We start from the raw sequence: 55887 nt of genomic DNA, 5'->3' as shown, positions 1-55887 counted from the left end.
CGCGGGTAGATCCAATGGCGGCGGGGGCAACGGTCCCGGCAACGGCTCCGGCGGCGGTGACTCCGAGGGCGGGTTCTTCGACGGCTTCCTCGGCGACGGGCTCGGCGGCGATGTCAGCGGCATCGTCGACGCGGTCCTGAACCCCGTCGAGAGCGGCAAGGGCATCGTCGACCAGTGGACCAAGGACGCCCAGGGCGCGAGCGACAAGTGGGACCGGGGCGACTTCATCGGCGCGGCCTGGGACGTGAACAAGGCCGTCGGTGGCGGCGGTGGCGCCGGGATGGGGCTGCCGGGCTCCGGAGGCCGTGTCGACGCCGAGGTGAAGGAGGCCGAGCGCGGGTTCCTCAATGACCGGATTCCGGAGAACGCCACTGCGGCCCAGCGCAAGTCCTGGTGGGACGGGCTCTCGGAGGAGCAGCGCGAGCGGTACATCGAGCTGAGCCCGGACCGGATCGGCAACCTCGACGGTATTCCGGTGGCGGCCCGTGACGCGGCCAACCGCAAGAACCTCCAGGACCTGATCGGGAAGCTGGAGAAGACGGACACCGAGAAGGCCAAGAAGCAGCTGGCGGGTCTCAAGGAGATCGACCGGCAGCTGAAGGAGAAGCAGCAGCCGCCGATGTATCTGATCGGCATCGGGGACGAGGGCAACGGGAGGGCCATCGTCTCCTACGGCAACCCCGACACATCGAAGAACGTGTCGGCGTACGTACCGGGGCTCAACACCTCCCTGGACGAGGAGTTCGCGAAGAACGACCTCGGCCGCGCCCGTGACACGGCCATCGGCGCCCAGGGGTACGACGAGTCCACGGCGTCGATCGTCTGGCTCGGGTACGACGCTCCGCAGCTGCCGGACAGCGACGGTGTGGGCGGGTACTTCGCGGTGATGGGCAGCGGTCGGGCGGAGAAGGGCGGTGCGGCCTACAGCGACTTCATGGGCGGCATCGTGGCCACCAACCAGAACAAGGACCCGCATGTGACGGCGATCGGCCACTCCTACGGCTCGCGCACCGTCGGTGCCGCGACGCAGAGGGAGGGCGGGATCCCGGGGGTCGACGACATCATCCTGGTCGGCAGTCCGGGGGTCGGCGTCGACCACGCCGTGGACCTCGGGGTCGGCAGTGGGCACGTCTTCGTCGGAGCCGCGCGCAACGACCCGGTGACCAAGCTCCCCTCCAAGACCCAGGTCGCGGTGGGCGCGATCGGTCTGATCACGGGTGGCCCCGGTATCTCGTACCTCGCGGGAGACCTGGCCGACCCGGGCGACGACGACCTCTGGTTCGGCAAGGACCCGGCGAGCAAGGCGTTCGGGGCCCACCGGTTCCCCGTGGACGACGGCCCTGCGGTGATCAGCGGCAGTGGTGTCAGTCTGGAAGCGCACTCGCAGTACTTCGATCCCGAACGGGACGCCGTCTCTGCGGACAGCATCGCTCTGATCGTGTCGGGTCACTCCGACCGGCTCAAGATGGAGGAACAAAGGTGAGGCGAAGGTTCCCGATCGTTGCGATGGCCCTGGCTTTCGGGCTCGCCCTGTCCGGCTGCGGGACCGAGAACATGCGTCAGTCGGACGGAGGGAAGAAGAGCGGCATGGACATGCAGCAGGCCGCCGAACGTTCCGACGAGATGCTCGACGCGGTCCTGAAGGGGATCGAGCCGGAGGTCGAGTGGGCGCACGGCCCGACGACCACGCGCGCCTGCGGGGTGACCCGCAGGCGGACCGTGATGACCATCGTGTCCGCCGAGCGCCGTGAGATGTTCCTGGACCGGGTGGAGACCTTCTGGCGGGACAGCGACTACCGGATCAAGGCGGTCAACAACGACGAGGTGTTCCCCGCGGTCTACGCCGTGACGAAGAGCGGGTTCGGCATCAGCGTCAGCATCCGCGGCAAGGGCCAGGCCTTCTTCGAGGCGGACAGCCCCTGTGTGAAGGAGTCGAAGGTCGCCGACTCCACGTCCGAGCCGAACGGCAAGGCGTACAAGGGGGTCTACCCGTTGCCCCGTCCCAATGTCCGCTCCGATTTCTGGTCCGCCGGAGCCTCCTGATGACCGGTCAGCGCCCCCGATGACCCGAACAAGTCGCACACACCCGCGAAATCGGCCGTGAACCGCGCTCCGATGGGGGATGGTTGAGGGGTGCGGAAATATTGGATGGTCGGTGGGATCGGCGTCGGGTTGGCCATGTGCTTCGTGGCGCTGCTCGTCGTCGGTACGTACTCGGCCGCCGCCGGGCTCGCGGGTGCCGGCGGCGGCGCTGTCGGGCTGGCCAAGGGCGCTGTTCCGGCGCGCTACCAGCCCCTGGTGCAGAAGTGGGGCAATCTCTGTCCCGCCATCAACCCCGCTCTCCTGGCCGCGCAGCTGTACCAGGAGAGCGGGTGGAACCCCAAGGCGCAGAGCCATGCGGCCGCGCAGGGCATCGCGCAGTTCATCCCCGGCACCTGGGCCTCGCACGGGATCGACGGGGACAAGGACGGCGACCGGGACGTGTGGGACCCGGCCGACGCGATTCCTTCGGCCGCCTCGTACGACTGTGAGCTCGCCGGGTACGTGAAGAAGGTCCCGGGCGATCCCACCGACAACATGCTGGCCGCCTACAACGCCGGTGCCTACCGGGTGATCAAGGCGGGCGGGGTCCCCGGGATCGAGGAGACCCAGAACTACGTCAAGATCATCCGGACCCTGGAGAAGAGCTTCGCCAGGCCCGTGGGCCGCGTCGAGCCGTCCCGCCAGGCTGCCGCCGCCATCCACTTCGCGCAGGGCCGCCTCGGTACGCCGTATCTGTGGGGCGGGAACGGCACGAAGGAGCAGGGCGGCCGGTTCGACTGTTCCGGGCTGACCCAGGCCGCGTACCGGACCGTCGACATCGAACTGCCCCGGGTGGCCAACGACCAGTACAACGCCGGGCCGCACCCCTCGCGGGACGAGCTGCTGCCGGGCGACCTGGTGTTCTTCTCCGACGACCTGACCAACTCGCGGGCCATCCGTCACGTGGGGCTCTATGTCGGGGGCGGCTACATGATCAACGCTCCGTACACCGGGTCGGTGATCCGGTTCGACAAGATCGACACGCCCGATTACTTCGGTGCGACCCGGGTCACCAAGGACGGGGCCGCGGCACTTCCCACGGACCTTCCCCAGGCCTGACGGTCACGGACCTTCCCCAGGCCTGACGGTCACGGACCGGCCGGAGGCCGTCCACGCCTGACGGAGAGTCGGCCGTGGCCGGAACTCTCTGTGAAGCCTGGGCCCTGAGCTGCGACAACGAGTCTCTCTTCGATAACGTCATGGTGATCATTCGGTGGAGAGCGGAACGTACACGGTTGGCGGGCCGTTCCCTGGACTGGGACGGCCCGTGCGCTGACCATGCGGGCGGCGGTCCGGACGTCGTGCGACAGAGCTGTCGCACGGTGACGGGCCGCGGGGCCGGACCCGGCGGTATCCGCATCGCATCGAACACGGGGGTTCGACCAATGCGGCGTGCACGGACGCGCGTCGCGGCAGCAGACAAGGCAAGGGGCCGCAGCAGATGGCTGGACTCGCACTCGATGGGTCGAACCCCGACGTCAGCCTGCTCTACGACATCAATGGGCTGGCGAAAGCCGCTCCCACCTGGTTCGACCGGGTCATGGAGTTCGTCGGTGAGTACGGGATCATGCTCGGCATGGTCCTGGTGGCCCTGTGGTGCTGGTGGAGCGTTCGTCGGCGCGGCACGGCCGAGGACTCGGTGACCGCTGTCGCCGGCATCGTCTGGGCGCCGCTCGCCGCCGGGATCGCGCTGCTCATCAACATCCCGATCCGGGGGTTCGTGGAACGGCCGCGTCCGTTCAACGACCACGACGGACTCGATGTGCTCGTGGAGGGCAAGACGGACTTCTCCTTCGTCAGCGACCACGCCACCATGGCGATGGCCATCGGTGTCGGACTCTTCGTGGCCAACCGCAAGTTCGGGTTCGCCGCCCTCGGCCTGGCGCTCGTCGAAGGGTTCTGCCGTGTCTACATGGGCGTGCACTACCCCACCGATGTGATCGGCGGCTTCGCCCTCGGCACGGCCGTGGCCCTGCTGCTCGCGCCGCTCGCCATGGCCTTGCTGACCCCGCTGGTGACCGCGGTCTCCCGGTCGGAGCGGGTCGGTGTACTCGTACGGTCCCGGCGCCCCGTCGCCGGTTCCGCCGAGGGGCGCGAGGACGCGCTCGGGATTCCCGAGCCGCGGCCGGGGTCCGGACGCGGCGCCGCGGGGGAGAAGGACCTGGCCGCCTGACCGACGGGCCCGGAGGTTCGGGGACTCGTAGTCCCCTGTTCCCTGGTGCCAAAGTCCCCGGGCCCCCGGGCCCATGGTGGCAAAGTCCCTGGGCCCCGGGCCCATGGTGGCAAAGCCCCGGAGCTCCTGGTGGCAAGGGCTCCGGGGCCCTTTTGTGTCACAGATCCGGAGCAACGAGGGCCCGAAGCGTCGAGGCCCCGGCGACCCGAAGGACCGGCGACCCGTGGGCCCCCGCACCCCGAGGCCCCCGCGCCCCGGCGTCTCACAGTGCGTGCGGGAAGGTGAACAGGCCCGTCGGGTCGTACTGCTTCTTCAGGCGTGACAGCCGGTCCGCCGCGGTGCCGTAGTAGGCCTTCCGCCAGTTCGTCAGCAAGGGGTCCGGGTAGTTCTGGTACGCCTCGCCCGACGCGTACCGGCGCAGCGCTCGATGGGTGTTTTTCAGCCACTCCTGTTGCGCGGTGCCAGGGCTGTCGGGGCGCCAGGAACCGATGTACTGGGCGAGCATCCGGGAGCTTCGGTGGACGAACGCGGTCTCCTGCAGGCCGACCCGGTTGATGGCCCCGCCGAGCGCGGTCAGCGAGAGGGAGCTGCCGCCTCCGCCCTGTTCCCGTCCCGCGCCGATCCGGGTGAACGCCTCCGTCCGGTCGATCAGGGCGCGCAGGCCCGCCGGGGGGAGCGGGCCGGTGAAGAAGTCGGAGGCGGCGCTGTACGTCTCGCGCTGGAGGGCTCCGTCCGCCGTACGGCCCGGTGTCGTACCCGGCAGATGGCACTGCGCGTCCGTGAAGCCCGAGCAGCCCGCGTACACGAGCATCGCCTCCTGGTAGCTGCGGCTGCGCAGCGATACGGAGGAGGCGGAGGCGCCGATCCGGTCGGCGAGACGGTCGACGGCGTTCTGCAGGTCCCCGTACGTACCGAGGCTGAACGCGGCGACCGTGAGGGTGGGGGTGGCGCCGCCCGGCCCCGCGGCGAGGTGGGCGGAGGACCAGATCTCGTCCGGCTGGTCCGGCCCCCACGACTGCCAGGCGGCGAGGACCGCCTGCGCGCGGGACCAGGGCCAGCTGAGGTAGGCGCTGACCGTCCGGGGGGCCGGCCGGGTGCGGAAGCGGAGTTCGGTGACGACGCCGAAGTTGCCGTTGCCCGCGCCGCGCAGGGCCCAGAACAGGTCCTGATGGCGGGAGGCGTCCGCGGTGACCGTCCGGCCGTCGGCCGTGATCAGTCTGGCCGAGGTCAGGCTGTCGCAGGTCAGGCCGTACGCGCGAGAGGCGACGCCGTGCCCGCCGCCCAGTGTGAGGCCGGAGATGCCGACCGTGGGACAGGAGCCGCCGGGGATCGTCCGGCCGTGCCGGGCCAGGCCCCGGTAGACATCGATCAGCCGGGCGCCCGCGCCTATGGTGCTCCCGGTGCCGTCGCGCTCGACCCGGGCGAGCGAGGAGACGTCGATGACGAGGCGGCCGTTGCCGCTGGACCAGCCCGCGTAGGAGTGACCGCCGCTGCGTATCGCCACGGGGGTGCCGGTCGTACGGGCGAAGGCCAGGCACTCGCGGATGTCCTCCTCGTGTTCCGCGTACGCCACGGCCGCCGGTTTCAGACCGTCGAACCGGGTGTTGTAGAGCTGCCGGGCCGTGCCGTACGCGGAGTCGCCGGGCCGTACGAGGGGGCCGTCCAGGCTGCGGGCCAGGGCCGGCCAGTCGGCGGGCGAGGCCGGGGCGGAACCCGGCGGGGCGGGCGTGGCCGCGGTGGGGCGGGCGGTGGCCGGGGCGCTGCCGGTGGGCCCGCCCGCGCCGGGGCCGTCGTCCGGGGCCTCGCAGGCAGTGGCGGCGGCGGTGGTGAGCGCCGCGGCCAGCCCGGTGGCCAGCACGGTGCGGCGGCTCGGCGCGGTGGGGGCGTTCATGGAACCTCCGGTTCGGGGACCGCCGGGGCGGAGCCTCCGGCCGGAAACATGCGGCTGTCCCGGAGCGCGCCGGGGTGTCGGGGAGCGGCAGGCGGGGTGTCAGGGAGCGGCGAGGTGCTGTTCGGCGTCGGTGCGGGCCCGGTCCCGGGATCTGCGGGCCGGTCCGGACCAGCCGCAGCTGCAGCGGGCCAGGCAGAACGAGCCCCGTTCGACCGTCGAGGTGCTGTGCCCGGCGTCGTCCGGCCGGGGTGCGGTCGACCGGGGAGCGAGGGACGTCACGGGGGCGGATGCCGCGGTGACGGGGGAGCGGGTGGGGGGTTCCTCGGGCACGCGTCCACGGTACTGGTGGCGGCCCCGATGCGGGAGGGAGCGGGCCGATCGCCCGGGGTGGCGGGGAGGGGCGCGGCGGGGGCGCGCCGGGGCGGCGTGACGGGGGACCGCGGTGGTCGTTATGCGGGGCGGGTGAGGGCTCGGTCGGGCAGTAGTCGTTGAGGGTTGGCAGGCGATGGTGGTGCGGCAGCACAGGTGTGGAGGCGGGGCCCGGACGGTCCGCGCACTGGCGGTGGCGGGTGTGATGGCGGTGTCCGTCGGGTGTTCGGGCGGCGGAGAGGGCGGCGAGGGGCCGGCGGGCGGGGGCGGTGCGGTCTCGGCGGGGCGTCCCGCCGATGTGCTCGGGCAGGCGGCCGATGTGCTGGCCGAGTCGGGCGGCGCCGAGACGCGTACGTCGATGGAGACGGCGGTCGGCGGGACCCGGGTGACGATCAGGGGCCAGGGGATGTACGACTTCCGCAGACAGCTCGGACAGATCAAGGTCGTACTCCCGAAGGACGCCGCGGGGGCCGAGGGGCACCGTCCGATCACCGAGCTGCTGACCCCCGGGGCCCTCTACATGAAGAACCGTGGAGCCGGGGTCCCCGACGACAAGTGGGTCAGGGTCGATACGACGGCTCTGGACGACGGCAATCTCCTCACCGGCGGGGTCACCGATCCGATGGCCGCGGCGGAGCTGTTGCGCGGTGCGCGCGGGGTGACGTACCGGGGGGAGACGGAGCTGGCCGGGGTGACCGTGCATCACTACCGGGGCACCGCAGACCTGGGCCGTGCGGCGCGGGCGGCCTCGCCGCAGTCGCGCGGTGCGCTGGCCGCCGCGGCGAAAGGGTTCAGCAGGGACGCCGTCCCCTTCGACGCCTATCTGGACGAGGAGGGGCGGCTGCGCAAGGTGCGCCACCGCTTCACCTTCGCCGCCGAGGGGCCCGAGGGGCCCGAGGTGACCGTGGTGTCGACGATGCTGCTGTACGGGTTCGGGGTGCCGGTCACCGTGATGCTGCCGGACGACGACGACATCTATACGGGGGAGATCAGGCAGGGCTGAACGCCGAGCGTCCCGCCGAGCCCGGTCCTGTCGGGCCCGCCCGGTCCGCGAGCCCGGTGGGTACCCGCGGTGCGCGGGGTCCGGTTGGGTGGCCGAAATGGTCCGTCCGTGCCATGCACATCGACTGTCCCGCTCCCTACGCTGGGGGGCAGGTGCGCCAAGGGTCGGCGACGGCAGAGAGAGGTGACGCAGGTGGTGACGCTCAGCGCTCCGAACGCTCAGGACTGTGTGGCTCTCGCCGAGATCGAACTGTGCGGCGAGCTGATGATCGCGGCCTCGGCCACCCGTGAGGAACGCCTCAGCCCGGACCGTATCGACGAGGTGCTCGACGTGCGCGGAAGCGTACGGGCGGACGTACGGGGAGATGTACGAGGCGACGTACGGGCGGACGCGCCGTGTGCCGGGCACCGGACACCGGTCCCCCGGCAGGGCTGCCGCCGGGGGTGACATCCCGCACGTCGTGGTTCCTCGTCGACCGGCTCACGTACGGAGTCGACCGGCTCACGTACGGAGCAGACGGGCGATCGCCTTCGTGGCCTCCTCGACCTTCGCGTCGATCTCCTCGCCGCCCTTGACCGAGGCGTCGGCGACACAGTGGCGCAGATGCTCCTCCAGCAGCTGGAGCGCGAACGACTGGAGGGCCTTGGTGGAGGCCGAGACCTGAGTCAGTATGTCGATGCAGTAGACGTCCTCGTCGACCATGCGCTGGAGGCCGCGGATCTGGCCCTCGATCCTGCGCAGGCGCTTGAGGTGCTCGGCCTTCTGATGGTGGTAGCCGTGGATACCGCGGTCATGGTCGGTGACGATCTCGGCGGTGCCCGCCGCACCGCCCTCCGTGGTCTCGGTGGTGGTCATCGCGTCCGTCATTGCGTCCTCCCGTTGTCCTCTGAGCTGTGTCTTGCCGGTGTCTTGCCTGCGTCGCATCTGCGCTTGATATACCCCTGCCCGGTATATCGTAACGAATCCAGCCGAAACGTGACCGGGGGTCCGTGCTGATCACTGTGCCTGATGGGCGACACTGAGAATGCCGGTTAGCCGTGGCCGGATGATGCGCCTAGCATCAGCCTGACCGAATCCAAAGCACCCCGAGGACCCCACGTGCGCTTTCGTCTGACCCCCAGGGAGACGAGCTTCTACGACATGTTCTCCGCGTCTGCGGACAACATCGTCACGGGCTCGAAACTCCTGATGGAACTGCTCGGGGCGGATTCTGCCTCCCGAGTCGAGATCGCGGAGCGTATGCGGGCAGCGGAGCACGCGGGGGACGACGCCACCCACGCGATCTTCCACCAGCTCAACTCCTCCTTCATCACGCCGTTCGACCGCGAGGACATCTACAACCTCGCTTCGTCGCTCGACGACATCATGGACTTCATGGAGGAGGCCGTCGACCTGGTCGTGCTCTACCAGGTCGAAGAGCTCCCCAAGGGGGTCGAGCAGCAGATCGAGGTCCTGGCCCGAGCGGCGGAGCTGACCGCCGAGGCCATGCCGAGCCTGCGGACCATGGAGAACCTCACCGAGTACTGGATCGAGGTCAACCGTCTGGAGAACCAGGCCGACCAGATCCACCGCAAGCTGCTCGCCCACCTCTTCAATGGCAAGTACGACGCCATGGATGTTCTGAAGCTCAAGCAGATCGTGGACGTACTGGAAGAGGCGGCTGACGCGTTCGAACACGTCGCCAACACCGTGGAGACCATCGCGGTCAAGGAGTCCTGAACCTCGTGGACACCTTTGCGCTGATCGTGACCATCGGTGTCGCGCTCGGCTTCACATACACGAACGGCTTCCACGACTCGGCGAACGCCATCGCCACCTCGGTCTCCACCCGGGCGCTGACCCCGCGGGCGGCCCTGGCCATGGCCGCCGTGATGAACCTCGCGGGTGCCTTCCTGGGCCAGGGGGTCGCCAAGACCGTCAGCGAAGGCCTCATCGCCACGCCCGAGGGCCAGAAGGGGATGGGCATCCTGTTCGCGGCGCTGGTCGGCGCGATCATCTGGAACCTCGTCACCTGGTACTACGGCCTGCCGTCCTCGTCCTCGCACGCGCTGTTCGGTGGCATGGTCGGTGCGGCGCTGGCCGGCGGGACGATGGTGCACTGGGACGGGGTGCTGGAGAAGATCGTCATCCCGATGTTCCTCTCGCCGATCATCGGTCTGGTCGTCGGTTATCTCGTGATGGTCGCCATCATGTGGATGTTCCGGAACGCCAACCCGCACAAGGCCAAGCGCGGCTTCCGGATCGCGCAGACGGTCTCGGCGGCGGGCATGGCGCTCGGGCACGGCCTCCAGGACGCCCAGAAGACGATGGGCATCGTCGTGATGGCGCTCGTCATCGCCGATGTCGAGGGACCGAACGACGAGATCCCGGTCTGGGTGAAGATCGCCTGTGCGCTGATGCTCTCGCTCGGTACGTACGCGGGCGGCTGGCGCATCATGCGTACGCTCGGCCGCAAGATCATCGAGCTGGACCCGCCGCAGGGCTTCGCGGCCGAGACGACCGGTGCGTCGATCATGTTCGGCTCGGCGTTCCTGTTCCACGCGCCGATCTCCACGACGCATGTCATCACCTCGGCGATCATGGGCGTCGGTGCCACCAAGCGGGTGAACGCGGTGCGGTGGGGCGTGGCCAAGAACATCATCCTCGGCTGGTTCATCACCATGCCGGCCGCGGCGCTCGTCGCCGCGCTGAGCTACGGCGTCGTGGTGCTGCTCTTCGGCTGAGGGCCGATACCCCGCGTCGCCCTGTTGCCCCGCCGTTGACACGTGCCAACCGGCGGCCGTACGGAAATGGGTCCGCCCCCGTTCTCTCTCCGGAGATCGGGGGCGGACCCTTTTGCCTTGTGGTGGCACCGCCATGCAGCACCGCAAGGCCGTCTGTGGGTTATCCGAAGCGGCCGGAGATGTAGTCCTCCGTCGCCTGGACCGACGGGTTGGAGAAGATCCGCTCCGTCTCGTCTATCTCGATGAGCCGGCCGGGCTTGCCCACCGCCGACAGGTTGAAGAACGCCGTGCGGTCCGAGACACGGGCCGCCTGCTGCATGTTGTGCGTCACGATGACGATCGTGAAGCGCTCCTTCAGCTCGCCGATCAGGTCCTCGATGGCGAGGGTCGAGATCGGGTCGAGCGCGGAGCACGGCTCGTCCATCAGCAGGACGTCGGGCTCGACCGCGATGGCGCGGGCGATGCACAGACGCTGCTGCTGCCCGCCGGAGAGGCCGGAGCCCGGCTTGTTCAGGCGGTCCTTGACCTCGTTCCAGAGGTTCGCGCCGCGCAGGGACTTCTCGACCGTGTCGTTCAGCTCGCTCTTGCGGTAGCTGCCGTTCAGACGCAGGCCCGCCGCGACGTTGTCGAAGATCGACATGGTCGGGAACGGGTTCGGGCGCTGGAAGACCATGCCGACCGTGCGGCGCACGGTGACCGGGTCGACGTTCGAACCGTAGAGGTCCTCGTCGTCCAGCAGCACCTTGCCCTCGACGCGGCCACCGGGGGTGACCTCGTGCATCCGGTTCAGGGTGCGCAGGAAGGTGGACTTGCCGCAGCCGGAGGGGCCGATGAAGGCGGTCACGGAGCGGGGCTCCACGGTCATCGAGATGTCCTCGATGGCCTTGTGGCTGCCGTAGTAGGCGGTCAGTCCGCTGATGTCGATGCGCTTGGCCATGGTGAGAATCACTGCTTCTTTCGGGAGGTCGCTGATGGCCGCGTCAGCGACCGGTCTTCGGGGCCTTCCAGCGGGCGATGCCGCGGGCCACGAGGTTGAGGATCATGACGAAGGCGATCAGCACCAGGGCAGCGGCCCAGGCACGGTCGTACGAGGCGGGCTCGCCGATCTTGTACTGCTCCCAGATGTAGAAGGGGAGCGAGGACTGGGCGCCTTCGAAGGGGTTCGCGTTGATCAGCTGGCTGCCGAAGACCAGCAGCATGATCGGCGCGGTCTCCCCCGCGATACGGGCGATGGCGAGCATGACGCCGGTCGTGATGCCACCGATCGCGGTCGGCAGGACCACCTTCAGGATGGTGCGCCACTTCGGGATGCCGAGGGCGAGGGAGGCCTCGCGGAGCTCGTTGGGGACGAGCTTGAGCATCTCCTCGGTGGAGCGGACCACGACCGGGATCATCAGGATCGTCAGGGCCAGCGCGCCCATCAGCCCGGAGGGCTGGAGCTCCGCCATCAGCATGATCGACAGGATGAAGAGCCCGGCCACGATGGACGGGATACCGGTCATCACGTCGACGAAGAAGGTGACGGCCTTGGCGAGCGCGCCCTTGCCGTACTCCACCAGGTAGACGGCGGTCAGCAGGCCGAGCGGGGCGGAGATCGCCGTGGCGATACCGACCTGCTCCAGGGTGCCGATCAGCGCGTGGTAGACACCGCCGCTGGCCTCGGAACCGAGCACTCCCGCCATGGAGTGGGTCAGGAAGTAGAAGTCCAGGCGCTCGGCGCCCCGGCTGATGGTCGTCCAGAGCAGCGAGGCCAGCGGAACGACGGCGATCAGGAAGCAGACCCACACGACGCTGGTGGCGAGGCGGTCCTTGGCCTGGCGCTGGTTCTCGACGACGGTGGTCACCGCGTACGAGATCGCCAGGAAGAGGAGGGCGGAGATCAGCCCCCACTGGGTGCGGCTGTGCCAGCCGGCGGCCACGCCGATTCCCACACCGAGGGCGAGGGCGACGGCGGCGAAGCCGACCGGGGCCAGACGCGGCAGCGTCTTGCTGCTGAGGCTGTTCTTCGGCACGGTCGTCACGGGCTTCGGGCGTTCCTGGACGCTGGTCGGTGCGTTGCTCATGCGTTGGCCCCCGAGTATTCCTTGCGGCGGGCGATGATGAGCCGGGCCGCGCCGTTGACCAGCAGGGTGAGGACGAAGAGGACGAGTCCGGAGGCGATCAGGGCGTCGCGTCCGAAGGCGTCGGCCTCGTCGAACTTCGCGGCGATGTTCTGGGCGAACGTCCCGCCGCCCGGGTTCAGCACATGCAGCGAGATCAGGAAGCTCGGCGACAGGACCGTGGCGACGGCCATCGTCTCGCCGAGCGCGCGGCCCAGTCCCAGCATCGACGCGGAGATCACGCCGGAGCGGCCGAAGGGCAGCACCGAGAGGCGGATGACCTCCCAGCGGGTGGCGCCGAGGGCGAGCGCGGCTTCCTCGTTCATCTTCGGGACCTGGAGGAAGACCTCGCGGCTGACGCTGGTCACGATCGGCAGGATCATGATGGCCAGCAGGATGCCGACGGTGAAGAGCGAGCGGGCGACGCCGACCTCGGTCTTCTCGAAGATGTACGTCCAGCCGAAGAACTGGTCGAGCCAGAGGTTCAGGCCTTCGAGGTACGGCACGAGGACGAGCGCGCCCCAGATGCCGTAGACGATGCTGGGGACCGCGGCGAGCAGGTCGACGACGTACGCGAGGGGCGCGGCGAGCTTGCGCGGCGCGTAGTGCGAGATGAAGAGGGCGATGCCGACGGCGATCGGAACCGCGATGATCATCGCGATGACCGAGCTGACGACGGTGCCGAAGAGCAGGACCGCGATACCGAAGACCGGCGGGTCACCGGCCGGGTTCCAGTCGAAGGTCGTGAGGAAGTTGCCCTCGTTCTTCGAGATGGCGAGCACGGCGCGGTAGCTGAGGAACACGGCGATCGACGCCATGATCACGAGCAGCAGAATGCCCGAGCCCCGCGAGAGGCCCAGGAAGATCTTGTCGCCCGCGCGCCCGGTGGACCTGGGGCGGATCCGGGGCGTCGGCGGGGCCGGTGGTGTGTCTATCGGTGTGGTGGAAGCCATGGTCTTTCCGGTCTGTGTGGGGGAGCTTGCGCTCCCCTGGCGGCGGTGCACCGGATGGGTCGGGCGGATGGGGGGAGTGGTGGTGCGGCGGGCCGGTCCGGAGGGGTGCGCCGGGCCGGCCTGCCGCGTGTCACGTACTGAGGCGCGGGTTCCCGTACCTCAGTACGTGGTGTTGCGGTGTCGCTGGGCTAGGAAAGGCTGCCGATGGTCTCGCGGACCTTGGCGTTGATCTCGGCGGGGATCGGGGCGTAGCCGGCGTCCGTGAGGACCTTCTGGCCCTCGTCGGAGGCGGTGTAGGTCAGGAAGGACTTGACCGTGCCGAGGGTGTCGGCCTTGTTGCCGGTGTCGCAGACGACCTCGTACGTCACCAGGACCAGCGGGTAGGCGCCCTCGGCCTTGGTGGTGTAGTCCAGGTCGAGCGCCAGGTCCTTGCCGGTGCCCTTGATCTTGGCGGCGGCGATGGCCTTGGAGGCGTTCTCCGAGGTGGCCTTGACCGGGGCGGCGCCACCGGTGTTGATGTCGACGGTGGTGATGTTCTGCGAGGAGGCGTAGGAGAGCTCGAAGTAGCCGATCGCGCCGTCGACCTGCTTCACCTGGGCGGCGACGCCGGAGGAGCCGGACGCGGCCTGGCCACCGGGGGCCGGCCACTTCTTCTCGGCCTCGTACTTCCAGTCGCTCGGGGCCGCGGCGCCGAGGTACTTGCCGAGGTTCTGCGTGGTGCCGGAGTCCTCGGAGCGGTGGAAGGCCTGGATGGCCTTGTCCGGCAGCTTGGCGCCGTCGTTGAGCTTGGCGATCGCGGGGTCGTTCCACTTCTTGATCTTGTTGTCGAAGATCTTGGCGAGCGTGGGGGCGTCCAGCGTGAGGCTGTCGACACCCTCCAGGTGGAAGCCGATCGCGATCGGGCCGCCGACCATCGGGAGGTTGATGCCCTGGCCGGTCTTGCAGGTCTTCTTCGAGTCGGCGACCTCTTCGGGCTTCAGCGCCGAGTCGGAACCGGCGAAGCCGACGGTGCCCTGGTTGAAGGCGATGATGCCCTCACCGGAGGAGGAGGACTTGTAGTTGATCTCCACATCGGAACAGGCGGCCATGTAGTTCTTGACCCAGAGGTCCATGGCGTTCTTCTGTGCGCTGGAGCCGGAGGCGCGCAGCTGGCCCTTGGCGCCGTCGCACTTGATGTTCGACGCCGCGCTGGTCTTGCCGCCGCCACCACCGGTGCTGCCGTCGCCGCTGTTGTCGTCCGAACCGCACGCCGTGAGGACCAGGGCGCCGGAGACGGCGAGGGCACCGAGCGCGGTGGCACGAAGCCGGTTCTTGCGCTGAAGCTTCACTTTCGGGTGTTCCTTCCAGGAGCCGCCGTGGTCTGTTCGTTCTACGACGGCGTGCGATGAGGAGTGGTGTCGAGGCTTGGCGCCGCGCACCGTGTACGTCCGAAATTAGGCAGAACAGGTGAAGCGGCCTACGGGAGAGAGTGAACGGAAGGTGAACCGTGTCGGACAGGCGGGGGGCGGTGTGCGGGGCGCCTGCCCACCGGTCTGCCCGGGGCGGCGAAAAGTGGAGGAAAGGGCGCACAGGAAGAGCTGCCCGGCGCTGTGGTGGGGAAAACGGTGGGGCTGGGGTGGTGAAGAGGGCAGCGAGGGGGTGGTGAAGCGGTGGTGCCGGGGCGGTGGGAGCGGCGGAAAGGGTGGAAACGGCGGGGGCGGTGGGAGCTGGTGGGAGCGGTGGGGCCGCGGTCGCGGGGCCGGCGTCAGGTGCGGGCGTGGGCGTGGGCGTGGGCGTGGTGCGGGCGTGGGCCTGGGGCAGATGTGGGCCTGGGGCAGACGTGGTCTGGGACAGGCGTGGTTTGGGTCAGACGTGGCTTGGGTCAGACGCGGTCATGGACGGACATGGCCTGGGGCAGACGGCGGCCTGGGCCAGATGCGGCCTGGGTCAGACGTGGGGGAGCAGCTTCAGGAGGGCGTCCAGCTGGTCGCGGTCCCGGTCGCGGGTCAGACGGTCGCGGGTCGCCGCGGGGGAGAGCCAGGCGAGGCGGTCCACCTCGTCGTTGGGGACGAAGGCGCCGCCCGTCGCCTCGGCAGCCCAGTACGCGACCTCCTTGGGCCGGCCGTTGACCAGGTACCGGGACGTCGGGAGCCGGTCACCCGGGGCGCAGTGGTGGCCGGTCTCCTCCAGCACCTCGCGCAGGGCGCCGTGCAGCGCCGCCTCGCCCCGCTTCAGCTTCCCCTTGGGAAACGACCAGTCGTCGTAGCGGGGCCGGTGGACCAGGCAGATCTCCAGCCCGCCGCCGTACGGGGAACGGCGCCACAGCACGCAGCCCGCCGCCAGCACGGGCGCCGGGCCCGTGCCGGTGGTGCCGGTGGTGCCGGTCCGGTCGCGCGCCGGGCCCGTGCCGGTGGTCATGGCGCGGTCACGGCCGCCGCGTACGGCCAGGCCTCCCGGAACGCCCCGCGCGCCGCCTCCACCCCGTGCCGCTGGTCCGCGTGGAGCACCCCGAGGGCGTACGCCGTCGCCGGGGCGATCCGCGGGGTGCGGGCCGCCGCTGCCGCCGCCGAGGCCGCCTCCGCCGCGTCCCGGTGCAGATCGAGGGCCTGACCCGCCCCGGCCAGGACCGGATCGGGGGCGCCCAGGACCACCTCGTGCGCGTACCGGTGCAGCCGCAGCAGCAGGCGGGCCTGGTGCCAGGGTGCGTCCTGCGCCTCGTTGTACGGCTCGGCGCTCTCGTCGGGCGGCAGCGCCGCCACCGCACCGAGCAGCCGCTGCTCGGCCCGTTCGGCCGGCTCCAGGAGCGCTTCGGAGACGGGAGCCGCGTTTCCGGTCGCCAGCGGGACCTCGGAGGCCAGCAGCGCGACGGCGTCGGCGACCGCGTGGAAACGGGAGGAGCCGAGCGCCTGGAGGGCCGCGGAGTGGGCGCGGGTCCGGGCCAGCGTCAGCTGGCGCTCCAGGAGTGCTCCGGCGCGCGCCGCCCCGACACCCAGCGCGGCCCGCTCCTGCCCGGACGCTCCGGAGGACGGGCCCGAGGCCGCTCCCGGGGACGAGCCGGGGGCGGTGGGCGGGGAGGCCGTGGCGCTGCCACCGGCGCGCGCCGGTGGCAGGGCGGCGCCCGAGAGCCGGTGCAGGGCGTCGAGCAGCCGGACGAGCCGGGTGGAGTAGGCGTGCTCCCGGGCGAGCGTGCCGGAGAGCCAGGCCAGTTCCGTACGGAGCTGGTCGGCCCAGACCGGGTCGAGCACGCTCCGGAAGGTGTGCAGCGAGCCGCTGATCCGGCGGGCGGAGCGACGCAGCGCGCTCACGGCCTCCTCGGCCCCCCGCGCCCCGGGGTCCGTGGGGGCGCTGTGCTCGCGGTGCAGGCGCAGGCTGCGCAGGAAGTCCGCTGCCTGCGCCCGGAGATAGGGCGCGAGGACCGCTTCCGCGGTCAGGTCCGCGGGGGCCTGCGTCGTCGTCTGGTGGTCAGGGCGTCGCACGCCGGCGCCTCCGGGCATCAATGAGCATTTCCTGTACGTGCCGCAGCGGCTGGCCGTCCGCGTCCATGGCGTGCCGGGTCCAGTTGCCGTCGGGACCGAGGTGCCAGGAGGCGGTGGTGTCGGCCATACCGGTCTCCAGGAGCCGGCTGAGCGCGGCGCGGTGGGCGGGGTCGGTGACCCGGACCAGTGCTTCGATCCGGCGGTCGAGATTGCGGTGCATCATGTCGGCGCTGCCGAACCACACCTCGGGTTCGCCTCCGTTGCCGAAGGAGAAGACCCGTGAGTGTTCGAGGAAGCGGCCCAGTATCGAGCGGACCCGGATGTTCTCGGAGAGGCCGGTGACACCGGGGCGTATCGCGCAGATGCCGCGTACCCAGATGTCGACCGGGACGCCCGCCTGCGCGGCCCGGTAGCAGGCGTCGACCATCGCTTCATCGACCATCGAGTTGACCTTGAAGCGGACGTAGGCGGGGCGGCCGGCCCGGTGGTGGGCGATCTCCTTGTTGATGCGGGCGATCAGCCCGTCGCGCAGGGACTTCGGGGCGACCAGGAGCCGGCGGTAGGTCTCGCGGCGCGAGTAGCCGGAGAGCCGGTTGAACAGGTCGGAGAGGTCCGCCCCGACCTGCGGGTCCGCGGTGAGCAGACCGAGGTCCTCGTACAGCCGGGCGGTCTTGGGGTGGTAGTTCCCGGTGCCGACGTGGGAGTAGCGGCGCAGGGTGTCGCCCTCCTGGCGGACGACGAGCGAGAGCTTGCAGTGGGTCTTCAGCCCGACGAGGCCGTACACGACGTGGCAGCCCGCCTCCTCCAGCTTGCGGGCCCATTTGATGTTGGCCTGCTCGTCGAAGCGGGCCTTGATCTCGACGAGTACGAGGACCTGCTTGCCGGACTCGGCCGCGTCGATCAGGGCGTCGACTATCGGGGAGTCGCCGGAGGTCCGGTACAGCGTCTGCTTGATCGCCAGGACGTCCGGGTCGCCCGCCGCCTGTTCCAGGAACGCCTGGACGGAGGTGGAGAAGGAGTCGTACGGGTGGTGGAGCAGGACGTCTCGTTCGCGCAGGGCGGCGAAGATGTCGGGCGCCGAGGCGGATTCGACCTCGGCGAGATCGCGGTGGGTGCCCGCGATGAACTTGGGGAACTTCAGCTCCGGCCGGTCCAGCGACGCGATGGCGAACAGGCCGGTGAGGTCGAGCGGTCCGGGCAGCGGGTAGACCTCGGCGTCGGACACCTTCAGCTCGCGGACCAGCAGGTCCAGCACGTACGGGTCGATGGACTCCTCGACCTCCAGGCGGACCGGCGGGCCGAAGCGGCGCCGCATGAGCTCCTTCTCCAGGGCCTGGAGCAGGTTCTCCGCGTCGTCCTCCTCCACCTCCAGGTCCTCGTTCCTGGTGACGCGGAACATGTGGTGGGCGAGGACCTCCATGCCCGGGAAGAGCTCTTCCAGGTGGGCGGCGATGATGTCCTCAATGGGGACGTACCGCTGCGGGGACGCCTCCAGGAAGCGGGTCAGCAGCGGCGGCACCTTGACCCGGGCGAAGTGGCGGTGGCCGCTGACCGGGTTGCGTACGACGACGGCGAGGTTGAGCGAGAGCCCCGAGATGTACGGGAAGGGGTGCGCCGGGTCGACGGCCAGCGGGGTCAGGACCGGGAAGACCCGCTGGCGGAAGAAGGTGAACAGGCGGGCCTGTTCCTTCTCGGTCAGCTCGGGCCAGCGGATCAGCTGGATGCCCTCGTCGGACAGGGCGGGCGCGATGTCCTGCTGGTAGCAGGCGGCGTGCCGGGCCATGAGTTCGCGCGACCGGGTCCAGATCAGGTCGAGGACCTCGCGGGGCTGAAGCCCGGACGCGGAGCGGTTGGCGACACCGGTGGCGATACGGCGCTTGAGTCCGGCAACCCGGACCATGAAGAACTCGTCCAGGTTCGACGCGAAGATGGCGAGGAAATTAGCCCGTTCGAGTACGGGTGTCGCCGGATCCTCGGCCAGTTCGAGGACGCGTTCGTTGAAGGCGAGCCAGCTGCGTTCCCGGTCGAGGAAACGGCCCTGGGGAAGCTCGTCGCCGTCCCGGTCGGGTTCGTACGCGTCCGCGTCGGCGTCGAGGTCGGGATCCAGGTCGGCGGCGGTGGAGAAACCCACGTTGTTGGACGGGGAGGTGGCATGCGGCCGGTGCGCGGCGAGGGAACCGACGGACGGCTGGACGGGCTGGGCGGGGACCTCGGAGCTGGGCTGCTGGCTCATGTATCCATTCTTCCGCGCGGAAGGGCCCCCAGGCGCGTCGGAGCCGGGAAAGATCGCGGAAGGCCCGGGGAATCCGCGTTCGCTTCCGGGCTTGGGTCCGGGCCCTGGCTTCGGTCCGGTTCCGGGCTTCGGTCCGGGCCCGGTTCCGCGGTCGGGGCCGTGCTCGGTTCCGGGCGCTCGCCCGGGTTCCTTCCGGGCGGCTCTCCCGTTGCGGGGGGTGGGCACAGCTGGCTGCATCCAGCGAGGGTCGCAAGCGTGTCTGAATGGCCGGTAACGGCGACATGACATGCAGGAAGCGGTGTGCCTGCCGGTGGGCCCCGCCGGGGGCTCCGTGAGGTCTCCGGCGGGGCCCGCGGGACCCGCGGGAGACCCGTGAGGTCCCGTCCGCCCACACCGTACGCGCCCGCCGCCCGGACCCACCCCGTGTGGGGCCCGGACGGCGGGCGGGGAGCCGGTGGACCTTCTCAGCCGTGCAGGCGGCGCAGCACCCGGAAGGCGGCGAACACGGCCAGGGCGGCGAGGGCGAGCAGGATGCCCGTCTCGACGAGCTGGAGGGGCCAGAAGTGGGAGGCCGGGTGGACATCGGTGAACGGGGTGACGCCACCGCGCTCACGCATGCACACGGACAGATCCCCGCCGGGCGTTCCCTCGTCGGCGCAGTCGCTCCAGTACACCGCCCTGCCCGAGGCGGTCAGCATGCCCGAGTCGATGAACCAGGCGAAGTCGTCCGGGCCCCGCCTCCCCGAGAACCGGTCGACCGGCCAGAGGTGCTCGCGCAGCTGCGTCAGCGTCACGGCGGCGGCTCCGACCAGGAGCGCGGTGATCGCCATGGCCGGCAGGGTGCGGCGTACGAGTACGGCGACGAGCGCGCCCAGGGCCACGGCCAGCAGGGCGTAGCCCAGCGTGACGGGGCCGCTGCCCAGGTAGACGCTGCCCTCGTACCAGCGCAGCCCCCAGGAGAACGGGTTGTGCTGGAGGCCCGTCCAGCCCCAGCGGTACACGGGCACCACCACGGCGGTCGCGGCCGTGGCCAGGACCACCGGGACGGCGATGCGCACGGTCAGCCACCGGGAGGGGGCCACCGACTGGGTCCACGCCATCCTGAACGTGCCGCTCTCCAGCTCCCGGGCGATGAGCGGGCCCGCGACGAAGATGCCGAGCAGTCCGGCGAGCAGCAGCGTCACGTTGCCGCCGTCGGCGAGGAACGTCTGGGCGCTGGTGCGTGCGTAGGTGGGCTGGTACAGGTCGTCGCCGCAGGCGGTGATGTCCCCGTCGGGGCAGCGCTCCTGGCCGGACGCGGCAGCGACCCAGATCCGCAGTGCCACGACCGCCCCGATACCGAGCAGGAGCAGCACGCCCGCCGTCCAGAGGGGGCGGCGGTGCATGCGGAGCAGGACGCGGACGGGGCCGGAGAGCGGACCGTCGACGCGTGCGCCGCCGGGCGCGCCGGTGCGTGCGTCGTCGGCGTGCGTGCCGGGAGCGCCGGGCTTTCCGGGCCTGCCGGGCTTGCCGGGTTCGTGCCGGGTGAGGGTGCTCATGCCGAAGCCACCGCCTCTCGTGACATGGGGGCCGCCGCGCTCGGGGTGAGCAGCGGTGGGGCCTCGGGGGCGCGGAGGTGTGCCAGCAGCAGTTCCTCCAGCGAGGGTTCCGTGATGTCCCAGGCGGTGTCGTCCACCGGGCCCTCCTTGCGTACCAGTGCGGTGAGCTGACGCCCCGTCGTACGCGATTCGATGACGGTGTGCGGGGCCAGGTCGCGGACCCGGCCGGTGAGCAGGGCGTGCGCGGTGACGATGTCCTCGGTCTCCCCGCCGAGGCGGATCCGGCCGCCGTCGACGAGCAGGAGGTAGTCGCAGGCGCCCTCCAGCTCGGTGAGGATGTGCGAGGACATCACGATGGTGGTGCCGTGTTCGGCGGCCTCGGCCATCAGGACACCCATCAGCCGGTGGCGGACGAGCGGGTCGAGATCGGCCATCGGCTCGTCCAGCAGCATCAGTTCGGGCCGCTTGCCGAGCGCGAGGGCCAGGGCGAGCCGGGTGCGCTGACCCCCGGAGAGCGAGCGGACCCTCGCCTCCCACGGGAGGTCCCCGACGACGCGTTCGGCGGTGTCCGGGTCCCAGGTGGCGGGGTTCAGCGCGCGGCCCGCCCGCAGGGTGTCCCGCACCGTCAACTGCGGGTACAGCGGCTTCTCCTGGGCGACGTACGCGATCCGGTTCCGGGCCTCGACGGGGGAGGAACCCAGGACGCGCAGCGTGCCCTCGTCCGCCCCGCGCAGCCCGGCCGTCAGCGCGAGCAGTGTGGACTTGCCGGCCCCGTTGGGCCCGACGAGCGCGCAGACCCGCCCGGCGGGCAGCCGGAACGCGCAGTCGCGCAGGGCCCATCGGCTCTTTCGCCCGTACCTCGTACCGAGGCCGTCCGCCTCGATCGCAGCGCCTGTCATGAGTGCTGGTCCCCCTTGAATGTGCTGTCCAGTACGGCGGTGAAGAGCGCGATCGCGTCGTCCTTCTCCAGCCCGGCCTTCTGTGCCCTGCGCGTCCACTCGGCGAGTTCGGCGCGCAGGGGTGCTTCGGTGCCCGCCGCGGCGCTCCCGAGGGTCCGGCGGACGAAGGTGCCGAGCCCGCGCCGGGCCTCCACCAGCCCTTCGCGCTCCAGTTCGCGGTAGGCCTTGAGCACGGTGTTCGGGTTGATGGCCGTCGCCTCCACGACCTCGCGGGCGGTGGGCAGCCGGTCGCCCGGTTCCAGGACGCCCAGACGCAGGGCCTGTTTGGTCTGCTGGACGATCTGGAGATACGTGGCGACGCCGCTGCGCCGGTCGATACGGAACTCGACCGCTGCGGACTCTGCCATGTTCACCACCCTTTCACTAATTGAGTAGTGAAAGGGTGGTGGAAAGAAGGGGCGGCGTCAAGTGACGCCGCCCCTCGGTGTTCTGAACCTCCGTCGGAGACCGTCCCGTATGCCGGGACTCGGTGTGCTTGGGCCCGGTATGCCGCGACTCCGTGTGCCGGAACCCGGTGTGTCAGGACTCCGTGCGGTACATCAGGTCCACCTCGTGGGTGGTGAACCCCATCCGCTCGTACACCTTCAGCGCCGCCGGATTGTCGGCGTCGACGTAGAGCATCGCGGTGGGCAGCCCCTCGGCCGCCAGATGGCGCAGCCCGATCGCGGTGAGCGCCTTGCCGAGGCCGCCGCCCTGCGCGTCGGGCAGGACGCCGACGACGTACACCTCGCCGAGCTGCTCCCGCGCGTGCACCTTCGTCCAGTGGAAGCCGATGAGCCCGCCCGCGCGCTCGGCCAGGAAGAAGCCCTTCGGGTCGAACCAGGACTCGGCCTTGCGGTCGTCCAGGTCCCGCTGGGTCAGCGAGCCCTGCTCGGGGTGGTGCGCGAAGGCGGCGCTGTTCACGGCGAGCCAGGCCGCGTCGTCCTGTCCGGGCACGAAGGTGCGGACGGTGACACCCTCGGGCAGGACCGGCTCGGCGATGTCGAGGGGGATCAGCGTGCGCCGGAGCTGGCGCAGCTCGCGGAAGAGGGAGAGGCCGAGGACCTGGGCCAGATGCCGGGCGGCGGAACTGCCGCCGTGCGCCCAGACCCGCAGCCGCTTGCCGGTCGCGGCGAGGAGCGCGGCGCCCAGGGCCCGCCCGTGGCCGTGGCCCCGGTGCGCGGGGTGCACGACGAGTTCGGCGGCCGGGGCCTCGACGGGGTCGGTGTCCTCCAGCTGGGCGTACCCGGCGAGGACCCCGGCGCTGGTCAGCAGGAAGTGGCGTACGCCCGCGCGGTGTCCGCCCCGGAGCTGGAGCCGCCCCTGCTCGGAGACCGCCTGCCTGCCGTCGGACCGGGCCGCCTCGCCGAGCAGGGCGAGAACGGCTTCGGCCTGTGCGGGGTCGAGCGCGTCGAGGGTCTGAATCTCGCGTCCGGGGGCGGGGAGCGGTACGTCAGTCGTCATGCGTACGAGCGTACGGCGGCGGGCGCGCGAGGCGGCGGCACCGAGGGCGGATCCGGCGGTGGTTCCGGCGGTATATGGGGGCCATGTGGGCGCTATCAGACGATAAGGGAGGTTTCTGACGGCACGGCAACCAGCTCGTAACCTCGAACACCTGTTGCGCTACGCGCGTTGACCCTAGGCTGCGGCACGCAGGATTCACGATGTGACACCACAAGGGGACCGATGTCAGCGACTCCGCAGAAGAACCGTGCGTCCCGGCGGGTGCTCGCCGCCGCGGCCGGTCTGGCCACCGTGGGCGCGCTCGTCGCCGCGATGCCGGCCGGCGCCCAGGACCGGGGCAACGGCCACGGACATGGCCACGGGCACGGGCACGGGCACAAGCCCCGCACCGTCGATGTGCAGCTGCTGTCCTTCAACGACCTCCACGGCAACCTTGAGCCCCCGGCCGGTTCCGCGGGCACGGTCTCCGAGACGCAGGCCGACGGCACGGTGAAGTCGATCCCCGCAGGCGGTGTCGAATACCTCGCCACGTCGCTGCGCGAGGCACGCGAGGGCAACCGCTACTCCGTCACCGCCGCGGGCGGTGACATGGTGGGCGCCAGCCCGCTGATGTCGGGGCTCTTCCACGACGAGCCGACGATCGAGGCGCTGAACAAGCTCGACCTCGATGTGACGGCGGTCGGCAACCACGAGTTCGACGAGGGCTCGGCCGAGCTGGCCCGCCTCCAGAACGGCGGCTGCCACCCCACCGAGGGCTGCTACGAGAACGGCAAGAAGTTCAAGGGCGCGGACTTCCCCTACCTCGCGGCCAACGTGACGAAGGAGAAGACGGGCAAGCCGCTTCTCAAGCCGTACACGGTATGGAAGAAGAACGGCGTCAAGATCGGCTTCATCGGGGTGACCCTGGAGGGCACGCCGAACATCGTCACCGCCAACGGCGTCAAGGGCCTGAAGTTCCACGACGAGGTCGAGACGATCAACAAGTACGCCAAGGAGCTGGACCGCAAGGGCGTCAAGTCGATCGTCGCGCTGATCCACGAGGGTGGGGCCCCCGCCTCCACCTCGTACAACTACGACTGCGACAGCCCCGGCGCCGGTGACGGCATCTCCGGGCCGATCGTCGACATCGCCAAGGGCATCACGCCCAAGGTGGACGCGCTGGTCACGGGCCACACCCACCAGGCGTACGTGTGCACCGTCCCGGACCCGTCGGGCAAGCCGCGCATGGTCACCTCGGCCTCCTCGTTCGGCAAGGTCTACACCGACACGACGCTCACCTACGACCGTCGCACCAAGGACATCGTCCGTACGTCGGTGAAGTCCGCGAACCACGTCGTCAGCCGGGACCAGGCCAAGGCCACCGACATGACGAAGCTGATCGCCCGCTGGAACGCCCTCGCGGCCCCCATCGCCAACAAGCCGCAGGGCTGGATCACCGCCGACATCAACGGCCGCGGCGCCACGGCCCCCGAGAAGCCGCTCGGCAACCTGATCGCCGACGCCCAGCTGGAGGGTCTGGCCCCGGCCGACAAGGGCGGCGCGCAGATCGCCTTCATGAACCCGGGCGGTATCCGCTCGGACCTGGTCCACAAGGCGTCCGGCAGCGAGGGCGACGGGGTGGTGACGTACGGCGAGGCGTTCACGGTCCAGCCGTTCACCAACATGATGAACGTGGTTGACCTGACCGGCGCCCAGGTGATCGAGGCCCTTCAGCAGCAGGTCAGCGGCTCCAACGAGGCCAGCCCGAAGATCCTCCAGGTCTCCAGGGGCCTCACCTACACGCTGGACCTGACGAAGACGGGCGCGGCCCGCGTGGCCGCCGACTCCATCAAGCTCAACGGTGAGGCGATCGACCCGGCGAAGAGCTACCGGGTCGCGATGAACGAGTTCCTCGCGGGCGGCGGCGACGGTTTCGCGGCCCTCGGCAAGGGCACGAACAAGCTGGTCGGCGCGTCTGACCTGGACGTGTTCAACGCGTACCTGGCGGCCCACTCGACGGCGGCCGCCCCGCTGGCCCCGCCGGCCACGGACCGGATCACGATCGTGCAGTGACTTCCGTACGCGAGTGAGCGTGCGTGAGTGAGTACGCGGGTGGGGGCGGTGGGCCGGATGGCCCGCCGCCCCCACCTTCTTGGTCTCCGGACTTCACGGACACGGTCTATGCGCACGGCCTGCGGGCGGCGCCTACGGGCACGGCCTCACGGGCGGGGGCCGCTCTCGATGCGGCCCTGCTCGACCAGGTACTCGTAGGAGTCGGGATCCTCCAGGCCCTCCCCCTGAAGCAGGGCGACGGACCAGGGGATCGGGCACGGCGGCGCGTGGTCGGGGTCCGGGCACAGCATGGCGGAGATGCGTTCCTTGAGGTCCTCGGCCTGCTGCGGAGTGGCGTAGACGCCCAGCCGCACTTCGTACACACGGGGAGCTTCGGACATCGCTCGCGCCTTTCTGCCCGGGGACAAAAAAAGGGGGACGATCCGGTCCGCTCCCCCTCTTTCGACGTTACCAGGTGCGCTTCGCGTCGCAGTGGCGCTTGTAGTGCCCGGCCGGGACGGGGATGTTGCGCGCCGCGTCGTCGATGGCCGCCTTCTCGGTGTTGCCCGTGCCGTCGGCCCTGTCGTACCTGATCGCGTTGTTGTCGCTGATCCGCACGATCTGGCACTGCACCGTCGCATGCCAGACCCTCATGATCCCCACCGAGGCGGAGGCGCCGGGAACGGCTGAGGCGGTGGGTGCGGCGGGTGCGGCTGGGGCGGTGGGTGCGGCGGAGGCGGTGGGGGTGACGAGACCGCCGAGCGCGAGGGCCATGGCGCCGGCCACGAGCACGCTGCTGAGCTTCTTCATGAGGGTTCCTCCCTGACGATGCTGGTGCGGGAACACCCGACCGGCCCACCCCGGTGGCGGCGGCCCGGCGGTGCCTATCACGCTCGCATCCGCACGCGTCGGAACGCGCGCCCACCCGGTCGGTTGGCAGCCGTCTGTCAGGTGTCTGCCGTCTGCCAGTCGGGCGACCGCGTCCTCCCACCGCGAACCGCAGCTCCGGACTTCGCTACGTACCTGGCACAACCGGCAACGGCCGACATCCGGCAACGGTCGACAACAGGCAACGGTCGACAACCGAGGACGGTCGACGGCCGACAACGGTCAGGTAGGAGAACTCATGGCGCACGACACAGCCGACCCGCCCCTCGTGGGGCAGCGCGACAATCCGTCGCTGTCGACCGTGGTGGGGACCGAGCTCGCCCGCAACAAGCGGGGATTCGTCCTCTGGTACCACCTGCTCGCTCCCGTGATCATCACCATTCCGCTGTTCCTCGGCTCCCTGGGCTCCTCCGAGGCGAAGGCGGGGCAGACCTTCGAGGTCTTCCGCAATGTGACGCTGGAGTTCTGGGGCGTGCTGGTGCCGATGACCGCGGGTCTGGCCGCCGCGCTGTCGGTCCGCGCCGACCAGGACGCCTGGCGGCTCCTGCTGTCGTACGGGGTCCCGCGCGGGCGGTATTTCGTCGGCAAGGTGGCCGCGCTGGGAGTGCTGGGGCTCCTGTCCTCCTGCGTGCTGCTGGTGATGCTCTCCATCGGGGCGCTGATCAGCGGAGACTTCCCGGGCGGCATGGGCATGGTGGTCGCGGCGGTCTATCTGCCCTGGCTGGTGGGCCTGTCGATGACGGCGCTGGCCGTGCTGGTCTCGTTCGTGTGGGGGATGGGGCCCGGGATCGGCGTGGGCATCGCCGGGCTGCTGTGCGGCGCGCTCGTCTCGGACAAGGACTTCTGGTTCGCCGTCCCCTTCGCCTGGCCGATGCGGGTGGTGCTGCCCCTGGCCGGGATCGGACCGAACGGAGTGCCGCTGCCCGAGGGAAGCCCGGTCACCGCCATGTCCGCCATCCCGCTCGCCGTGGGACTGGCCGTCGTGCTGACGACGGCCCTGCTGCTCATCGGCCGTGTGCACATGCAGCGAAAGGAGATCTGACCATGACCGCGTACGAATCCCCGCCGGATACGGCTGCTCTGACGATCCGCCGGCTCAGCAAGCGCTACGGATCCCGATACGCCCTGGACGAGGTGGACCTCACCGTGCGGGCGGGCGAGGTCTATGGACTTCTCGGACCGAACGGCGCGGGCAAGACGACGCTCATGAAGGCTCTGCTGGGACTCCAGCGGCCGACGGCGGGCAGTATCGAGATCTTCGGCAAGCCGGTGGGACGGGATTCGCTGGCGGACGTCGGAGCCCTGATCGAAGTCCCCGGCCTGTGGCCGACACTCACCGGTGACGAGACGCTGAAGGTGCACACGAGGCTGCGCTGTGTGCCCGAGGAATGGATCGAACCGGCGCTGCGCCTGGTGAAGATGACCGAGGCGCGCGGCCGGCGGGTCTCCTCGTACTCCCTCGGAATGCGGTGGCGGCTGGGCATCGCCGTCGCGCTGCTGGCCAAACCGCGGCTGATCGTCCTGGACGAGCCCACCAACGGACTCGACCCCGTCGGTATCCGGGAGATGCGCGGAATCATCCGCTCCCTGGCCGACGAGGGCGTCGCCGTCCTGATCGCCAGCCACCAGCTGGCCGAGGTCGCGCAGGTCTGCGACCGGGTGCAGGTGCTGTGCGACGGCCGTACCCGGTACGAGGGCCCGCTGGCCGGGCTGGCCGTCGACGGGGATGTGGAGGTCGGATTCTTCCGGTTGCTGGAATCAGTCGACGCGGGAATCCGCTGACCGCCCGATGGCCCCCGTGGACCGGAGGGGGCCATCACACGGGCCATCACGCGGGTCATCGGCCCGGCCGACGGCCGGACCCGGGAGCAGAAGACGCGGAGGCGGGTTCGGGCCGATGGCCAGCGACATCAGTTCGGTGCGGCTGCGGATGCCCAGATCGTCGTAGAGCTTGCGGATGCGGCGGTACATGGACCGCTCCGAGCAGTAGTAGGTGCGCGCGATCTCGGACACGGTCATCGGGGTGCGGAGCAGTCGCAGGAGGCCGGTGTCCGAGGTGGTGGCCGGGACCGTCGCGGCGGGCCGCGGTGGCCTGTGGTCGAGAGCGAACCGCTCGTCGTCGTGTCGTACGCCGATGTCCGGACATCGGTGTTCGGCCGCGTGCCGCGGCACATGGTCCCGGGCCGTTTCATCGCCGTGGGCACGCAGAGGGATTCCGTGCTCCTGATGCCCCTCGTGTGCCTCGTGTGCCTCGTGCCCGTCGTGGCCCTGGTGGTCGGCGTGGGCGAGATGGAGCCGGACGGCGGACATGGTCATACGGTGTGCGCGCAATTGCGCGTACAGCATGTCGACCTGGCTCTCGCCGGGGATGGCGAGATTGAGCACGAAGCTCGCCCCCGAACGGATCGCGTAGTACGTGCGATACCCCGTGACATCGTCGGTCACCGCGATGAGCAGGGACAACGGGTGCCGCACCCGCACGGCTCGCAGCCCCTCGGCCTGGAACTCGCTGGCGACCGGTATGAGGACGGGAAGGCAGAGCACCGTCCCGGGCGCGGTCAGACACGCGTCGTCCACGAAGTCGACGTGGTCCAGGCCGGAGCGGATGGTGCTGAGAGTGGCGGGCGGTGAGTCGAAGTGATCCCTGAGCCCGGAATGGACCAGGACGTGCAGCTTGTCAGCGGTCGATGCGCGCTGTTCCAAGGTCGTGCCCCCGTGATTCTCGGTCGTGCTGGGCCCACGTCAGCTCACTCGTGGGCCCACTCTTCGTCGTGCGGGTCGTGCCTCTCTTGTCTCCTGTACGCGGTGGTCGGGGCGAAGGACGGGTACACCCAGGAGGTGTACCCGTCCGGGGTCGTTCACGAAGCGATTCCGCAGAGCTTCAGGGTCCTGCTGAGCAGTGGGCCGATGCTCACCGGGTCGCCGCCGTCGCCGGACATCCGAACCGGTGCCAGGTCCGGGTAACCGGCGCTCTCCGCACGGTCGTTGAGCGCGTAGGTCGTTCCGTCGGGGACGGTGACGACCGCCTGGTCGCCCTCCCGGCACTCTGCCGTGGCCTGCTCGACCGTCAGCGGCCAGGTGTATCCGAGGTTCTTCTCGCTCATCTGCTGCTTGGTGGACGTGGGGCTCGGCAGCGGTACGGGAGACTTGGTGGCCGGTTCGGCACGGCCACCGCCCCCGCAGCCGGCCAGGCCGATCAGGGTCACGGCCGTCAGGGCCAGACAGGCCAGGGCGTGTGGGGTCCGGGCGGTGGCACGGCGGGTGCTCGGGGCGTGCGGGGCGTGCGGGGTGCTCGTGGTGTTCGTGGTCACGGGGTCACTGCCTCACTGTGGGTGGGTGCTGGGTCGCGCCGTCGGCGCGGAGCAGGGCGGCGTAGCCGTCTTCGAGTGACGGCTCGACGGGCCGGGCCCCGGCGGGCGGGGCGGTCGTCACGATGCGGTACTCGGTTCCCTCGGCACGGGTCACCGCGCTCACCACCTCGGCGCCCGGGGGCGGGCCGGTGTCCGGGCCCGCGGGCCGGTACACGAAGGTGCGCCCGGCCGCCTGACCGACCAGATCGGTGGTGGCGTCGTGGAAGACCAGCCGGCCGGCCGCGAGCACGGCCACTTCGGGGCAGGTCTGCGCCACGTCGTCGAGGATGTGGGTGGACAGGATGACGGTGCGGCCGTGTCCGAGACCGGCGAGCAGGGCCCGGAACCGCATGCGCTCGTGCGGGTCCAGGCCGGTGGTGGGTTCGTCGACGATCAGCAGGGTCGGGTTGCCCATGAGGGCCTGGGCGATGCCGACCCGCCGCTTCATGCCGCCGGAGAACCCGGCCAGCCGCTCGCCGGATCTTTCCTCCAGGCCGACTTCGGCGATCCGCGCGTCGACCTGACGCCGCCGGTCGCGCTTGTCGTGGATGCCCTTGAGCACACCGATGTAGTCGAGGAACTCACGTGTCGTCAGGTCGGGGTAGAGGGACAGCTCTTGCGGGAGGTAGCCCAGGGTGCGCTTGGCGGCGCTGAGCCCGGCGGTCGTCGACAGGTCGTGTCCGGCCACGTGCACCCGGCCGGAGGTGGGGCGCAGCACACCGGTGAGGATGCGCAGCAGCGTGGTCTTGCCCGCGCCGTTCGCGCCCAGCAGCCCCACGGTGCCGCTCTCGATGTGCAGGTCGACGGCGTCCAGCGCGCGGCGTCCGCCGCGGTGCACCTTCGTCAGTTGCTCGGTGGAGATGTTCATGAGGCTCCGTGTCGGCTGATGCGGGAGACGAGACGGCCCAGCGCGTAGCAGGCGGCGGCCGTCGTGAGGACGAGTGCGACGTTCACCAGTGCGGTGGTGTCACTGACGGCGGGACGCAGGGCTCCGGTGCCGTCCCGGGCCGCCCAGACCTCGGGTGCGTGGGCCCAGGCGGCCATCGGATAGCCGCCGAGCGGGGACAGCACGGTGCCGGTCACCGTGGGGATCGGCGAGAAGCCCGGCGGGAAGTGGCAGGCCCACAGCCACACCAGGGCCGTGACGGCCCGTGCGGCGGCCACCGGCAGCAGCACGCCGAGGAGCCCGGCGAACGCGGTGACCAGCAGTGCCGCGGGGAGTACGGCCGTCAGCAGCGACACCGCCGCCGAGCCCAGGGGCGCCGCGGAACCGGCGAGTGCCGAGACGACGGCGGCGTACGCCAGGAAGAGAACGGCGACCGGGGCGAGCGCGGTGAGCAGCGGCCCGGCCAGGGTGCCCGCGGTCCGCGCGAGCGGCCCTGCCGGGGTGGCGGCCAGCAGCTCGGCGGTGCCGCGCGACTCCAGGCTCCGGCGCAGCCGGTCCGCGAGGGCGAGGCCGACTCCCAGGGTGCAGAAGGAGTTGACGAGTACGGCGGCGGCGCCGACCCGGGTCGCCGGGTCGGCGGAGCCGGTGACGACGGGGGACGTGGCGGCCAGGAGCAGGCTGAGCAGGGCCAGCGGCAGCACCGCCCCCCAGACGATCCGGCGGCGGGCCGCCATCAGGGCCTCGTACCGCAGGGTCCACAGCAGAACCATCAGGCCTCCCCGTCGCCGGAGTGCGCGCCGACGGGCCGGAGTCCGGCGCCGGCCCGGCCGCCGGAACCGAGCGTGCGCAGGGACGCCGCGGTCAGGCAGCCGCCGATCAGCAGCGCGGGGAGCGCCTGCCCGGCCCCGTCGGCCACCACCCGGTCGACGAGCAGCAGCTTGGCCAGCACCACCGCGACCACCAGCCCGGTGGCGGGTGCCGCCGAGCCGGACCGGACCGTCGCCCACACCGCGCCGCCGCTGAGCAGCACGGTCAGCCCGGCCAGACTGAGCAGGGTGCCGGGGAGGTCGAGCGGGTGTCCGGCGGCCGTCACCGTCGTCACCAGGGCGAGCGCGGCGACGGCCGTGACGGCGGTGGGCCAGGCGAGCCGACGGGCGACGGTGCGGGGGTAGGGGGTGGGCAGGGAGAGATGCAGCTCCAGCAGTGGCTCGCGCGCCACCACCGCCGCACAGGCCAGGCCCGCCGCGGCGGGCAGCGCGCAGGAGAGCAGGGCCCGGCCGAGCACCGTGGCGCCGTCGAGGCCCACGGCCGCGACGCAGGTGAGGAGTGCCGCCAGAACGGGCAGGGCGACGGCCTGTTTCCCGCACCGGCGGACTTCGTGGGTCCACCAGGTAGCAGCGGTCATGTCGTGGCTCCTTTCGTCGCACCCACGCCGGCCCGGCGAGCGCGGCGTGACCTGCCGGTGGCAGCACACCCCGTACGTAGCGGGACCGCCGCGAACGGTTCACGGCACCGGCCGGGCACCCCGGCGGGCCGGACGGGCGAAGAGCCCTCCGGCCCGCCGGACCTTCGGCCGGGCATCAGGGCGGCGATACACACGGCCGGCCGGGCAACGGCCTCTACGCGGGCCGCGACGCCGAGCCGTCCCCGAACGACCGCATCGTGGCCGCGGCCCAGCCCAGCAGGGCGACGGCGAGTGCCAGGCTCCACGGCGTCGTCGCGAGCAGGGGGTCCAGGAACCCGGCGAACGGGGTCGTGACCCCCGCCAGCGGCCCGCCCACGAGACCCAGCAGCCACAGCGCCGCGCCCGCCGAGGCTCCGGCCGCGGTCGAGAAGCGGACCGACAGGGCCAGCGTCAGCGATGCGGCGAGCAGTGATTCGCCGAGCCAGCTCGACACCACCGGCCACCAGCCGGGACCCGCCACCAGCGCCGAACAGCCCATGGCCAGCGCCACATCGACCCCGAGCACCACGGTCAGCCGGGAGAGGAAGACCACGGCGGGGGAGACCGGCAGGGTGAACAGGAGCTCCCTCCTGGGGTCCCGGCGGGGCGAGGCGACCATCAGCGCGCCGAAGACCACCAGCAGCACCACCACCGCGCCGAAGAGCCGTGTCCCGAAACGATCCTGCGCGTCGGCCGCCGCCAGCACCGCCGCTCCGACGAACCCGGCGGCGCTGAGCGGCGCCCAGCTCCTCGGCATCAGCAGGGCCTGGCGCAGCACGAGCTGACCCGCCGTGCGCCAGGGGAGCGCGGCCCTGCGGCGCACGGGCACGGCGTCCGTACGAGGGGCCCGCTCGGCCGGGCCGGCCAGCGCCGGGCCCAGCAGCGCGTCGAAGGACGGCACGGCGAGGGACTGTTCGGCGGACTCGGTGCGCAGCGCCGACCGGATGTCCTGCCACACCGCGCTCCGGTTGCGGCAGGCGGCACACGTCTCCAGATGCCGCAGCCGGCGCTCCTCGTCGGGGCCGTCGCCCGACGGATGCGCCAGGACATCGTCCGTGAGGTGGTCTGTCATCGTCGTCCCGATCCTTCCAGCCGCGTGGCGGCGAGCATGTGGCCCAGCCGTCTGCGCGCTTGAGACATCCGGCTCTTGACGGTGCCCACCGGGATGGCGAGCGCGGTGGCCACCTCCGGGTAGGCCAGGTCCTCGACCAGAACCAGGGCGAGCACCTCGCGCAGATGTCCGGGGAGAGTGCGGACGGCTGTCAGTAACGCGGTGCGCTCGGCGTCCCGCACGATCTGGTCCTCGACGCTGGACGAGGGATCCGCCACGTCGTGGGCCTCGGCCAGGTCGACCAGCCGCGGCCGGGACTTGCGGAGCTGATTGTGGGCCTGCCGTCTGGCCACGCCCATGAGCCACCCCCGCACGGAGGACTCGCCCCGGAAACCGCCGGCCGACCGCCAGACCGCGAGCCACGCCTCCTGGAGGATCTCCTCGGACACTCCCCGGTCCGAGGTGAGTCTGCCGATGAGACGCAGCATGGCGGCAGCGTGCCGATCGTAGAGGGTACGCAGGGCTGCCTGGTCGCCCTGGGCGACACCGGTCAGCAGAGCTTCGTCCGAACACACACCACGTACGTATCCACAAACGCCTGGTCGGTTCACGCCTTACGACGGAATTCTTCGGATCAGGACGAATCCGGGCAGAACTGCCGTCGTTCGGAGACCGGTACTGACAGCACTGCCAGGACTGCCAAGCAGCTCCGACCCCGTTGTTCCGGCCACCGGACACGTGGTTCGGTGAATCGTGGGTCGCGATCCACGAGCATCCGCCGCGGCCCACGAGCATCCGCTTCGATTCCTATGAAGGAGAGAGCATGGGTATCAAGGATCCCGCTCGGACGGCCAACGACTCGGGGCTGTTCGACCTCGACCTGGAGATCGGCGTCGAGCAGTCCGTCGCCGGACCGGCCATCACCAGCATCTCGTACTGCACCCCGGGGTGCACCAGCGAGGGCGGCGGCTCCGGCTGCAGTCACTGCTGCTGACAGTTCAGACCCGTGGGGCCGGGCCTCGTTCCGGCCTCACGGGCACACCTCCCGGGCATGAGGTGCGGACGAGATGGAGGACATCTGTGGGGGAACCGTCCCAGGAGACACCGTCGTCTGAGGAGTCACCGCTCAAGGCCGCACCGCTCAAGCCGACAACGTTCGAGCCGGCACCGCTCAAGCCGGCACCGCTCAAGCCGGCAACGTTCGAGGCCGCACCGCTCAAAGCACCACTGTTCGAGGCCAGAGACGTCTTTCTGTACCGCGCTCCCCTGGCACCGGACGCACCCGGACTACCCCTCCCCGGCGCAGGCGGCCCCCACGATCCCGCCGCCTGCGCCGAACTCCTCGCCACGGTCCCCGCCGACCGGCTGCTGACCGAAGCACTCGATCTGGCCTCCCCCAGCCTCAGTGCCATGGTCGCCCGCGTCGCCGAGCGCGGCGCCGCCGGAATCCGGGCGGGCCAGCTGCGCCGGGCCGCCCTCGCCGTGCTGCGCTACGACATCAGGATGCGTACCCGGCCCACCCCCTTCGGGCTGTTCGCGGGCGTGGCGGCCGGGCAGTTCGACGCCAAGGCCAAGGTCCGGCGGGGCACCGCGCACCGTACCCGCACGCATGTGGACATGCAGTGGCTCACCAGGATCGGCCACCGCCTCGAACGCGACCCTGCCGTGCTGTCCACCCTGACCGTCCAGGCCCACCAGGCCCTGATCGAGCGTGGGGACCGGCTGGTCCTCACCGCTCCCTCGACGAACGGCGTGCGGATCGACGGCAGCGGCGAGGGCCGTTGCACGGTGTCGGTCCGTCACACCCCCGTCGTCCGGCGGGCCGTGGCCGAGTGCGCGGCCCCGCTGCCGTACGACGAACTGGTCCGGCGCATCGAGGCGGCCTTCCCCGGAGCCCCCGTCGAGCGGATCCACCGGCTGCTCGGCGAGCTGGTGCGTCAGGAGATCCTCATCACCGGGCTGCGCCCGCCGCTGGCCGGTGACGACCCGCTGTGCCATGTACTGGACCTGCTGGCCCAGGTCAGGGGGGCGTCCGAGGACACCCGGCGTACGCACGAGGCGCTGCTGGCGGTCGACCGGGAACGACAGCTGTACGACGCCCAGCCCGTCGGCGGCGGCCACGCCCACCTCGGCCGGCTGCTGCGGACCGCGCGGTCGGTGGAGCCGGACGACACACCACTCCACATCGACACGCGCCTCGACACCGTGCTGCACCTGCCCCACGCGGTGCGCGCCACCGTCGAGCAGGCCGCCGGTGCGATGTGGCGCCTGTCCCGCCCCAAGCTCGGGCTCTTCGCCCTGCGCGACTACCACCGCCGCTTCCTCGACGTCCATGGAGCCGACCGGCTGGTCCCCGTGCTGGAGCTCCTCGACGAATCGACCGGCCTCGGAGCCCCGCCGGGCTACGGCTGGCCCAACAGCGAGGCCCCCGTCACCCCGCCCGACGACCCGCGCACCGCCCGCCGGGACCGGGCGATGGCCCGGCTGGCCGCCACCGCACAGCGCGCGGGCCTGCGCGAGGTCGTCCTTCACGACGCGGACCTGGACGAGCTGTGCCACGACATCGCCGACCCCGCGGACCTCCCCAACTCGTGCGAAGTGACCGTGCAGGTCGTCGCTCCCGGTGTGGAGGCGCTGGACCGGGGCGACTTCCGGGTCTTCCTGTCCCCGTCGCCCGGCTCGCACCGGGCCGGGGCGACGTTCGCCCGGTTCGCGGACCAGCACCCCGACTGGCGTCCGGCGTTCGCCGCCCTGCACCGGCACAACCCCGTGCACATCCAGGACGCCGTCCCGGTCGACCTCGCCTTCCGGCCGCGCTCGGGCCGGGCCGCCAACCTCGCGCACACCACCCCGGCCACGGGCCGCCGCATCGCCGTGGGGGTCCCGGACACGCCCGGTGTCGAGGAGCTGCGGCTGACGGACATCGGGATCGGCGCCACCCTGGAGCGGCTGACCGCCGTGCACCTGCCCACCGGCCGTGAGATCGTCCCCGTGCTCGGCAACATGATCAGCGCCCCCGCCCAGGCGCCCAACGCCGTCAGGCTGCTGTGGGAGATCGGACTTGAGGGCCAGCGCCTGTGGGAGCCGTGGAACTGGGGGCCGCTGGCCGACGCGCCCTTCGTGCCGCGCGTGCGGTACGGCAGGTTCGTCCTGGCCTGCGCCGTCTGGCGGCTGGATGTGATCCGCGCTCGGGCCGAGTCCGTGCGGGCACGCCGCGGCGACGCGGCCCGGGACACGCGCGGGGCGGAGTGGGACGACGCACTGCGCGACTGGCGGAACGCGTGGGACGTACCCGCCCGCGTCCTGGCCGTCACCGCCGACCAGCGGCTGCTCCTCGACCTCGACCGGGCATGGCACCGCGAACTGCTGCTGGACCAGGTCCTGCGGCATCCCGATCTGGTCGCCCAGGAAGTCCCCGGCGAGTACGAAGGCTGGCTGGACGCCCCGCTCCCGGCCCCGGACGCCGCGCTCCCGGCCCCGGCCGGTCAGCGCGCCCCGCGCCCCGGGCAGCACACCCCTCCCGGCCGGGACGTCTCTCCCGTGGGGCACACCTCCCTCGCGGGTCACACGGCCGAACTGGTCGTCCCGCTCACCCGCCGCGAGACCGGTGCACCCCGCCGCCGCCCGTACGCCGGACAGCACCGGCCCGGACGAACAGCGCACGGCCTCGGCGGCGAATGGCTCTACCTCAAGCTGCACGGCTCCGCCCGTACCCAGGACGACCTGCTGCGCGACCACCTCCCCGAACTGATCACGCTGGCACGGGAGAAGGGAGCCGATGGCTGGTTCTTCATCCGCTACACCGACGACAGCGGCCACCACCTGCGGCTGCGGCTGCACGGCGACCGGCCGCGCGAGATGTGGGGCGGGGCCGCCCCCGCGGTCGGCGAACTGCTCCACCGCTGGCAGCGCGAGGGGCGGCTGCGGAGCCACTCCCTCGCGCAGTACGACCCCGAGTGCGAGCGCTACGGCGGGCCGGCCGCCCAGCGGCTCGCCGAGCAGGTCTTCCAGTACGACAGCGAGGCCGCCCTCGACCTGCTGAGGCTGGCCAAGGACCCGGGAAACGACTACGGCGTCGACGACCTCGCGGCCATCTCCTGCGCCGCGCTCGCCCACGCCTTCGGCCCCCCGGCCCCCGGAAACCCCCTGGTGACCGAGGACTTCGGTGACGACGCCGCCACGGCCTGGCTGTCCATGACCGGCACGCGCTCCGACCTGCCCGCCGCGTTCCGCTCCCGGTCCGCGCACTGGCGCCGCCTCATCGACCCCTACGGCGGCTGGCCCGCCCTCTCGGCGGACCCGGGCGGGGCCATGGCACTGGCCGCGCTGGCCGCCCGCGACGACGCCGTGCGGGAACTCGCCGCCGCCGTGGGCACCCCCGGCGGCACCCCGCAGGGCCGGGTCGTCGGCAGCCTGCTGCACATGGTCTGCAACCGCCTGTTCGGAGGCTCGGGCGCCCGTGAGACCACCGCGCTCGGCATCGCCCGGGGCGCGGTGCAGGACCACCTCAACCGCCGGAGGCACCAGTCATGAAAGCCACCACCGACGTACGCCCGCACGAAGCCGTCGCCCTGGTCGCCGACCGGCTCGCCGACCCCGAGCGGGTCGCGGCGGTCGCCTCCCGCGACGACAACCGGGACCCCGTGTACGACGCGGTGATGTGGGGCCCGCTGACCCTTGCCAACGGGCTGCCCGGCACCGCCCTCCTCTACGGCGAACTGGCCCGCGGCGACGACGCCTGGCGGCCCGTCGCCCACCGGCACCTCGCCGCCGCCGGCCGTGCCATGAGCACCGCGCCCCGCCACGGTCTCTTCTCCGGTCCGGCCGCACTGCTCGCCGCCGCACAGACCTGCGCCGGACCGCAGGGGCACTACGGTTTGCTGCGCCGCAGGCTGGCCGGATGGGTCGCGGAGGACCACAGCGAGCGGCTGCGCGCCTTCGCCACCCGCGCCGCATCGGGAGCGAAGGGCGTCGATTGGGCGGCGTACGACCTGATCAACGGGCTGTCCGGGACGACCCGGCTGCTCCTGGACTCGGCCACCGACCCGGCCGAGACCGGCCCCGAGGTGACCGCAGCCCTCGCCGCCTCCCTCCGGCACCTGACCCGGATCACCGAGCCGGTGGTGGTCGACGGCCACGAGGTACCCGGCTGGTGGGTTCCGGCCGGGCTCCAGATCGGCGAGCGGGACCGGAAGGAGTACCCCCACGGGGACTTCAACCTCGGTATGGCACACGGCATCGCCGGTCCGCTCGCGGTCCTCTGCTCGGCGTACGAGGCCGGGCACACGGGGACGGACATCCGCGACGCCGTCCACCGCGTCGCCGCATGGCTGCTCGGCTGGACGCTGCACGACGAAGCGGGCCCGTACTGGCCCGCGCGGGCGGCCTGGGAGTGGGAGGTCGCCCCGAACCGGCCCGCCGAGCTGTTCACCCGTACGGCCTGGTGCTACGGCACCCCGGGCGTCGCCGCCGCCCTCTTCCGCGCGGGACGGGTGATGGGCCGCCCGCAGTGGTCCGCGGCGGCCGTCGACGCGCTCCGGGCGGCGCTGCGACGGGACGAATCGCTGTGGGCGATCGAGGGCGCCACCATCTGCCACGGGCACGCCGGACTGCTGAGCGTCCTGACCCGGGTCGCGCACGACACGGACGATCCGGAACTGCGCGCCGGGTGCCGCAGGCTGACCGACAAGGTGCTGGGCTGCGCGGAGGAAGCGGCCCCGTTCGGATACCGCCACCTCATGCGCTTCCCCGCCGCGGCCCGTTCTCCGGTCCCGCACCGGGCCGTGAACACCGCGGGCCTGCTGGAGGGCGCGGCGGGCGTGGCACTCGCCCTGATGCCTCCGGGCGAAGGCCCATTGCCGTGGGACCGCACGCTGGGGCTGGCATGAACGGGGCCGACGTGAACGGGCCCGGTGCGAACGGATCCGGTGAGACCGTGGCCGACATGAACGGGCCCGGTGCGAACAGCTCCGGCCGGACCCATGCGGAGACGACCACGTCGGAAGCGCCGGCTGAGCAGGCACCCCTCGCTTTCGAGATCAGCGATCTGGTCGTGCGCTACGGCAGGGTGACGGCGGTCCACGGTGTGTCGGTCAGCTCCCCGCCGGGCCGTATCACCGCGCTGCTGGGCCCCAACGGGGCCGGGAAGTCCAGCTTGTTGGGGGTGCTGTCGACGGCGGCGCGGCCCGACGGAGGTACGGTCCGGATCTTCGGCCATGATGTCCGGGAGGCAGCCGTGGCCGCCCGGCGCCGCCTGGGGCTGGTCTTCCAGGAACGCACCCTCGACAAGGAACTCTCCGTCGAGCGCAACCTCTGGTTCCACGCCCGGCTGTTCGGCATGAAGCGCGCGGACGCCCGGTCCAGGATCACGCTGATGCTGGACCTGTTCGATCTCGCCGACCGTCGCCACCAGAGCGTCGAGGAACTGTCCGGCGGACTGGCCCGGCGGGTGGAGATCGCCCGTGCCCTGCTGCACCGGCCGGGGCTGATCGTCCTGGACGAGCCCACCAACGGTCTGGATCCGGCCGCCCGTTCCACCGTGTGGGAGGACCTGCTGCGGATGCGCGACGAGCTGGGCGTCACGGTCCTGTTCGCCACGCACTACATGGACGAGGCGGAGTACGCCGACGAGATCGTCATCCTCCAGCAGGGCCGGATCGTCCGGCACGGCAGTGTCGACCGGCTCAAGAGCAGCCTCGACTCGTCCCGCATCGTGGTGGCCTGCGCCGACGACGAGGCTGCCGCCCGCCAGTTGCGGGCGGCCGGTTTCGAGGCGCTGATCGGGCCGGCCGGGGTCGCGGTGCACTGCGTCGACCCCGAGGCCCGGATCGCCGCAGTGGTCCGGGCCCTGGATGTGCCCGGCCTGACCGTCTCGGTGCACCACCCCTCGATGAACGACGTCTATCTGGAGGCGGCCGAGCAGGACGGCCCCCGGGCACGGCGGGAAAGGACGACGGCGCCATGACCAGGACGAACACGAGGACGACTGGGACGAACACGAAGACGGCCGAGGCCACGGCGCCCGGGATCCCGACGACCGAGGCTATGGCGCCCGGGACTGCCACACCCGCCGCCACCCCCACCACCACAGCTGTCTCCGCACCGTCCCTCGCCGCCGGGGACGCACCGCTGAGAGTGGCCCTGCGCGCCATCGCGGTCATCGCCCACCGGGATCTGCTGCGCCAGGCCAAACGGCCGGGCGTGCTCCTCAGCCAGGCCGTGCAGATCCTCTTCTTCGTCCTGGTCTACGCGGTCGGCTTCAACGGGATGATCGGCGCGGTCGGCTCGGTGTCGTTCAGCGCGTATGTCTTTCCCGGAATCATCGGCATCCAGGTCGTCTCGATCGGCGTCGCCTCCGGTCAGTCGTACGCCTGGGACCGCGAGTACGGCGTCCTGCGCGAACTCCTTGTCGCCCCGGTGCCTCGGATCTGCCTTCCGCTGGGCAAGGTCGTGGCGGGTGCGGGGATGGTGACCGTGCAGAGCATGCTCATGCTCGCGTTCTCGCCACTGATGGGCGTGCCGCTGACCACTGCCCGGTTCGTCCTCGCCGTCGGCTGCTACGCGCTCGCCGCGACGGTCTTCAGCGTCATCGGTCTGTGCCTGGCCACGGTCGTGAAGCGGGTGCAGACCCTCCAGGCGACCGTTCAACTGGCCATGTTCCCCCTGCTGTTCCTGTCCGGGTCGGTCTTCAGCGTGCAGGATGTGCCCGGCTGGCTGGCCTCGGTCATGTACCTCAACCCGATGACGTACGCCGTCGACCTGGCGCGCCAGACCCTGCTGGGGGGCGGTGGGGTGCTCCCGTGGCTGATGGACCTGGGAGTGCTGACCGGGATCCTGGTGGCGGTCCTGGCACTGCTGCGGGTACGGAGCGGGCGGTGAGCGCCCCGGCGGCCGAGGGCGACGGCCCGTACTGGCCCCCGGTTCCCGCGCATGCCCGGCGGGAGGCCGCGTGCGGGGCGGCGGTTCCTGAGCCGGATGCCTCCGCGGGCCATGTGCTGGCAGGCGCGCTGCGCTGGCTGGAAGAGTACGTGGAGTGGTTCGCGGCGCCCCGCTGGGAGGAGTACCTGCCCCGTCGCCCGTTCCGTCCCGGACCACTCCTCGAACTGCTGGGCTTGGTAAGGCTGATGGACCGTTCGGGTCTGGTGCCCAAGGAGGCGGCGCTGCCGAGCCGCGCCCTGGATCTGGCGGCCCGCGCGGCCGGGGAGGCGGAGTTCGGGCAGGGGCTGCGCCGGGGCGACGAACTCTTCCCCTACCACCTCAATCTGATCGCGCTGCTCGAAACGCTCGGCCGACCGCAGCCGGAGGCACGCGCCGTCTGCCAGGCGCTGCTCGCGGCCGATGCGGGCGGTCACACCAGGGCGTACCGGCCGGTCCTCTCCCAGGTGGAGCTGCGCTATTTCGTCGACCGGGGAGGGTTCGCGCCTCCGGCGGCGCCGGCCGCGCTCGATGTGCTGTACCGCCGGAGCATCGCGGCCCTGGGCCCGGACGTCCTCCAGATGACGGGGGACGAGACGTACGCGCTCACCCATGTCCTGTTCTACGTCACGGACTTCGGCCGCACACTGCGGCTGCTCGGCGGCCCCGGGGAGGCGGCCCGCCTCCGCGAACCGATCCGGGTACTGCTCGGCGTCCACCTCGCGCGGGGGAGCCTGGACCTCCTCTCGGAGCTGCTGCTGTGCGCGGGTGCCCTCGACGGCCGGGGCGACGACGACCCGCTGGTGCGGGAGGGCTGGCACGCACTGGCCACCGCACAGCGCCAGGACGGGGCGGTACCCAGCCCGGTGCACCGTCCCGAGGTTCTGTCCGGACTCACGGGCGACCGGGCTGCTGCCTATCTCTTCGGCACGTGCTACCACACGACGCTCGCGGCGGCCCTGGCCGCGGCAGCACGGGGGCGGCGGCAGGGAGTGGCCCGGAGCGCCCCGGGAGGCCTCCGCCAGCAGGTCCTCCCCGACTTCCCCGTGCCCGCTCCCCGGGCGGACCGGGAGGAGATCCGCCACTGGGCACGCAGGGCGGCGGCCCTGCCCCGGACGGGTTCCCCGGACATGCGCGAGGCATGGTCCGCGCGGCTCGGCCCATTGCTCGCGCTCGCCGTGCAGGCGCGCGACCAGGAGGTGCTGGCGGAGCTGCTCCACGCCGCCGGACACCTGGGCCGCGGCGACGACGCACTGGTCCGCAGGGCGTCCGCGCTGCACGCCGCCCGGGACCCGGGACCGTACGCGCCCGGCCCCCGGTCCGGCTGACGGCCTTCAGCCGGAAGGCCGCCGCCCCCCTCTCGTACGCGGTGGCCTTCCGGGCCCGCCGGTGGAGTCCTCATCGTTGCCGAGACAGCGGGCAGGTCATGCCTGACAGTGACGAAGTCTCGTGCGATCTTGGCCGCGCCTGCGGTGCTCGGCAAGGTCAGCCGGTACGTCTCCCCGCCAAGCGGATTGATGGGTACGGGAGTGGTGGCGGTGGCGGTCATGTCGTTCTCTTCAGACGGTCTGGTGTCTCCGGGCGTGTGCGCTGCGCGTCGCCCCGTGGCTGTGGCCGCACTGGTGCGCATGTCTCAACGCGCGTGTGTGCGGCTGCACTTCGGGCTGGCCGACGTGCAGCGCGTGGTGAGAGCACCGTAGCTCATGGTCTAACGCGTTAGACATGAACCCGTAAAGGATTAGTTCTGGATAGGGTTCAAACCAAGGGCCACACTGGGACCCGACAAGAGGAGGGGCGATGCCATCGAGGAAGACGCCCACGGGACGACAGCGCCGCCTGGGTACTGAGTTGCGTCGGATTCGAGAGCACACCGGCCTGTCGCTCACCGAGGCGGCGGCCATGCTGGGAACCGATCGCACCACCATCAGCAACGTCGAATCCGGAAGGTTCGGCGTGAGCGCCGATCGCGTCCGGGCGTGGGCCGGCCACTACGGATGCCCCGACAACGCGTATGTCGAAGCGCTGGCGGAGATGGCGGCCGAGCGCATAAGCGGCTGGTGGGAGGACTACCGGGGCCACCTGGCCAGCGCCGCGCTCGATCTGGCCGAGTTGGAGCACCACGCGGTGGCCGTCAGGTCGGTGCAGATCATGTATATGCCCGGCCTTCTCCAGACCGAGGACTACGCGCGTGCGGTCTTCGCTGAGAGCGTGCCGCCTCCGAGCCCCGCTCGTCAGCGGCGACAGCTGTCGCACCGGTTGCGGCGCCGAGATGTACTCGATCGTGTCGACCTGGCTTCGTGCACGTTCCTCATTCATGAGGCTGCGCTGCGAATGACGTACGGCGGCTCCGTGGTCGCCCGCAGCCAACTCGACTATCTGGTGGATCAGTCGGAACGTGAGGGCGTCACCATCCGTGTTATCCCGTTCGCGGCAGGCGGCTTCCCGTACGCCAGCAGTTCGGCACACTACCTCTACGGTGTGGTGTCGCAGCTGGACACAGTGCAGACGGATACGTCGACCGGTTCGGGCTTTGTGGATTCCGAGACAAGTCTTGAGAATTGGCGAGTTGCTCTGGACCGGACCGAAGAGAAGTCGCTTGATCCGAAGAGCTCGCGGGACTTCATTCGCCAAATCGCACGACAAGTATGAAGGCGTGAGTGTTGTGGAAATTCAGTGGCGCAAATCTTCGAGATCCTCCAATGCCGAGGGCTCCGACTGCCTGGAGCTCGCCGAGCACGGTGGCGAGATTCTGATGCGTGAGAGCGACCATCCTGACGTGGTCATCCGTACGACCCGTGCGAAGCTCCGTGCCTTCCTGGGTGGTGCGAAGGACGGCGAGTTCGACGATCTGACCTGAGGGCTCGTCGCGTCCGCTTCGGGCGGCCCCCTGCCCGGCGCAGGGTGGATGCCGAGACCCGTCTCGTGAACTATCGGGCGGTGCTGGACCGGGTCGAGGAGCTGTCGCTCGACCCGAAGAGGTCGAGAGACTTCATTCGAAAGATCGCACAATAAGTGTGAAGGCGTGAACACCATGGAAATTCACTGGCGCAAGTCCACGAAGTCATCGGGGGCCGAAGGCAACAACTGCCTGGAGCTCGCCGAGCACGGTGGCGAGATTCTGATGCGTGAGAGCGACCATCCTGACGTGGTCATCCGTACGACCCGTGCGAAGCTCCGTGCCTTCCTGGGTGGTGCGAAGGACGGCGAGTTCGACGATCTGACCTGAGGGCTCGTCGCGTCCGCTTCGGGCGGCCCCCTGCCCGGCGCAGGGTGGGGGCCGCCCGTTCGGCTGTGGGCGTTCTTCCCGGCCTGCCGGCGGTTACCGCTGCGTCGGAATCCGGTCGGGAAGTCCCAGGGTCTCCGCCAGGTGGCGCCGGGTATGGGCGAAGGCCTCCTGGGCGTCGCGATCCCCTACGTCCACCGTCAGAAGCTGCCAAGGGGTCCGGGCGAGGAGACGGCGGGTCAGCTCCGCCTCGGAGCGGAGGTGGGCGGCGGCCGAGGCGAGGTCATGGACCGCCCGGGTGCCGGGGGAACCGGCGAGTCGGGCTACGTACCAGTCCTCCCAGGCGGCACCTTCCCGGTCGACGGCTCGCCGCAGCGCCGTGTCCGGGTCGTCGTGGACGTACACCACGGTGACCTGGGCGGGTTTCTCGGCCCGGGTCGGTTCGTCCACGACATGGTCGAGCGGGCTCCCCTTGTTCGCAGCTCGTCACGCCGGCTCCGTGGGCAAGGGGCGCCCCGGCGTGACGCGAGGAGGTAACTCATGCTCAGCGAATCGGAACCGCCACCCTTCGCCGAGTGGGCTTTCTGGTGCGAGCGGGTCACGTACCGGTCGATGGCGCCGGACGAGATCGTGGACGCTTCGCGGTGCTCCGTGCCTGTCCCCGGATCGGCTGTCCGGCGGATCCGGTCGGAGGTGCGCGCGCTGGCCGCCGGGTTGCCGCCCGCCGAGCGCCACCGGGCGCTGAGCTGGGTCGAGGGCGGTGGCTGCATCGGCGCGATCGCGTCCCTGTACCGGGGGGAACCCTGCGGGTTCTCGCTGAGCCATCGAGGGGCGTGGATCAAATGGACCGTGCGCCCCTACCTGGTATTTCGCATCGGGGACAGGGCTCGGCTTCCCGTACTGAACGGAATCCATTGAGTGGGGTGGGCGGCGCCTGCCGGCGGTCGCGAGGCGGCCCGCTCCAGGCACGGGGTCACGGGTGCGGCTGCCCGGTCCGCGGGCGGTGGAGGAAGAACAGCTCGGGGTCGCCTTCGTCGAGGCCGTGGACAAGGCCGACCGGGCTCCATCCGGCGTGCTGGAGCAGCCGCTGCATCGGCTGGTTGGAGACATTGGTCGAGGCGAACAGCTTCGGAGTCGTGCACGAGGCGGCCACGGAGTCCAGCAGCCGCTTCCCGACACCCCTGCCCCGGACCGATGGTGCCACCATCAGCATCGTGACGAAGCCCTGCTCGAAGAAGGTGTACTCCACCACGCAGTAGCCGAGCGGCCCGGACGCGTCCTCCGCCACGACCGCCAGGCCCTGCCGGCACCACTCCCGGATGCTCGCCCGCCGGTGGCCGTCCCCTTCCACCGCGACGGTGTCGATTCCGGCGAGGGCATCCGCATCCGCGTCGTTCGCGCGGCGTACGACGATCCCGGCGGGGTTCACTGCGTCATCCATGAGCGGATACTTTCACTTCGCACCGGGCCCGGCCCGATGAGGCGGCAGGGCTTGACGGATCTGCGCCGATCACGACAACACCGCGTCCGCGTCCCTTCCCCCTTCCCCTCTTCCTCTCTCCTCCCGTGCTGTTCCTCTGGTGACGTGCACCCGTCATAATTCGGGGGCTGCTCACCCCCACGGCACACGGAGGCCCTTCCGCATGAGCCCGTACACCGGTACCCGCAGGAACTTCCTGGCCGGCGCCCTCGCCGTCTCCGCCACCGCCCTCGTCGGGGTCGCGCCCGCCGTCGCCGGGACGCGTACGACCCGTACGGCTCGCACTCCGCAGGACTGGATGGGCTCCATCCCCGACGCGACGGGACTCCAGCGCCTCACGATCCCGGGCTCGCACGACTCCGGCGCCCGGTACGGCGGTCCCTGGACCGAGTGCCAGAACACGACGATCGCCGAGCAGCTGAACAGCGGCATCCGGTTCCTCGATGTGCGCTGCCGGATCACCGGGGACTCGTTCGCCATCCATCACGGGGCGTCGTTCCAGAACCTCATGTTCGGGGACGTCCTCGGTGCCTGCTGGGACTTCCTGGCCGAACGGCCGCGCGAGACCGTGCTGATGCGGGTCAAGCAGGAGTACTCGGAGGAGAGCGACGCCGCGTTCCGGCGGATCTTCGACCTCTACCTCGACACCAAGGGCTGGCGACCGCTGTTCCGCCTGGACTCCACACTGCCCACGCTGGGCGAGGCGCGCGGCAAGGTGGTGCTGCTCGCCGACAACGGCGGGCTGCCCGGGGTCAGGTACGCCGATCCGCAGGTCTTCGACATCCAGGACGACTACATGGCCGAGCCGTTCGGGAAGTACCCGAAGATCGAGGCCCAGTTCCGGAAGGCGGCCGAGCAGCCGGGCAAGCTGTTCATGAACTATGTGAGCACCGCCGCCCTGATGCCGCCCCGCTGGAACGCCGACCGGCTCAACCCGCAGGTGCACTCCTTCCTCGACGGCTCGGGGACCGCCGGCTGGACGGGCCTCGGCATCGTCCCGCTGGACTTCCCCGCGACCCGCTCCGGCCTGGTCGAATCCCTGATCCGGCACAACCCGGTGGCCTGAGGGGGCGGGCGTTGCATCGCCGAACTCCGCCGACGCCCCTGAGTCGCCGCCCTTGAGCCGACGCCCCTGAGCCGCCCTCCGGGTCAGATCTCCGGAGGCGGTTGTGGTGCGCCCGGCAGGCGGATGGAGGCGACCGTGCCGGGGCCGTTGTCCGGGGCCGGGCTCAGGGTGATCTCGCCGCCCGCCTGCTGGACCGTGCGGGCCACGATCGACAGGCCCAGGCCCGAGCCCGGGAGCTGGCGGGCCGAGGGGGAGCGCCAGAAGCGTTCGAAGACGTGGGGGAGTTCCTCGGCGGGGATGCCGGGGCCCCGGTCCCGTACGGTCAGCTCGCCGCGGTGCAGCACCACGTCGATCGTGGCGCGGGGCGGGCTGAACTTCACCGCGTTGTCCAGGACGTTGACGACCGCCCGCTCCAGGGCGGCCGGTTCCGCCCGTACGTACCAGGGGGCCAGCTCCGCCGTGATCGTCAGCTCGGGTCCGCGCAGCCTGGCCCGTTGCAGGGCGGCGCGGGTGATGTCGTGCAGGGCCACCACTTCGAGCCGGCCGGGCTGGGCGGCGTCGGGGCGGGCCAGTTCCTGGAGGTCGCCGATGAGGGACGCCAGCTCCGCCATCTGCGCCTTGACCGAGGTCATCAGGGCCTTGCGGTCGCCCGGCGGGATCGCCCGGCCGGTTTCGTCGCTGCGGGCGAGCAGTTCCACGTTCGTACGGAGCGAGGTCAGCGGTGTCCGCAGCTCGTGGCCCGCGTCCGCGATCAGCCGGGCCTGGAGGTCGCGGGAGGTGGCGAGCGAGGCGGTCATGGAGTTGAAGGAGCGGGACAGGCGGGCGATCTCGTCCTCGCCCTCGACCGGGATGCGCACCGTGAGGTCCTCGGTCCGTGCCACGTGCTCCACGGCCTCGGTCAGCTCGTCGACCGGGCGCAGCCCGGACCTGGCGACCCAGAGCCCCGCCGCGCCCGCCCCGAGGACGCCGATGCCGGAGACGACGACGAGGACCCAGGCGAGGGTGGAGAGGGGTGCGGTGACCTCGCTCAGCGGGCGGGCGACGGAGACGGCGAGCTGGTCGCCCGCCGAGCCGGCCCCGACCACGGGCAGCTTGCTGGTGTAGACGCGCATGTCCGCGCCGTCGTCGTTCTCCGTCGTGTGCAGGATGTCGTGCAGCCGTCCGGCCGCCACGGCGATGTCGCCGGGCTGGGCGGGGATGGGCGTGGTGTTCGGGGCCGGGCAGTAGGTGCCGTTCGACGCGACGAGCTGCACGGTGTACTGCCCCGGGAACTCCTGGGCGGGCAGCTTTCCGCCGCTCAGGCACGCGGTCAGCAGGTCCCGCATCTTGTCGTTGTCCATCTTGGCGCTGCGCAGCGAGTTGTCGAGCTGGCTCTCCAGCTGGGCCTTCGTCACGAACCAGCACGCCGCCGCCACCGCCGCCACCGCCACCGCCACGGCCGTCGCGACCAGGAGCGCCAGCCGGGAACGCAGCGGCAGCGCCCGGAACCGGCGTACCAGGCCCGTCACCCCTCACCGCCGCCGGAGCGCAGCGCGTATCCCACGCCCCGTACCGTGTGGACCAGGCGAGGTTCGCCGCCCGCTTCCGTCTTGCGGCGCAGGTACATCACGTACACGTCCAGGGAGTTGGAGCTCGGTTCGAAGTCGAAGCCCCAGACCGCCTTGAGGATCTGCTCCCGGGTGAGCACCTGGCGCGGGTGGGCCAGGAACATCTCCAGGAGCGTGAACTCGGTACGGGTCAGTTCGACCCGGCGGGTGCCGCGGGTGACCTCGCGGGTGGCCAGGTCCATCCGCAGGTCGGCGAAGGCCAGGACGTCGTCGTCGGAGACGTCCGCGCCCGCCGCGGCGGCGTAGGAGCTGCGGCGCAGCAGGGCCCGGATGCGGGCGAGGAGCTCGTCCAGTTCGAAGGGCTTGACCAGGTAGTCGTCGGCGCCCGCGTCCAGGCCGGTGACCCGGTCGCCGACCGTGTCGCGGGCGGTGAGCATGAGGATGGGCGTGGTGGTGCCGGTGGACCTGATGCGGCGGGCGGCGGTGAGTCCGTCCATCCGGGGCATCTGGATGTCCAGCACGATCAGGTCGGGGGCGTACGCCTCCGCCCTGGCGAGCGCGTCGTAGCCGTCCACGGCGACCTCGGTGCCGTACCCCTCGAACGCGAGGCTGCGTTGCAGGGCCTCGCGCACGGCGGGCTCGTCGTCGACGATCAGGATGCGCTGCGGATCGTCTTCGGCGTGGCTCATCGCTGCTCGTCCTCTGTTCGTTCCGGCCCGACGCGGTACCTGGCGCGGTACCTGGTGCCCGGCTCCGGAATGTCCGGTACCTGATAAGGAAAGTATCCGGGGTGCACGAGGCATCCGGGGTGTTCGGCGTAACCGGGGCGGCGCGGCACGCGGAGCGCGTCAGGAGCCGCTGCCCGCCCGCAGCGTGTCGAGGTCGGCCTTGACCGTGTCGACCGGGATGGCGAAGCCGAGGCCCACGCTGCCCGCGCCGGAGCTTCCCGCACTGCTCGCCGAACTCGGGGAGTACATCGCGGAGTTGATGCCGATGATCTCGCCGTTCATGTTGATCAGCGCACCGCCGGAGTTGCCGGGGTTGAGCGAGGCGTCGGTCTGGAGCGCCTTGTACGTGGTCTTCGAGCTGCCCGTGTCCCCGTTGAACTGCTGTCCGCCGAACTCGAACGGCCACTGGCCGGTGCCGCCGCGCTGCTGCTGACCCTGGCCGCCGCCGGAGTCGTCGTCCTTGGCCACGGTGACATCGCGGTCGAGCGCGGAGACGATGCCGCTGGTGACGGTGCCGGTCAGGCCCTCGGGGGAGCCGATCGCCACGACCTGGTCGCCGACCTTCACCGAGGAGGAGTCGCCGAGCGTGGCCGTCTTCAGCCCGCTCGCGCCGTTGAGCTTGATGAGCGCGAGGTCCTTGTCGGCGTCGGTGCCGACCACATCGGCCGTGTACGTCCTGCCGGTGGAGAGGGTCACCTCGATCCGGGACGCGCCGGAGATGACGTGGTTGTTGGTGATGATCTCGCCGTCGGAGGTGATGACCACACCGGAGCCGGTGGACTGGCCCGCCGCCGAGGCCGCGCCGATCTCGACGATCGCCGGGGAGACGGCCGCCGCGACGCCGGAGACGGTGCCCGCGCTGCTCTGCGAGACGGTGGTGCCGTTGACGGTGCCGGTGGAGCCGGAGCCGTTCGGCCCGCTGTCGGTGAGCTGCCCGATCAGAGCCGCGCTGCCGCCGCCGATCGCCCCCGCGACGATCGCCACCGCCGCCAGGAGCGCGATGGGCCGCCTCGCCCGGCGCGCGCCACGCCCGGACGGCCCCGGCGGGCCGGGCTCGCCGGGTGCGCCGCCGGGCTCGCCCGGCTCGTAGGAGGGCGGCGGCGGGTAGGACGTCGCGCCGTCGCCGTACGAGGGGTACGAGTGGTACGTCGGGTACTCGCCGCTCGGGCGGTTGCTCTCGGTCATGTCTACGAGAGTGGCCAGCGAACATGAGAAGAGGCTGAGTACGTCCTGAGAAGCCCGGCAGAACCTCGTATGTCCCAAATAAAGGTCGCAGGGCGCACGCCGGCGCGCCACCCTGTCACCGCGGCGCGCGGACAGCCTCGGCGGACCTCCGGAGTGCGGACCTCCGCAGTGCGGACAGCCTCGGCGGACTCCCGCGGCGCGGACAACCGCGGCGCGGGATCCCGCCGGGACGCAGCCTCAGCGGACTCCCGCCGCCGGCTCCCCGCACCCGCACGAGCGCCGCACGACCAGCGCCGACGGGAACTGCTTCAGCCGCTCCCGGCGTGATCCCGAGACCCGCAGCGAGTCATCGAGCACCAGGTCCACGGCCGCCCGCGCCATCGCCGGACGGTCGGAGTGGACGGTCGTCAGCGGCGGGTCGGTCAGACCGGCTTCCTTCACGTCGTCGAAGCCCGCGACCGCCAGCTCCCCGGGCACATCGATCCGCAGCTCACGGGCCGCCCGCAGCACCCCGATGGCCTGGTCGTCCGTCGCGCAGAAGATCGCCGGGGGCCGGTCGGGCCCGGACAGCAGCCCGAGCGCCACCTCGTAGGCGTCGTAACGGTTGTACGGGGCCTGGAACAGCCGGCCCTCCGTCGAGCGCCCCGACTCGTGCATCGCCCGCCGCCAGCCCTCGACGTGGTCGGCGACCGGGTCGCCGACCGCCGGTGTCGACTCGGTGCCGCCGAGGCAGGCCACGTACGCGTTGCCGTGCTCCAGCAGATGCCGCGTGGCGAGCTGTGCGCCGCCGACGTCGTCCGTGACGACCGCGACGTCGTCGATCGCCTCGGGCCGTTCGTGGAGCAGGACGACACGGGCGTCCCAGGCCTCTATCTCGGCGGCGGCCCGCTCGCTGGGGCCCTGGCTGACCAGGATCAGCCCGGAGACGCGCATGCCGAGGAAGGCCCGCAGATAGTGGACCTCGCGCTCGTCGCGGTAGTCGGAGTTGCCGACGAGGACCATCTTCCCGCGTTCGGCGGCGGCCTGCTCGACCGCGTGCGCCATCTCCGCGAAGAACGGCTGGCGCGCGTCCGGCACGATCATGCCTATGAGGTCGGTCCGCCGCGAGGCCATCGCCTGGGCGACCCGGTCGGGCCGGTAGCCCAGCTCCTTGATCGCTGCGAGTACCCGCTCGCGCGTGGCCGGGGCGACCGGCCTGGGTCCGTTGTTGATGACGTAGCTGACGACCGCGGTCGACGTCCCCGCCAGTCTCGCCACATCGTCCCGCGTCACCTTGGCCACGCGCGGCAGTCTACGCGGATGGACCTACCTCTTGGCAGCTCGGACCGGGGCTTCTTTCGCGGCCCCGGAATCGTGGGACTGCTCCGAACGGGTTACGGGTCCGTCGGCATCCGATACCGCCGCCCGGATCCTCGCCGCCCGGTCCTTCGCCTCCTGGGCCTTCGCCTCCTCGGCGGCGGCCCGCTCCACCTTCTCCGGGGCGACGAAGCGGTAGCCGACATTGCGCACGGTGCCGATCAGCGACTCGTGCTCGGGGCCGAGCTTGGCGCGCAGCCGCCGTACATGGACGTCGACGGTCCGCGTACCGCCGAAGTAGTCGTACCCCCAGACCTCCTGGAGCAGCTGGGCGCGGGTGAAGACGCGGCCCGGGTGCTGTGCGAGGTACTTGAGCAGTTCGAATTCCTTGAAGGTCAGGTCCAGGACCCGGCCCTTCAGCTTGGCGCTGTACGTCGCCTCGTCGACCGAGAGGTCCCCGTTGCGGATCTCCATCGGGGAGTCGTCGGAGGTGATCTGCTGCCGTCCGGTGGCCAGCCGCAGCCGTGCCTCGACCTCCGCCGGGCCGGCCGTGTCCAGCAGGACGTCGTCGATGCCCCAGTCGGCGGTGACGGCGGCGAGACCGCCCTCCGTGACCACGAGGATCAGCGGACAGCCGGGTCCGGTGGACCGCAGCAGCTGACAGAGCGACCGAACCTGCGGAAGGTCGCGGCGCCCGTCGATGAGGATGACATCGGCACCGGGGGTGTCGATGAGAGCGGGGCCCTCGGCGGGGGCCACCCGCACGCTGTGCAGCAGAAGGCCGAGGGCGGGGAGCACCTCCGTCGACGGCTGGAGTGCGTTCGTGAGAAGCAGCAGAGAACTCATCGCCGCCCACCTGCCTGGTCAGTCGGTCGATCGTCTTGCACGGTTCGCTCGCCCATTACGTCGGTCCTCCTCGTTCCCTGCGAGAGGGGCACTCCCGGGTCGGACCCGGGGGAGTATGCGGCACTGCTTCGTACGGTCATGCGGCTTTACGAACACGGTCCCGCGCCCTGGGACCGCTGAGCTTGTCGAAACGTCTCCGTAACAACACGCGGAAAGCACAAAAGGACCCGGGGGCTGCTTTGCCCGGATCCTGTTCGCAGCAGAATAGCCCACATGAGTTCTGTGTCCGAGGGCCGATTCCCGAGTTCTTCTGTTTCCTTCCTCACGCCGGACCCCCTTCGCGCCACATTGCTGACCGATGACGGGGTCCCCGTCGACGCGGTGTACGAACCGTGTACGGCCGGTGCCGGGGCGGCGGGGAGCGGGGCCGGGAGCAGGGCCGGGAACGGCGCGCGGACCGATACCGCAATGGTCGTCGCACACGGGTTCACCGGCCATCTGGACCGCCCGGCCGTGCGCCGGGTGGCACGGGTGTTCTCCCAGCGTGCGGCCGTGATCACGTTCTCTTTCCGGGGCCATGGAAGGTCCGGCGGACGCTCGACCGTGGGTGATCGCGAGGTGCTGGATCTGGCCGCAGCGGTGGCCTGGGCGCGCTCGCTGGGGCATCGGCGGATCATCACGGTCGGGTTCTCCATGGGCGGCTCCGTGGTGCTCCGGCACGGTGCTCTGTATACGGCGGATCCGGCCGGGGAATCCGTCCGGGATTCGCCCCGGGATTCCGTCCAGAATCTGATACGCGGCAGTACGGCTGTTCGAGCGGCGGAGCGTCAGGCACCAGCGCTTGAGGGGCACACAGAGGCGCACACCGACGCGGTGGTCGCGGTGAGTGCCCCCGCGCGCTGGTACTACCGGGGTACGGCCCCGATGCGCCGCCTGCACTGGGTGGTCACCCGGCCCACGGGCAGGCTCGTGGGCCGGTACGGCTTCCGCACCCGTATCGCCGACGAAAACTGGGACCCCGTACCGCTCTCCCCGGTCGGCGCGGTCCCGCTGATCGCGCCCGCCCCGCTGCTGATCGTGCACGGCGACCAGGACCCGTACTTCCCGCTCGACCACCCGCGGATGCTCGCCGAGGCCGCCGGGGAGGGCGGCGCGGACCTGTGGCTGGAGCGGGGGATGGGGCACGCGGAGAACGCGTCCGACGAGACCCTGCTCACCCGCATCGCGGACTGGGCGGCCGTGGCGTGACCCATCATGGACAGCTGACGCACGACGAAAGGGGTGGCGCCATGGCGACGGGGACGATCCGTTACTGGGCTGCGGCCAAGGCAGCCGCGGGGACGGCGGAGGAACCGTACGCGGCGGCGACACTCGCCGAGGCACTCGCCACGGTGCGCGAACGGCACCCCGGTGAGCTGACCCGCGTACTGCAAAGGTGTTCGTTCCTGATCGACGGTGACCCCGTCGGGACCCGCGGCCATGAGACCGTACGGCTTGCCGAGGGCGGCACGGTCGAGGTGCTCCCGCCGTTTGCAGGAGGGTGAACCGCACACCATGAGCAGCAGCAGCAGTAGCAACAGCGATCAGCAGTATCCGCAGCCGTACGGTGAGCAGCCGTACGGGCAGCAGCCGTACGGGGAACAGGCCTACGGGGAGCAGTCGTACGGCCAGTCCTACGGGGACCAGGCCTACGGCCAGTCGTACACGGGGCAGCAGCCTCAGCGGTACGACGGCCAGTCCTACGGTGCTCCGGCGTACGGCGACCCCGCCCACGGGCAGCCGCAGCAGCCGTACGGCGACCAGGCCGCCCCGTACGACGACGCCGCCTCCTCCTCCTGGCCGACGGGGCAGTCGGAGCCGGGGGCCTTCGAACAGGGAGCGACGCAGACCTGGCAGGCGCCGACCTGGGACACCCAGTACCAGCCGACGATCCAGCCGGTGCAGCAGCCCGTGCAGCCCCAGCAGCCTGTCCAGCCCCAGGTCCAGTACCCGGCACACCAGCAGCCCGTGCAGCCCCAGGTCCAGTACCCGGCACACCAGCAGCCCGTGCGGCACCAGGCCGCGGCCCCGGCGCCGTACGCCGCCGATGCCGCGTATCCGCCGCCGCGGGGCGCCTCGGGCTCGTATCCGCTGCCGCCCGAGGTGCCGGACGCCTCCCGTACGGCGTCCTCACCGGCGCCCGCCCCCGCACCGGCTGCCGCGTCCTCGGCGGCGCTCGACGCCTCCGGGTTCAGCGCGCCCACCACCCTCGGCAACAGCCGGATCACCGATGCCCAGCGGGCCCGCGCCGAGGGGCGCTCGCCGATCATCGCGCCGGGCATGCAGCCCGCGGCGATCACGGCGGGGCTCGGCCTGCTGCTCTCCCTCGGTGCCGCGATCGGTCCGTACGCCCTGCTCGTCCCCCTGGTGCTGCTCCAGGCCGTGACGGCCGCCGGATGGTTCCGGCTCAACGGCATGTGGCCGGCCCGCCAGGGCATCGCGCTCGCCTTCGCCGGCGGGCTCGCCGCCGATGTGGCCCTGCTCGCGGCGGGCCGGGAGAACGGCCCCGGCGCGCTCCTGGGCACCCTGGGCATCTGGGTGCTGCTCACGGTCGTCCTGCAACTGCGCAGCCACGCGGGGGCCGACGAGCGGATGTACGGGCTGATGGCCACGCTCGTGTCGGCCGCCCTCGCCGTGCTCGCCGGCGGGCATCTGGCGGCCGTCCCGGACGCCGTGACGGTGGGCGGGGTGGCGGTCGCGGCCGCGGTGCTCGTCAGGGCGCTGCCGCTGCCCGGTGCGGCGTCGGCCGTGATGGCGCTGCTCGCCGCCGCGGGGGCCGGTGCCGTGCTGGGCGGCTTCACGGACTTCGGGGCGAAGGGCGCGCTCCTCGGGCTCGCGGCGGGCGTCTGCGCGCTGATCGGTCTGCGGGTGGCGAGCTATGACTACCCGTCCCGGTTCGTCCACATGACGGCCGGAGTGGCGCTGCCGCTCACCGCCGCCGCTCCCGCCGTGTATCTGATCGGCCGTGTGATCGGCTGAGGCCCGAAGCGGGAACCGGCCGGGGGTTTCTGATCGTCGATCACCCCGGGTGTCCCGTGCGGCCGCAGTAGGCTCACGGGCCCAGGGGGCCGGTCGGGCCCCACGGGGGCCCGGTCGGGTCAGGGTGGGGGAGCAACGGGCATGCGAGCACTGCGAATACTGCTGATCGTCCTGGTGGTGCTGGGCGGCGTCTTCGTCGCCGTCGACCGTGCCGCGGTGTACTTCGCGGAGTCGGAGGCCGAGGGCCGGGTCAGGATCAGCGGGGGCAGCGCGGGTTCCACGGACGTCTCGATCAAGGGTTTCCCGTTTCTGACGCAGATCGCCGATTCGCGGCTCGACCGGGTGGATGTCGGCCTCAAGGGCATCACCACCAGCGCGGGCGGCCGGGTGATCCGGATCAGTGAGATGCGGGCCCAGCTGCACGATGTGAGGATCGGCCCCGGCTACTCCAGCGCGACGGCCGCCCGTGCCACGGGCACGGCCGTCGTCAGCTATCAGGACCTGACCTCCGCGGCCAACGAGGGTGTCGCCGTCGAGTACGGCGGCAAGGGCAAGGTGAAGGTCACCGGCACGGTCGACGTCCTCGGCCGTCCCCTCTCGCGCAGCGTGCTCTCCACCGTCACCCTCGTCGACGGCCGGACCATCCGGGTGCACGCGGACAAGGTCCCGGGCGAGGGCATCCCCGGCCTGGAGGACATCGTGCGCGGCAAGACCGACTTCGAGCGGAACATCGGCGGCCTGCCGGACGGTCTGAAGCTGGAGAAGATCGAGGTCACCCCCGACGGCCTGGAGATCTCGGTGACCGGTTCGAACGTGGCTCTCGCCGGCTGACACGGCCCCGCGCCGGAGGACGGCGGGGCCCGCGCCGGAGGACGGCGGGAGAGTGGTCCGGGAGGCGGCGGGGCACCGCCGTCCTCCGGCGCGGGGCGACGGCGGTGCGCACCCCGGCCCCGACGCATCCCTGACGCGGATCTCCGGTCGCCGGTCGCTGATCCCCGGTCCCTGACGCGGAT

56 protein-coding genes (1 of these 56 running past the window's edge) are annotated in these 55887 nt (G+C 71.4%); 26 read left to right on the top strand and 30 right to left on the bottom strand.

The genetic code is table 11. The features are described from left to right. The 4 genes from ABT170_RS30025 to ABT170_RS30010 form a co-directional block, all read left to right on the top strand. A protein-coding gene (locus ABT170_RS30025) for an alpha/beta hydrolase (RefSeq protein ID WP_351872533.1) crosses the window boundary here: on the top strand, positions 1-1483 show its 3' portion. Its footprint begins 902 nt before the window's first position; the window shows 1483 of its 2385 coding nt (coding positions 903-2385); the start codon falls outside the window, past its left edge; its stop codon occupies positions 1481-1483. Between the two features lie 23 nt (positions 1484-1506). Next, the gene (locus ABT170_RS30020) at positions 1507-2043 is read left to right on the top strand and encodes a hypothetical protein (protein WP_329942226.1); all 537 of its coding nucleotides are present in this window, start codon (positions 1507-1509) and stop codon (positions 2041-2043) included. 105 nt (positions 2044-2148) lie between these two features. Further along, a complete protein-coding gene (locus ABT170_RS30015; protein WP_329942225.1) occupies positions 2149-3141 on the top strand; it encodes a C40 family peptidase in 993 nt (330 codons plus the stop codon). Between the two features lie 382 nt (positions 3142-3523). Continuing rightward, positions 3524-4255 (top strand): phosphatase PAP2 family protein, encoded by a 732-nt coding sequence (locus ABT170_RS30010; protein ID WP_329942224.1) that lies wholly within the window; start codon positions 3524-3526, stop codon positions 4253-4255. A 262-nt stretch (positions 4256-4517) separates the two neighbouring features. On the opposite strand, the gene ABT170_RS30005 is transcribed toward ABT170_RS30010, so the two are convergent. After that, on the bottom strand, positions 4518-6146 hold the full coding sequence (locus ABT170_RS30005) for an FAD-binding oxidoreductase (RefSeq protein ID WP_351872528.1): 1629 nt from the start codon (positions 6144-6146) through the stop codon (positions 4518-4520). A gap of 99 nt (positions 6147-6245) precedes the next feature. Beyond that, positions 6246-6476, bottom strand: coding sequence for a hypothetical protein (locus ABT170_RS30000; RefSeq protein ID WP_351872525.1), 231 nt, complete (start codon positions 6474-6476; stop codon positions 6246-6248). A 175-nt stretch (positions 6477-6651) separates the two neighbouring features. Between ABT170_RS30000 and ABT170_RS29995 the strand changes: the two genes are divergently transcribed. Further along, a complete protein-coding gene (locus tag ABT170_RS29995; RefSeq protein WP_329942221.1) occupies positions 6652-7518 on the top strand; it encodes an SCO4651 family lipoprotein in 867 nt (288 codons plus the stop codon). 192 nt (positions 7519-7710) lie between these two features. Continuing rightward, positions 7711-7965 carry a hypothetical protein gene (locus ABT170_RS29990; RefSeq protein ID WP_329942261.1) on the top strand — a complete coding sequence of 85 codons (255 nt, stop codon included), beginning with the start codon at positions 7711-7713 and terminating at the stop codon, positions 7963-7965. 54 nt (positions 7966-8019) lie between these two features. Here ABT170_RS29990 and ABT170_RS29985 read toward each other — a convergent pair whose 3' ends face one another. Beyond that, entirely contained in the window at positions 8020-8373 is a 354-nt protein-coding gene (locus tag ABT170_RS29985) for a metal-sensitive transcriptional regulator (RefSeq protein ID WP_329942258.1), read from the bottom strand. Positions 8374-8616: 243 nt separating this feature from the next. Between ABT170_RS29985 and ABT170_RS29980 the strand changes: the two genes are divergently transcribed. Together ABT170_RS29980 and ABT170_RS29975 are read left to right on the top strand one after the other, a co-directional pair. Beyond that, the gene (locus tag ABT170_RS29980) at positions 8617-9237 is read left to right on the top strand and encodes a DUF47 domain-containing protein (RefSeq protein WP_329942220.1); all 621 of its coding nucleotides are present in this window, start codon (positions 8617-8619) and stop codon (positions 9235-9237) included. Positions 9238-9242: 5 nt separating this feature from the next. Then, positions 9243-10241 carry an inorganic phosphate transporter gene (locus ABT170_RS29975; RefSeq protein ID WP_329942219.1) on the top strand — a complete coding sequence of 333 codons (999 nt, stop codon included), beginning with the start codon at positions 9243-9245 and terminating at the stop codon, positions 10239-10241. 160 nt (positions 10242-10401) lie between these two features. On the opposite strand, the gene pstB is transcribed toward ABT170_RS29975, so the two are convergent. The 11 genes from pstB to mshD all read right to left on the bottom strand — a co-directional run bounded on the left by pstB (position 10402) and on the right by mshD (position 22921). After that, positions 10402-11178: a phosphate ABC transporter ATP-binding protein PstB gene (gene pstB / locus ABT170_RS29970; protein WP_266932330.1), complete on the bottom strand. Its 777-nt coding sequence runs from the start codon at positions 11176-11178 to the stop codon at positions 10402-10404. Between the two features lie 43 nt (positions 11179-11221). After that, positions 11222-12304 (bottom strand): phosphate ABC transporter permease PstA, encoded by a 1083-nt coding sequence (gene pstA, locus ABT170_RS29965; protein WP_329942218.1) that lies wholly within the window; start codon positions 12302-12304, stop codon positions 11222-11224. Continuing rightward, the gene (pstC, locus tag ABT170_RS29960; RefSeq protein ID WP_329942217.1) at positions 12301-13293 is read right to left on the bottom strand and encodes a phosphate ABC transporter permease subunit PstC; all 993 of its coding nucleotides are present in this window, start codon (positions 13291-13293) and stop codon (positions 12301-12303) included. Before pstC ends, pstA begins: the two co-directional genes overlap by 4 nt. A 188-nt stretch (positions 13294-13481) precedes the next feature. Then, a complete protein-coding gene (gene pstS, locus ABT170_RS29955) occupies positions 13482-14621 on the bottom strand; it encodes a phosphate ABC transporter substrate-binding protein PstS (RefSeq protein ID WP_329942216.1) in 1140 nt (379 codons plus the stop codon). A 598-nt stretch (positions 14622-15219) separates the two neighbouring features. Then, a complete protein-coding gene (locus ABT170_RS29950) occupies positions 15220-15690 on the bottom strand; it encodes an NUDIX hydrolase (protein WP_351872517.1) in 471 nt (156 codons plus the stop codon). Then, a complete protein-coding gene (locus tag ABT170_RS29945) occupies positions 15687-16769 on the bottom strand; it encodes a CHAD domain-containing protein (protein ID WP_443034261.1) in 1083 nt (360 codons plus the stop codon). The genes ABT170_RS29950 and ABT170_RS29945 overlap by 4 nt, the downstream gene beginning before the upstream one ends. Further along, entirely contained in the window at positions 16735-18981 is a 2247-nt protein-coding gene (locus tag ABT170_RS29940) for an RNA degradosome polyphosphate kinase (protein ID WP_351872514.1), read from the bottom strand. Before ABT170_RS29940 ends, ABT170_RS29945 begins: the two co-directional genes overlap by 35 nt. A gap of 464 nt (positions 18982-19445) precedes the next feature. After that, entirely contained in the window at positions 19446-20519 is a 1074-nt protein-coding gene (locus ABT170_RS29935; protein WP_329942212.1) for an ABC-2 membrane transporter-related protein, read from the bottom strand. Then, positions 20516-21418 carry an ABC transporter ATP-binding protein gene (locus ABT170_RS29930; protein ID WP_351872511.1) on the bottom strand — a complete coding sequence of 301 codons (903 nt, stop codon included), beginning with the start codon at positions 21416-21418 and terminating at the stop codon, positions 20516-20518. Before ABT170_RS29930 ends, ABT170_RS29935 begins: the two co-directional genes overlap by 4 nt. Continuing rightward, positions 21415-21825 carry a GntR family transcriptional regulator gene (locus tag ABT170_RS29925; RefSeq protein WP_329942210.1) on the bottom strand — a complete coding sequence of 137 codons (411 nt, stop codon included), beginning with the start codon at positions 21823-21825 and terminating at the stop codon, positions 21415-21417. Before ABT170_RS29925 ends, ABT170_RS29930 begins: the two co-directional genes overlap by 4 nt. A 172-nt stretch (positions 21826-21997) precedes the next feature. Then, complete coding sequence (mshD, locus tag ABT170_RS29920) at positions 21998-22921, bottom strand: mycothiol synthase (protein ID WP_351872508.1); 924 nt, start codon at positions 22919-22921, stop codon at positions 21998-22000. Between the two features lie 222 nt (positions 22922-23143). On the opposite strand from mshD, the gene ABT170_RS29915 reads away from it, so the two are divergent. Next, positions 23144-24973: a bifunctional metallophosphatase/5'-nucleotidase gene (locus ABT170_RS29915; RefSeq protein ID WP_351872505.1), complete on the top strand. Its 1830-nt coding sequence runs from the start codon at positions 23144-23146 to the stop codon at positions 24971-24973. 146 nt (positions 24974-25119) lie between these two features. Here the strand turns inward: ABT170_RS29915 and ABT170_RS29910 are convergent, their stop codons facing one another. Together ABT170_RS29910 and ABT170_RS29905 are read right to left on the bottom strand one after the other, a co-directional pair. After that, on the bottom strand, positions 25120-25353 hold the full coding sequence (locus ABT170_RS29910; RefSeq protein WP_329942207.1) for a hypothetical protein: 234 nt from the start codon (positions 25351-25353) through the stop codon (positions 25120-25122). A gap of 67 nt (positions 25354-25420) precedes the next feature. After that, entirely contained in the window at positions 25421-25762 is a 342-nt protein-coding gene (locus ABT170_RS29905; RefSeq protein ID WP_351872502.1) for a hypothetical protein, read from the bottom strand. Between the two features lie 316 nt (positions 25763-26078). On the opposite strand from ABT170_RS29905, the gene ABT170_RS29900 reads away from it, so the two are divergent. Next, positions 26079-26882, top strand: a complete 804-nt coding sequence (locus ABT170_RS29900) for a lantibiotic immunity ABC transporter MutE/EpiE family permease subunit (protein WP_329942205.1) — start codon at positions 26079-26081, stop codon at positions 26880-26882. 2 nt (positions 26883-26884) lie between these two features. Further along, positions 26885-27622 carry an ABC transporter ATP-binding protein gene (locus tag ABT170_RS29895; protein ID WP_329942204.1) on the top strand — a complete coding sequence of 246 codons (738 nt, stop codon included), beginning with the start codon at positions 26885-26887 and terminating at the stop codon, positions 27620-27622. On the opposite strand, the gene ABT170_RS29890 is transcribed toward ABT170_RS29895, so the two are convergent. From ABT170_RS29890 to ABT170_RS29860, 7 genes are all read right to left on the bottom strand, one after another. Beyond that, a complete protein-coding gene (locus ABT170_RS29890; protein WP_329942203.1) occupies positions 27599-28543 on the bottom strand; it encodes a helix-turn-helix transcriptional regulator in 945 nt (314 codons plus the stop codon). The two genes, ABT170_RS29895 and ABT170_RS29890, sit on opposite strands and share 24 nt — an antisense overlap. Before the next feature lie 155 nt (positions 28544-28698). Beyond that, positions 28699-29151 carry a DUF2511 domain-containing protein gene (locus ABT170_RS29885; RefSeq protein ID WP_329942202.1) on the bottom strand — a complete coding sequence of 151 codons (453 nt, stop codon included), beginning with the start codon at positions 29149-29151 and terminating at the stop codon, positions 28699-28701. A 4-nt stretch (positions 29152-29155) separates the two neighbouring features. Then, positions 29156-30058: an ATP-binding cassette domain-containing protein gene (locus ABT170_RS29880; protein ID WP_351872497.1), complete on the bottom strand. Its 903-nt coding sequence runs from the start codon at positions 30056-30058 to the stop codon at positions 29156-29158. After that, positions 30055-30846, bottom strand: a complete 792-nt coding sequence (locus tag ABT170_RS29875) for a hypothetical protein (protein ID WP_329942200.1) — start codon at positions 30844-30846, stop codon at positions 30055-30057. The genes ABT170_RS29880 and ABT170_RS29875 overlap by 4 nt, the downstream gene beginning before the upstream one ends. Beyond that, positions 30846-31481, bottom strand: a complete 636-nt coding sequence (locus tag ABT170_RS29870) for a hypothetical protein (protein WP_329942199.1) — start codon at positions 31479-31481, stop codon at positions 30846-30848. Before ABT170_RS29870 ends, ABT170_RS29875 begins: the two co-directional genes overlap by 1 nt. A gap of 214 nt (positions 31482-31695) precedes the next feature. Further along, the gene (locus tag ABT170_RS29865; RefSeq protein WP_329942198.1) at positions 31696-32592 is read right to left on the bottom strand and encodes an anti-sigma factor; all 897 of its coding nucleotides are present in this window, start codon (positions 32590-32592) and stop codon (positions 31696-31698) included. After that, positions 32589-33146: an RNA polymerase sigma factor gene (locus ABT170_RS29860; RefSeq protein WP_329942197.1), complete on the bottom strand. Its 558-nt coding sequence runs from the start codon at positions 33144-33146 to the stop codon at positions 32589-32591. Before ABT170_RS29860 ends, ABT170_RS29865 begins: the two co-directional genes overlap by 4 nt. A 248-nt stretch (positions 33147-33394) precedes the next feature. Here ABT170_RS29860 and ABT170_RS29855 point away from each other — a divergent pair, with 248 nt between their 5' ends. From ABT170_RS29855 to ABT170_RS29810, 9 genes are all read left to right on the top strand, one after another. Beyond that, positions 33395-33565: a gallidermin family lantibiotic gene (locus ABT170_RS29855; RefSeq protein ID WP_266932284.1), complete on the top strand. Its 171-nt coding sequence runs from the start codon at positions 33395-33397 to the stop codon at positions 33563-33565. A gap of 86 nt (positions 33566-33651) precedes the next feature. Beyond that, on the top strand, positions 33652-37104 hold the full coding sequence (locus ABT170_RS29850) for a lantibiotic dehydratase (RefSeq protein WP_351872491.1): 3453 nt from the start codon (positions 33652-33654) through the stop codon (positions 37102-37104). After that, a complete protein-coding gene (locus tag ABT170_RS29845) occupies positions 37101-38459 on the top strand; it encodes a lanthionine synthetase C family protein (protein ID WP_351872489.1) in 1359 nt (452 codons plus the stop codon). The genes ABT170_RS29850 and ABT170_RS29845 overlap by 4 nt, the downstream gene beginning before the upstream one ends. A gap of 56 nt (positions 38460-38515) precedes the next feature. Then, positions 38516-39535 (top strand): ABC transporter ATP-binding protein, encoded by a 1020-nt coding sequence (locus tag ABT170_RS29840; RefSeq protein WP_329942194.1) that lies wholly within the window; start codon positions 38516-38518, stop codon positions 39533-39535. After that, positions 39532-40449 carry an ABC transporter permease gene (locus ABT170_RS29835; RefSeq protein ID WP_351872484.1) on the top strand — a complete coding sequence of 306 codons (918 nt, stop codon included), beginning with the start codon at positions 39532-39534 and terminating at the stop codon, positions 40447-40449. Before ABT170_RS29840 ends, ABT170_RS29835 begins: the two co-directional genes overlap by 4 nt. After that, positions 40446-41813: a DUF6895 family protein gene (locus tag ABT170_RS29830; protein WP_351872481.1), complete on the top strand. Its 1368-nt coding sequence runs from the start codon at positions 40446-40448 to the stop codon at positions 41811-41813. The genes ABT170_RS29835 and ABT170_RS29830 overlap by 4 nt, the downstream gene beginning before the upstream one ends. A 469-nt stretch (positions 41814-42282) precedes the next feature. Further along, the gene (locus tag ABT170_RS29825) at positions 42283-43134 is read left to right on the top strand and encodes a helix-turn-helix domain-containing protein (protein WP_329942191.1); all 852 of its coding nucleotides are present in this window, start codon (positions 42283-42285) and stop codon (positions 43132-43134) included. A 13-nt stretch (positions 43135-43147) separates the two neighbouring features. Continuing rightward, positions 43148-43342 (top strand): DUF397 domain-containing protein, encoded by a 195-nt coding sequence (locus tag ABT170_RS29820; RefSeq protein WP_329942257.1) that lies wholly within the window; start codon positions 43148-43150, stop codon positions 43340-43342. A gap of 174 nt (positions 43343-43516) precedes the next feature. Further along, on the top strand, positions 43517-43711 hold the full coding sequence (locus tag ABT170_RS29810) for a DUF397 domain-containing protein (RefSeq protein WP_329942256.1): 195 nt from the start codon (positions 43517-43519) through the stop codon (positions 43709-43711). Between the two features lie 93 nt (positions 43712-43804). Here the strand turns inward: ABT170_RS29810 and ABT170_RS29805 are convergent, their stop codons facing one another. Then, positions 43805-44158: a hypothetical protein gene (locus ABT170_RS29805; RefSeq protein ID WP_351872479.1), complete on the bottom strand. Its 354-nt coding sequence runs from the start codon at positions 44156-44158 to the stop codon at positions 43805-43807. 90 nt (positions 44159-44248) lie between these two features. Here ABT170_RS29805 and ABT170_RS29800 point away from each other — a divergent pair, with 90 nt between their 5' ends. Next, entirely contained in the window at positions 44249-44626 is a 378-nt protein-coding gene (locus ABT170_RS29800) for a hypothetical protein (protein WP_351872476.1), read from the top strand. A 55-nt stretch (positions 44627-44681) separates the two neighbouring features. Here the strand turns inward: ABT170_RS29800 and ABT170_RS29795 are convergent, their stop codons facing one another. Further along, on the bottom strand, positions 44682-45149 hold the full coding sequence (locus ABT170_RS29795) for a GNAT family N-acetyltransferase (protein WP_351872473.1): 468 nt from the start codon (positions 45147-45149) through the stop codon (positions 44682-44684). A gap of 202 nt (positions 45150-45351) precedes the next feature. On the opposite strand from ABT170_RS29795, the gene ABT170_RS29790 reads away from it, so the two are divergent. Continuing rightward, the gene (locus ABT170_RS29790; protein WP_329942187.1) at positions 45352-46254 is read left to right on the top strand and encodes a phosphatidylinositol-specific phospholipase C; all 903 of its coding nucleotides are present in this window, start codon (positions 45352-45354) and stop codon (positions 46252-46254) included. Between the two features lie 83 nt (positions 46255-46337). On the opposite strand, the gene ABT170_RS29785 is transcribed toward ABT170_RS29790, so the two are convergent. The 5 genes from ABT170_RS29785 to ABT170_RS29765 form a co-directional block, all read right to left on the bottom strand. After that, a complete protein-coding gene (locus ABT170_RS29785) occupies positions 46338-47762 on the bottom strand; it encodes a HAMP domain-containing sensor histidine kinase (protein ID WP_351872469.1) in 1425 nt (474 codons plus the stop codon). Then, complete coding sequence (locus tag ABT170_RS29780; RefSeq protein WP_329942185.1) at positions 47759-48490, bottom strand: response regulator transcription factor; 732 nt, start codon at positions 48488-48490, stop codon at positions 47759-47761. Before ABT170_RS29780 ends, ABT170_RS29785 begins: the two co-directional genes overlap by 4 nt. Positions 48491-48649: 159 nt before the next feature. Next, the gene (locus tag ABT170_RS29775; RefSeq protein WP_351872466.1) at positions 48650-49714 is read right to left on the bottom strand and encodes a S1C family serine protease; all 1065 of its coding nucleotides are present in this window, start codon (positions 49712-49714) and stop codon (positions 48650-48652) included. A gap of 237 nt (positions 49715-49951) precedes the next feature. Continuing rightward, positions 49952-50995: a LacI family DNA-binding transcriptional regulator gene (locus ABT170_RS29770; protein ID WP_329942183.1), complete on the bottom strand. Its 1044-nt coding sequence runs from the start codon at positions 50993-50995 to the stop codon at positions 49952-49954. 24 nt (positions 50996-51019) lie between these two features. Continuing rightward, entirely contained in the window at positions 51020-51856 is an 837-nt protein-coding gene (locus ABT170_RS29765) for a winged helix-turn-helix transcriptional regulator (protein ID WP_329942182.1), read from the bottom strand. Positions 51857-52129: 273 nt separating this feature from the next. On the opposite strand from ABT170_RS29765, the gene ABT170_RS29760 reads away from it, so the two are divergent. The 4 genes from ABT170_RS29760 to ABT170_RS29745 all read left to right on the top strand — a co-directional run bounded on the left by ABT170_RS29760 (position 52130) and on the right by ABT170_RS29745 (position 55705). Next, positions 52130-53104 carry an alpha/beta hydrolase gene (locus ABT170_RS29760; RefSeq protein ID WP_351872462.1) on the top strand — a complete coding sequence of 325 codons (975 nt, stop codon included), beginning with the start codon at positions 52130-52132 and terminating at the stop codon, positions 53102-53104. A gap of 41 nt (positions 53105-53145) precedes the next feature. After that, the gene (locus ABT170_RS29755) at positions 53146-53400 is read left to right on the top strand and encodes a MoaD/ThiS family protein (protein WP_329942180.1); all 255 of its coding nucleotides are present in this window, start codon (positions 53146-53148) and stop codon (positions 53398-53400) included. Positions 53401-53410: 10 nt separating this feature from the next. Further along, entirely contained in the window at positions 53411-54874 is a 1464-nt protein-coding gene (locus tag ABT170_RS29750; protein WP_351872459.1) for a hypothetical protein, read from the top strand. Between the two features lie 141 nt (positions 54875-55015). Beyond that, positions 55016-55705 carry an LmeA family phospholipid-binding protein gene (locus tag ABT170_RS29745; RefSeq protein ID WP_329942178.1) on the top strand — a complete coding sequence of 230 codons (690 nt, stop codon included), beginning with the start codon at positions 55016-55018 and terminating at the stop codon, positions 55703-55705. Positions 55706-55887: the final 182 nt, after the last annotated feature.

Source organism: Streptomyces sp. NPDC001787, assembly GCF_040297465.1.
Lineage (GTDB): Bacteria > Actinomycetota > Actinomycetes > Streptomycetales > Streptomycetaceae > Streptomyces.
This window is presented reverse-complemented; position numbering and strand designations above follow the sequence as displayed.

Bases quoted from the DNA above. Each gene is read 5' to 3' on its own strand.
- ABT170_RS30020 (WP_329942226.1), top strand. From the start codon at position 1,507: ATGGCCCTGGCTTTCGGGCTCGCCCTGTCCGGCTGCGGGACCGAGAAC.
- ABT170_RS30015 (WP_329942225.1), top strand. From the start codon at position 2,149: ATGGTCGGTGGGATCGGCGTCGGGTTGGCCATGTGCTTCGTGGCGCTG.
- ABT170_RS30010 (WP_329942224.1), top strand. From the start codon at position 3,524: ATGGCTGGACTCGCACTCGATGGGTCGAACCCCGACGTCAGCCTGCTC.
- ABT170_RS30005 (WP_351872528.1), bottom strand. From the start codon at position 6,146: ATGAACGCCCCCACCGCGCCGAGCCGCCGCACCGTGCTGGCCACCGGG.
- ABT170_RS29995 (WP_329942221.1), top strand. From the start codon at position 6,652: ATGGTGGTGCGGCAGCACAGGTGTGGAGGCGGGGCCCGGACGGTCCGC.
- ABT170_RS29985 (WP_329942258.1), bottom strand. From the start codon at position 8,373: ATGACCACCACCGAGACCACGGAGGGCGGTGCGGCGGGCACCGCCGAG.
- pstB (WP_266932330.1), bottom strand. From the start codon at position 11,178: ATGGCCAAGCGCATCGACATCAGCGGACTGACCGCCTACTACGGCAGC.
- pstA (WP_329942218.1), bottom strand. From the start codon at position 12,304: ATGAGCAACGCACCGACCAGCGTCCAGGAACGCCCGAAGCCCGTGACG.
- pstC (WP_329942217.1), bottom strand. From the start codon at position 13,293: ATGGCTTCCACCACACCGATAGACACACCACCGGCCCCGCCGACGCCC.
- ABT170_RS29950 (WP_351872517.1), bottom strand. From the start codon at position 15,690: ATGACCACCGGCACGGGCCCGGCGCGCGACCGGACCGGCACCACCGGC.
- ABT170_RS29940 (WP_351872514.1), bottom strand. From the start codon at position 18,981: ATGAGCCAGCAGCCCAGCTCCGAGGTCCCCGCCCAGCCCGTCCAGCCG.
- ABT170_RS29935 (WP_329942212.1), bottom strand. From the start codon at position 20,519: ATGAGCACCCTCACCCGGCACGAACCCGGCAAGCCCGGCAGGCCCGGA.
- ABT170_RS29930 (WP_351872511.1), bottom strand. From the start codon at position 21,418: ATGACAGGCGCTGCGATCGAGGCGGACGGCCTCGGTACGAGGTACGGG.
- ABT170_RS29925 (WP_329942210.1), bottom strand. From the start codon at position 21,825: ATGGCAGAGTCCGCAGCGGTCGAGTTCCGTATCGACCGGCGCAGCGGC.
- mshD (WP_351872508.1), bottom strand. From the start codon at position 22,921: ATGACGACTGACGTACCGCTCCCCGCCCCCGGACGCGAGATTCAGACC.
- ABT170_RS29915 (WP_351872505.1), top strand. From the start codon at position 23,144: ATGTCAGCGACTCCGCAGAAGAACCGTGCGTCCCGGCGGGTGCTCGCC.
- ABT170_RS29910 (WP_329942207.1), bottom strand. From the start codon at position 25,353: ATGTCCGAAGCTCCCCGTGTGTACGAAGTGCGGCTGGGCGTCTACGCC.
- ABT170_RS29905 (WP_351872502.1), bottom strand. From the start codon at position 25,762: ATGAAGAAGCTCAGCAGCGTGCTCGTGGCCGGCGCCATGGCCCTCGCG.
- ABT170_RS29900 (WP_329942205.1), top strand. From the start codon at position 26,079: ATGGCGCACGACACAGCCGACCCGCCCCTCGTGGGGCAGCGCGACAAT.
- ABT170_RS29895 (WP_329942204.1), top strand. From the start codon at position 26,885: ATGACCGCGTACGAATCCCCGCCGGATACGGCTGCTCTGACGATCCGC.
- ABT170_RS29880 (WP_351872497.1), bottom strand. From the start codon at position 30,058: ATGAACATCTCCACCGAGCAACTGACGAAGGTGCACCGCGGCGGACGC.
- ABT170_RS29875 (WP_329942200.1), bottom strand. From the start codon at position 30,846: ATGGTTCTGCTGTGGACCCTGCGGTACGAGGCCCTGATGGCGGCCCGC.
- ABT170_RS29870 (WP_329942199.1), bottom strand. From the start codon at position 31,481: ATGACCGCTGCTACCTGGTGGACCCACGAAGTCCGCCGGTGCGGGAAA.
- ABT170_RS29865 (WP_329942198.1), bottom strand. From the start codon at position 32,592: ATGACAGACCACCTCACGGACGATGTCCTGGCGCATCCGTCGGGCGAC.
- ABT170_RS29855 (WP_266932284.1), top strand. From the start codon at position 33,395: ATGGGTATCAAGGATCCCGCTCGGACGGCCAACGACTCGGGGCTGTTC.
- ABT170_RS29845 (WP_351872489.1), top strand. From the start codon at position 37,101: ATGAAAGCCACCACCGACGTACGCCCGCACGAAGCCGTCGCCCTGGTC.
- ABT170_RS29840 (WP_329942194.1), top strand. From the start codon at position 38,516: ATGAACGGGCCCGGTGCGAACAGCTCCGGCCGGACCCATGCGGAGACG.
- ABT170_RS29835 (WP_351872484.1), top strand. From the start codon at position 39,532: ATGACCAGGACGAACACGAGGACGACTGGGACGAACACGAAGACGGCC.
- ABT170_RS29825 (WP_329942191.1), top strand. From the start codon at position 42,283: ATGCCATCGAGGAAGACGCCCACGGGACGACAGCGCCGCCTGGGTACT.
- ABT170_RS29810 (WP_329942256.1), top strand. From the start codon at position 43,517: ATGGAAATTCACTGGCGCAAGTCCACGAAGTCATCGGGGGCCGAAGGC.
- ABT170_RS29800 (WP_351872476.1), top strand. From the start codon at position 44,249: ATGCTCAGCGAATCGGAACCGCCACCCTTCGCCGAGTGGGCTTTCTGG.
- ABT170_RS29795 (WP_351872473.1), bottom strand. From the start codon at position 45,149: ATGGATGACGCAGTGAACCCCGCCGGGATCGTCGTACGCCGCGCGAAC.
- ABT170_RS29790 (WP_329942187.1), top strand. From the start codon at position 45,352: ATGAGCCCGTACACCGGTACCCGCAGGAACTTCCTGGCCGGCGCCCTC.
- ABT170_RS29780 (WP_329942185.1), bottom strand. From the start codon at position 48,490: ATGAGCCACGCCGAAGACGATCCGCAGCGCATCCTGATCGTCGACGAC.
- ABT170_RS29775 (WP_351872466.1), bottom strand. From the start codon at position 49,714: ATGACCGAGAGCAACCGCCCGAGCGGCGAGTACCCGACGTACCACTCG.
- ABT170_RS29765 (WP_329942182.1), bottom strand. From the start codon at position 51,856: ATGAGTTCTCTGCTGCTTCTCACGAACGCACTCCAGCCGTCGACGGAG.
- ABT170_RS29760 (WP_351872462.1), top strand. From the start codon at position 52,130: ATGAGTTCTGTGTCCGAGGGCCGATTCCCGAGTTCTTCTGTTTCCTTC.
- ABT170_RS29755 (WP_329942180.1), top strand. From the start codon at position 53,146: ATGGCGACGGGGACGATCCGTTACTGGGCTGCGGCCAAGGCAGCCGCG.
- ABT170_RS29750 (WP_351872459.1), top strand. From the start codon at position 53,411: ATGAGCAGCAGCAGCAGTAGCAACAGCGATCAGCAGTATCCGCAGCCG.
- ABT170_RS29745 (WP_329942178.1), top strand. From the start codon at position 55,016: ATGCGAGCACTGCGAATACTGCTGATCGTCCTGGTGGTGCTGGGCGGC.